53 protein-coding genes and 1 tRNA gene (1 of these 54 cut by a window edge) are annotated in these 57,671 nt (G+C 38.2%); 3 read left to right on the top strand and 51 right to left on the bottom strand.

The genetic code is table 11. The features are described 5' to 3' along the window. Nucleotides 1–7: 7 nt before the first annotated feature. The 4 genes from HMPREF1151_RS03975 to HMPREF1151_RS03960 form a co-directional block, all read right to left on the bottom strand. Nucleotides 8–2,458 (bottom strand): ATP-dependent Clp protease ATP-binding subunit, encoded by a 2,451-nt coding sequence (locus tag HMPREF1151_RS03975; protein WP_009661075.1) that lies wholly within the window; start codon nucleotides 2,456–2,458, stop codon nucleotides 8–10. Between the two features lie 156 nt (nucleotides 2,459–2,614). Continuing rightward, the gene (locus HMPREF1151_RS03970; protein ID WP_009661083.1) at nucleotides 2,615–3,679 is read right to left on the bottom strand and encodes a protein arginine kinase; all 1,065 of its coding nucleotides are present in this window, start codon (nucleotides 3,677–3,679) and stop codon (nucleotides 2,615–2,617) included. Nucleotides 3,680–3,689: 10 nt separating this feature from the next. Continuing rightward, a complete protein-coding gene (locus HMPREF1151_RS03965; RefSeq protein WP_009661288.1) occupies nucleotides 3,690–4,229 on the bottom strand; it encodes a UvrB/UvrC motif-containing protein in 540 nt (179 codons plus the stop codon). 6 nt (nucleotides 4,230–4,235) lie between these two features. After that, nucleotides 4,236–4,715: a CtsR family transcriptional regulator gene (locus tag HMPREF1151_RS03960; protein ID WP_005378713.1), complete on the bottom strand. Its 480-nt coding sequence runs from the start codon at nucleotides 4,713–4,715 to the stop codon at nucleotides 4,236–4,238. Nucleotides 4,716–4,985: 270 nt separating this feature from the next. On the opposite strand from HMPREF1151_RS03960, the gene HMPREF1151_RS03955 reads away from it, so the two are divergent. Beyond that, nucleotides 4,986–5,492, top strand: coding sequence for an S-adenosylmethionine decarboxylase family protein (locus tag HMPREF1151_RS03955; protein WP_005378718.1), 507 nt, complete (start codon nucleotides 4,986–4,988; stop codon nucleotides 5,490–5,492). 106 nt (nucleotides 5,493–5,598) lie between these two features. Here the strand turns inward: HMPREF1151_RS03955 and HMPREF1151_RS03950 are convergent, their stop codons facing one another. From HMPREF1151_RS03950 to recG, 32 genes are all read right to left on the bottom strand, one after another. Further along, complete coding sequence (locus HMPREF1151_RS03950) at nucleotides 5,599–6,282, bottom strand: HAD hydrolase-like protein (protein ID WP_005378705.1); 684 nt, start codon at nucleotides 6,280–6,282, stop codon at nucleotides 5,599–5,601. A gap of 2 nt (nucleotides 6,283–6,284) precedes the next feature. Next, on the bottom strand, nucleotides 6,285–6,710 hold the full coding sequence (gene sufU, locus HMPREF1151_RS03945) for a Fe-S cluster assembly sulfur transfer protein SufU (protein WP_009661253.1): 426 nt from the start codon (nucleotides 6,708–6,710) through the stop codon (nucleotides 6,285–6,287). Nucleotides 6,711–6,721: 11 nt separating this feature from the next. Continuing rightward, nucleotides 6,722–7,951 carry a SufS family cysteine desulfurase gene (locus HMPREF1151_RS03940; protein ID WP_009661303.1) on the bottom strand — a complete coding sequence of 410 codons (1,230 nt, stop codon included), beginning with the start codon at nucleotides 7,949–7,951 and terminating at the stop codon, nucleotides 6,722–6,724. A gap of 11 nt (nucleotides 7,952–7,962) precedes the next feature. Beyond that, complete coding sequence (locus HMPREF1151_RS03935; RefSeq protein WP_009661091.1) at nucleotides 7,963–9,009, bottom strand: SufD family Fe-S cluster assembly protein; 1,047 nt, start codon at nucleotides 9,007–9,009, stop codon at nucleotides 7,963–7,965. 9 nt (nucleotides 9,010–9,018) lie between these two features. Next, nucleotides 9,019–10,428: a Fe-S cluster assembly protein SufB gene (gene sufB / locus HMPREF1151_RS03930; RefSeq protein ID WP_005379968.1), complete on the bottom strand. Its 1,410-nt coding sequence runs from the start codon at nucleotides 10,426–10,428 to the stop codon at nucleotides 9,019–9,021. Nucleotides 10,429–10,436: 8 nt separating this feature from the next. Further along, entirely contained in the window at nucleotides 10,437–11,180 is a 744-nt protein-coding gene (gene sufC, locus HMPREF1151_RS03925; RefSeq protein ID WP_005378715.1) for a Fe-S cluster assembly ATPase SufC, read from the bottom strand. A gap of 273 nt (nucleotides 11,181–11,453) precedes the next feature. Continuing rightward, a complete protein-coding gene (locus tag HMPREF1151_RS03920) occupies nucleotides 11,454–12,710 on the bottom strand; it encodes a diaminopimelate decarboxylase (RefSeq protein WP_009661182.1) in 1,257 nt (418 codons plus the stop codon). 56 nt (nucleotides 12,711–12,766) lie between these two features. After that, a complete protein-coding gene (locus HMPREF1151_RS03915) occupies nucleotides 12,767–13,186 on the bottom strand; it encodes a DoxX family protein (protein WP_009661139.1) in 420 nt (139 codons plus the stop codon). A 229-nt stretch (nucleotides 13,187–13,415) separates the two neighbouring features. Then, nucleotides 13,416–15,041, bottom strand: a complete 1,626-nt coding sequence (groL, locus tag HMPREF1151_RS03910) for a chaperonin GroEL (protein WP_005378685.1) — start codon at nucleotides 15,039–15,041, stop codon at nucleotides 13,416–13,418. Nucleotides 15,042–15,140: 99 nt separating this feature from the next. After that, complete coding sequence (gene groES / locus HMPREF1151_RS03905) at nucleotides 15,141–15,422, bottom strand: co-chaperone GroES (protein ID WP_004696047.1); 282 nt, start codon at nucleotides 15,420–15,422, stop codon at nucleotides 15,141–15,143. Nucleotides 15,423–15,649: 227 nt separating this feature from the next. After that, a complete protein-coding gene (locus HMPREF1151_RS03900; protein ID WP_009661297.1) occupies nucleotides 15,650–16,219 on the bottom strand; it encodes an ANTAR domain-containing response regulator in 570 nt (189 codons plus the stop codon). Next, nucleotides 16,220–17,587, bottom strand: coding sequence for a sensor histidine kinase (locus tag HMPREF1151_RS03895; protein ID WP_009661130.1), 1,368 nt, complete (start codon nucleotides 17,585–17,587; stop codon nucleotides 16,220–16,222). A 1-nt stretch (nucleotide 17,588) separates the two neighbouring features. Beyond that, entirely contained in the window at nucleotides 17,589–18,623 is a 1,035-nt protein-coding gene (gene tsaD / locus HMPREF1151_RS03890; protein WP_009661273.1) for a tRNA (adenosine(37)-N6)-threonylcarbamoyltransferase complex transferase subunit TsaD, read from the bottom strand. Further along, entirely contained in the window at nucleotides 18,620–19,069 is a 450-nt protein-coding gene (rimI, locus tag HMPREF1151_RS03885) for a ribosomal protein S18-alanine N-acetyltransferase (protein WP_009661225.1), read from the bottom strand. The genes tsaD and rimI overlap by 4 nt, the downstream gene beginning before the upstream one ends. Nucleotides 19,070–19,071: 2 nt before the next feature. Next, nucleotides 19,072–19,827: a tRNA (adenosine(37)-N6)-threonylcarbamoyltransferase complex dimerization subunit type 1 TsaB gene (tsaB, locus tag HMPREF1151_RS03880; RefSeq protein ID WP_009661088.1), complete on the bottom strand. Its 756-nt coding sequence runs from the start codon at nucleotides 19,825–19,827 to the stop codon at nucleotides 19,072–19,074. Beyond that, nucleotides 19,811–20,302 (bottom strand): tRNA (adenosine(37)-N6)-threonylcarbamoyltransferase complex ATPase subunit type 1 TsaE, encoded by a 492-nt coding sequence (gene tsaE / locus HMPREF1151_RS03875; protein ID WP_005378694.1) that lies wholly within the window; start codon nucleotides 20,300–20,302, stop codon nucleotides 19,811–19,813. The genes tsaB and tsaE overlap by 17 nt, the downstream gene beginning before the upstream one ends. Next, complete coding sequence (gene thiL / locus HMPREF1151_RS03870) at nucleotides 20,295–21,272, bottom strand: thiamine-phosphate kinase (protein WP_009661164.1); 978 nt, start codon at nucleotides 21,270–21,272, stop codon at nucleotides 20,295–20,297. The genes tsaE and thiL overlap by 8 nt, the downstream gene beginning before the upstream one ends. Before the next feature lie 98 nt (nucleotides 21,273–21,370). After that, nucleotides 21,371–21,931, bottom strand: coding sequence for a GerMN domain-containing protein (locus HMPREF1151_RS03865; RefSeq protein WP_009661236.1), 561 nt, complete (start codon nucleotides 21,929–21,931; stop codon nucleotides 21,371–21,373). Between the two features lie 2 nt (nucleotides 21,932–21,933). Continuing rightward, nucleotides 21,934–23,025: an N-acetylmuramoyl-L-alanine amidase gene (locus tag HMPREF1151_RS03860; protein WP_005378716.1), complete on the bottom strand. Its 1,092-nt coding sequence runs from the start codon at nucleotides 23,023–23,025 to the stop codon at nucleotides 21,934–21,936. Between the two features lie 168 nt (nucleotides 23,026–23,193). Further along, a complete protein-coding gene (locus HMPREF1151_RS03855; RefSeq protein WP_009661053.1) occupies nucleotides 23,194–24,132 on the bottom strand; it encodes a ComEC/Rec2 family competence protein in 939 nt (312 codons plus the stop codon). A 4-nt stretch (nucleotides 24,133–24,136) separates the two neighbouring features. Next, the gene (locus HMPREF1151_RS03850; protein ID WP_009661178.1) at nucleotides 24,137–25,705 is read right to left on the bottom strand and encodes a bifunctional ADP-dependent NAD(P)H-hydrate dehydratase/NAD(P)H-hydrate epimerase; all 1,569 of its coding nucleotides are present in this window, start codon (nucleotides 25,703–25,705) and stop codon (nucleotides 24,137–24,139) included. A 2-nt stretch (nucleotides 25,706–25,707) separates the two neighbouring features. Further along, complete coding sequence (gene acpS / locus HMPREF1151_RS03845) at nucleotides 25,708–26,076, bottom strand: holo-ACP synthase (RefSeq protein ID WP_009661096.1); 369 nt, start codon at nucleotides 26,074–26,076, stop codon at nucleotides 25,708–25,710. A gap of 83 nt (nucleotides 26,077–26,159) precedes the next feature. Beyond that, nucleotides 26,160–26,924 carry a hypothetical protein gene (locus HMPREF1151_RS03840; RefSeq protein ID WP_009661272.1) on the bottom strand — a complete coding sequence of 255 codons (765 nt, stop codon included), beginning with the start codon at nucleotides 26,922–26,924 and terminating at the stop codon, nucleotides 26,160–26,162. Nucleotides 26,925–27,015: 91 nt separating this feature from the next. Further along, nucleotides 27,016–27,099 (bottom strand) — tRNA-Leu (locus HMPREF1151_RS03835). Nucleotides 27,100–27,153: 54 nt separating this feature from the next. Next, complete coding sequence (gene surE, locus HMPREF1151_RS03830) at nucleotides 27,154–27,915, bottom strand: 5'/3'-nucleotidase SurE (RefSeq protein ID WP_009661258.1); 762 nt, start codon at nucleotides 27,913–27,915, stop codon at nucleotides 27,154–27,156. 17 nt (nucleotides 27,916–27,932) lie between these two features. Then, nucleotides 27,933–29,195 carry a glycosyltransferase family 2 protein gene (locus HMPREF1151_RS03825; protein WP_009661087.1) on the bottom strand — a complete coding sequence of 421 codons (1,263 nt, stop codon included), beginning with the start codon at nucleotides 29,193–29,195 and terminating at the stop codon, nucleotides 27,933–27,935. Nucleotides 29,196–29,213: 18 nt separating this feature from the next. After that, nucleotides 29,214–29,885: a CDP-diacylglycerol--serine O-phosphatidyltransferase gene (gene pssA, locus HMPREF1151_RS03820; protein WP_009661306.1), complete on the bottom strand. Its 672-nt coding sequence runs from the start codon at nucleotides 29,883–29,885 to the stop codon at nucleotides 29,214–29,216. Beyond that, nucleotides 29,878–30,519 (bottom strand): phosphatidylserine decarboxylase family protein, encoded by a 642-nt coding sequence (locus HMPREF1151_RS03815; protein WP_009661204.1) that lies wholly within the window; start codon nucleotides 30,517–30,519, stop codon nucleotides 29,878–29,880. Before HMPREF1151_RS03815 ends, pssA begins: the two co-directional genes overlap by 8 nt. 12 nt (nucleotides 30,520–30,531) lie before the next feature. Beyond that, nucleotides 30,532–31,254: a WecB/TagA/CpsF family glycosyltransferase gene (locus HMPREF1151_RS03810; protein ID WP_009661134.1), complete on the bottom strand. Its 723-nt coding sequence runs from the start codon at nucleotides 31,252–31,254 to the stop codon at nucleotides 30,532–30,534. Nucleotides 31,255–31,266: 12 nt separating this feature from the next. After that, complete coding sequence (gene guaB, locus HMPREF1151_RS03805; RefSeq protein WP_009661167.1) at nucleotides 31,267–32,724, bottom strand: IMP dehydrogenase; 1,458 nt, start codon at nucleotides 32,722–32,724, stop codon at nucleotides 31,267–31,269. An 84-nt stretch (nucleotides 32,725–32,808) separates the two neighbouring features. Next, entirely contained in the window at nucleotides 32,809–32,994 is a 186-nt protein-coding gene (locus HMPREF1151_RS03800; protein ID WP_005379145.1) for a 4-oxalocrotonate tautomerase, read from the bottom strand. Nucleotides 32,995–33,120: 126 nt separating this feature from the next. Further along, nucleotides 33,121–35,163, bottom strand: coding sequence for an ATP-dependent DNA helicase RecG (gene recG, locus HMPREF1151_RS03795; RefSeq protein ID WP_009661197.1), 2,043 nt, complete (start codon nucleotides 35,161–35,163; stop codon nucleotides 33,121–33,123). A 230-nt stretch (nucleotides 35,164–35,393) separates the two neighbouring features. Between recG and rpmB the strand changes: the two genes are divergently transcribed. After that, nucleotides 35,394–35,582, top strand: coding sequence for a 50S ribosomal protein L28 (rpmB, locus tag HMPREF1151_RS03790; RefSeq protein ID WP_038141234.1), 189 nt, complete (start codon nucleotides 35,394–35,396; stop codon nucleotides 35,580–35,582). A gap of 69 nt (nucleotides 35,583–35,651) precedes the next feature. On the opposite strand, the gene HMPREF1151_RS03785 is transcribed toward rpmB, so the two are convergent. The 7 genes from HMPREF1151_RS03785 to tyrS all read right to left on the bottom strand — a co-directional run bounded on the left by HMPREF1151_RS03785 (nucleotide 35,652) and on the right by tyrS (nucleotide 43,436). Beyond that, nucleotides 35,652–36,641, bottom strand: a complete 990-nt coding sequence (locus tag HMPREF1151_RS03785) for a deoxyguanosinetriphosphate triphosphohydrolase (RefSeq protein WP_005376265.1) — start codon at nucleotides 36,639–36,641, stop codon at nucleotides 35,652–35,654. A gap of 67 nt (nucleotides 36,642–36,708) precedes the next feature. Beyond that, complete coding sequence (locus HMPREF1151_RS03780; protein WP_009661244.1) at nucleotides 36,709–37,530, bottom strand: pyruvate, water dikinase regulatory protein; 822 nt, start codon at nucleotides 37,528–37,530, stop codon at nucleotides 36,709–36,711. A 3-nt stretch (nucleotides 37,531–37,533) separates the two neighbouring features. Beyond that, nucleotides 37,534–38,181 carry a helix-turn-helix transcriptional regulator gene (locus tag HMPREF1151_RS03775; protein WP_005379155.1) on the bottom strand — a complete coding sequence of 216 codons (648 nt, stop codon included), beginning with the start codon at nucleotides 38,179–38,181 and terminating at the stop codon, nucleotides 37,534–37,536. A 106-nt stretch (nucleotides 38,182–38,287) separates the two neighbouring features. Next, nucleotides 38,288–40,669 (bottom strand): phosphoenolpyruvate synthase, encoded by a 2,382-nt coding sequence (ppsA, locus tag HMPREF1151_RS03770; RefSeq protein ID WP_009661174.1) that lies wholly within the window; start codon nucleotides 40,667–40,669, stop codon nucleotides 38,288–38,290. A 165-nt stretch (nucleotides 40,670–40,834) separates the two neighbouring features. Beyond that, nucleotides 40,835–41,428: a hypothetical protein gene (locus HMPREF1151_RS03765; protein WP_009661217.1), complete on the bottom strand. Its 594-nt coding sequence runs from the start codon at nucleotides 41,426–41,428 to the stop codon at nucleotides 40,835–40,837. Between the two features lie 22 nt (nucleotides 41,429–41,450). Further along, nucleotides 41,451–42,059, bottom strand: a complete 609-nt coding sequence (locus tag HMPREF1151_RS03760; RefSeq protein ID WP_009661092.1) for a hypothetical protein — start codon at nucleotides 42,057–42,059, stop codon at nucleotides 41,451–41,453. A gap of 168 nt (nucleotides 42,060–42,227) precedes the next feature. Next, nucleotides 42,228–43,436 carry a tyrosine--tRNA ligase gene (gene tyrS / locus HMPREF1151_RS03755; protein WP_009661145.1) on the bottom strand — a complete coding sequence of 403 codons (1,209 nt, stop codon included), beginning with the start codon at nucleotides 43,434–43,436 and terminating at the stop codon, nucleotides 42,228–42,230. A 157-nt stretch (nucleotides 43,437–43,593) separates the two neighbouring features. On the opposite strand from tyrS, the gene HMPREF1151_RS03750 reads away from it, so the two are divergent. Then, a complete protein-coding gene (locus HMPREF1151_RS03750; protein WP_005379154.1) occupies nucleotides 43,594–45,681 on the top strand; it encodes a transglycosylase domain-containing protein in 2,088 nt (695 codons plus the stop codon). 122 nt (nucleotides 45,682–45,803) lie between these two features. Here HMPREF1151_RS03750 and HMPREF1151_RS03745 read toward each other — a convergent pair whose 3' ends face one another. The 8 genes from HMPREF1151_RS03745 to HMPREF1151_RS03710 all read right to left on the bottom strand — a co-directional run. After that, complete coding sequence (locus HMPREF1151_RS03745; RefSeq protein WP_009661320.1) at nucleotides 45,804–48,182, bottom strand: endonuclease MutS2; 2,379 nt, start codon at nucleotides 48,180–48,182, stop codon at nucleotides 45,804–45,806. A 14-nt stretch (nucleotides 48,183–48,196) separates the two neighbouring features. Then, nucleotides 48,197–50,644: a DUF3656 domain-containing protein gene (locus HMPREF1151_RS03740; RefSeq protein WP_009661184.1), complete on the bottom strand. Its 2,448-nt coding sequence runs from the start codon at nucleotides 50,642–50,644 to the stop codon at nucleotides 48,197–48,199. A gap of 79 nt (nucleotides 50,645–50,723) precedes the next feature. Further along, nucleotides 50,724–53,249, bottom strand: a complete 2,526-nt coding sequence (pheT, locus tag HMPREF1151_RS03735; protein WP_009661122.1) for a phenylalanine--tRNA ligase subunit beta — start codon at nucleotides 53,247–53,249, stop codon at nucleotides 50,724–50,726. A 9-nt stretch (nucleotides 53,250–53,258) separates the two neighbouring features. Next, the gene (pheS, locus tag HMPREF1151_RS03730; RefSeq protein ID WP_005376209.1) at nucleotides 53,259–54,281 is read right to left on the bottom strand and encodes a phenylalanine--tRNA ligase subunit alpha; all 1,023 of its coding nucleotides are present in this window, start codon (nucleotides 54,279–54,281) and stop codon (nucleotides 53,259–53,261) included. A 36-nt stretch (nucleotides 54,282–54,317) separates the two neighbouring features. Continuing rightward, on the bottom strand, nucleotides 54,318–54,782 hold the full coding sequence (locus HMPREF1151_RS03725; protein WP_005376322.1) for a PaaI family thioesterase: 465 nt from the start codon (nucleotides 54,780–54,782) through the stop codon (nucleotides 54,318–54,320). A 128-nt stretch (nucleotides 54,783–54,910) separates the two neighbouring features. Then, entirely contained in the window at nucleotides 54,911–56,122 is a 1,212-nt protein-coding gene (locus HMPREF1151_RS03720; protein ID WP_005376250.1) for an ABC transporter permease, read from the bottom strand. After that, complete coding sequence (locus HMPREF1151_RS03715) at nucleotides 56,115–56,837, bottom strand: ABC transporter ATP-binding protein (RefSeq protein ID WP_009661135.1); 723 nt, start codon at nucleotides 56,835–56,837, stop codon at nucleotides 56,115–56,117. Before HMPREF1151_RS03715 ends, HMPREF1151_RS03720 begins: the two co-directional genes overlap by 8 nt. Nucleotides 56,838–56,850: 13 nt before the next feature. Further along, nucleotides 56,851–57,671 carry the 3' portion of an efflux RND transporter periplasmic adaptor subunit gene (locus tag HMPREF1151_RS03710; RefSeq protein WP_005376069.1) on the bottom strand. It continues 262 nt past the right edge of the window, so the window shows 821 of its 1,083 coding nt (coding positions 263–1,083); its start codon lies beyond the right edge, outside the window — the gene reads right to left on this strand; the stop codon is at nucleotides 56,851–56,853.

Genomic DNA, 57,671 nt, shown 5'->3' with positions numbered 1-57,671 from the left:
TTCCCAGTTAATTAGAAGCTTTTACCACAATGTGTTCATCTTCTACATCGGCCTTGATGATAGCTCCTTCAGGAGCATTACCTTGTAAAATAAGATCTGATATAGGATCTTCAATTAACCGTTGAATAGCTCGTTTCAATGGACGTGCGCCCATAGAGAAATCAGATCCTTCTTTCACAAGCAAATCCATAGCAGCTGGTGAAATTTCTAGTGATAATCCCATATCACCAAGACGTTTTACTACAGTATCCATTAAAATTGTAACAATTTGTTTTAAATCGTTTGACGTTAAAGCATGGAATACAATCATTTCATCGATACGATTCAAAAATTCAGGACGGAAATGACGCTTTACAGAATCCATAACAGATTTTTTTGCTTCCTTAAAATTAACAACACTAACATCTTCAGTGTTGCTATCAGCCTTCTTAGCTGCTAAAAATCCTAGTTCAGGTGAATCCTTGCGCAGAGCTTTAGCACCTAGATTACTCGTCATGATGATAACAGTATTTCTAAAATCAACAGTGCGACCCTGACTATCTGTTAATCGACCATCATCAAGAACCTGCAATAAGATATTAAAGAAATCTGCATGAGCCTTTTCTACTTCGTCAAGTAAAATTACGCTATATGGTTTGCGGCGAACTGCATCAGTTAATTGTCCCCCTTCTTCATAGCCAACATAGCCTGGAGGCGCACCTACTAAACGCGATACAGTATGCTTTTCCATATATTCGGACATATCTAGGCGAATCATCGCCGTCTCATCACCAAATAAGGCAACAGCTAGGGCACGAGCCAATTCGGTTTTCCCAACGCCAGTAGGTCCTAAGAATAAGAATGACCCAATAGGACGTTTAGGATCTTTTAAACCAGCTCTAGCGCGGCGAACAGACTTAGAAACGGCCACAACAGCCTCATCTTGACCAATAACACGTTTATGAAGCTCTTCTTCTAGATGTAATAATGATTCAGATTCTTCCTGTGCGATTTTAGAAACAGGAATCCCCGTCCATTGTGCTACAACAGAGGCGATATCTTCGTCAGTCACAACTAACTTAGCATCGCTATTTTCCTTAGCCGCTTTTTTCTTATCGTTGATTTCCTTTTCAATGCGCTTTTCTTCATCACGCATCTCAGCCGCCTTCTCAAATTCTTGAGCTGTTACAGCCGCTTCTTTTTCCTTTTTTACATCTGCTAATTGTGTCTCCAATGCTTTCACATCGGGTGCGGCAGAAAACACTTTCATCCGCACCTTAGATGCTGCCTCATCGACAACATCAATAGCCTTATCTGGCAAGAACCGATCCGTAATATAACGACTGGATAGTGAAACCGCGGCTTCCAATGCTTCGTCGGTAATCTTTGCCTTATGGAAGGCCTCATACCGATCACGTAATCCTTTTAAAATTTCAAGTGCGTCTTCCTCTGATGGCTCACCAACAAGAACAGGTTGAAATCTGCGTTCTAAAGCAGCATCTTTTTCTATATGTTTTTTATATTCATCCAAGGTTGTAGCGCCAATCACTTGAAACTCACCGCGAGCTAATGCAGGTTTTAAAATATTTGCTGCATCCATAGCGCCTTCAGTGGCACCAGCGCCAACTAATGTATGAATTTCATCGATGAATATAATCATATCGTCATGTTTTTGAACTTCATCAATGGCTTTTTTCAATCGTTCTTCAAATTCGCCACGATATTTCGCACCGGCTAGCATGGAACTGATACTCAATGAAATAATTCGCTTATTACGCAGAATTTCTGGCACATTACCATTTACGATGCGCTGAGCCAACCCTTCTGCAATAGCCGTTTTACCTACACCTGGTTCACCGATAAGCACCGGATTATTTTTAGTGCGGCGGCTCAAAATTTGAATGACCCTCGCTATCTCTTTATCCCGACCAATAACGGGGTCAATTTTACCTTGCTTAGCCGATTCATTTAAATCTGTGCCAAAATCAGCAAGTTCACCTAATGAACTATTATCTTTCCTATCTTCCGCACTATGACTAGCGCTGTCAGAAGAGCCGAGAATTGTTCGAATCGTATCCACAATATCATTTGCACGAATATTATGATTGCGCAATATACCTACTGCTACGCCACCACCATCGCTCAACAGACCTAATAGAATATGTTCTGTCCCCACATAATTGTGGTTCATATGATTAGCCACTTCAACAGCTAACTCTAGCACATGTTTTACACGGGGAGTCATATAGACGGAACTAGCCTTCTTATTACCTCGTCCTATATGCTCTTCAACATCTTCAATAATAGTTTCTGCACTGAGACCAAGCTCATTAAGAGCCTTTGCGGCAACACCATTTTTAACCTTTATGAGCCCGATGAGTACATGCTCCGTTCCCACATAGTCATGCCCTAGTTCTAAGGCCGCTTCTTGGGCGAAGGATATCACTCGTTGTGCATCATCTGTAAACCGTTGCATCATATGTATTACCTCGTTCGCAAACATCAGTTTGCGTTCTTTATATAAACTTCATTCATGAAATGAAGGTACATTTTATCAATCTATATAAAATGGAATTTCTCGAATATCTCCATGAATAGTATTCTTAAATATCACAGAAAATAGGAAAATCACTTATTATTTTTGTGAAAGTTTTTCTCTAATAACTGTTGCTCTATAATTATCGCATTCTTGAGGACTTATCTCATCTTTTCCCATATATTTAAGTAAAAAATTAGGTCTTGTAATAGCCACCAACTCATTAAAACTATCGTTCGACCATACTGGTAAGATATTTAAATCTACACCTAATTGAACATCGCTTAATTTTTCTAGGGACTCCTGACCACTTATAGACCTTGCATATCGCAATATACCATAGGACCGCCACAAATGATCTTCAAGACCATCTTTATCATTGTGCACCAATGTTTGGCGACATTTTCGCTCTTCTGCTATGATACCTTCTACAATTTTCGTCAATTGCTCAATGGTATCGGCTTCGCTAATGCCCATCGTACGTTGATTAGACACCTGATACATATGACCTAATGCTTCAGAGCCTTCGCCATATAAACCGCGCACAGAATAGCCAAGCTGAACAATACTGCGAACAAGACGATTAATGCGTCCAGTCATTGCTAATGCAGGAAGATGAAGCATAACAGAGGCGCGTAAACCGGTACCCACATTCGTTGGGCATGCAGTTAAATAGCCAAAAGATTCATTAAATGCAAATGGTTGCTTCTCATCAATAGCATCATCAATGCGTTCTGCATGGTGAAAAGCATCTATTAAATTCAGGCCCGCCTCCATAGTTTGTATGCGCAAATGGTCCTCTTCATTAACCATAATTGCTACCGATGCGTCATCGGATACAAGTAAGCTACGATATGGCATTTTTTCAGCCATAACAGGACTAATCAAATGTTTTTCCACAAGAATAGCACGCTCTGTATCGGATAATTTATCAAGACTAATACAGTAATAATCTTGATTGTCGGAATTTTTTAACGTAGTAACCAAACCACGTGCAATGGAATCAACATGATGTAGAGCGGCTCCATCATTTTTATTGGTAAATAATGTGTCTCTAAAATTCCGAGCTAATCGTATACGACTAGAAATAACGATATGATCTGAATCGGATGGCGTATGTTGAAGCCATTTACTAAGGGCTGCATCTAATATATTATCAAACATACTATCCTCCTCAATTTTCTTTACTATCGACCTTCGATTCTAAAGCTTTGATTTTATCTCTAATTTGAGCTGCTTCTTCAAAGTTTTCATCACCGATGGCCGTTTCTAATTGACGTCGTAATTGCTTAATTTCATATTGTGCTTTAAACACATTATGCCCTTGGTTTGGTACGCGTCCTTCATATTCAACTGACCCTTGAATGCGTTGAACCAATGATGCAATCTGATTTTTAAAAGTTTCGTAACAACTAGGACATCCAAATTTCCCAAATCGATTAAAATCTTCAAATGTATTTCCACAATTTGGACAGCATTTCATCTGCTGTGATTGCAACATATGGTCTGGGTACACCATATTTTTGAAAAAATCATTGGAGAAAAAGTCATTGTCCCAAATATCATTTACGAAAGAACTAAATGGAGATAACTTACCATCTTTTTGTAATTTATTAGCACAGGACGAACATAAATGTTGTTCTGTTTTTTGATTATTAACGATATTTGTCATATGCACTGTTGCTTCATTTGTATGGCAATGATCGCATTTCATATGACATCACTCCTTCCGCAATGTCTCTATCATGGATGCATAAAGATTGCGAATAGCATCATTTCTAGATTCATAATCTACATGTTCAATGATGCTGGCAAATGAATTATGCATCATTTGAGCCTCGCGCTTTGTAATTTTATTATCTTGTAACAATTGAAATAAAGATTGATCAACATCGCGTAAATCGATTAACCGTTCCACGCGATTTGGACCTTCATAGATATGATAGGTTGTCACTGCTGGTACCATATTAGAAGATTCTGGTTGCAACTTACGAATTCTAATATATCCACCTAATCCACGTCTAGATTCAACATCAAATCCTCGTTCATTAGAGAAACGCGTACTCAATACATAGCTAATCTGAGATGGTGCACAATCTAATTCATCGGCCAACTCATTTCTCTTTAAAATCAATCTTTCTTGTTCTTCTGTTAATTTATTAAGTATAAATTTTTCTATTTTATCAGCTATAACGCTCATAATAACACCTCTTTATAAATTTATCTCTTAATTTGTCTTTTTGTTCTTTTAATATAGTTTTATTATATTTGACTATTTGACTATTGTCAAATATAAAGTCAAATTTTTATAAATTATTATTTGACTATTACCAAAATACGTAAATTTATTATATGAATTACGCCGCCAAATCAATGTATGTACGTAAATGTTTCTACGAATAGACTAATATAAGAATTCAATGTATAATATTAAAGATATAATAACGTATGTACGAAAGAAGGTGCTACAATGGCAGATGCATTAGGTCATCAATTATTACTAGATTTATACTCTTGCAATGAAGAATCCCTCTCTTCCGCTGCAGCCGTACAAGAAAGTGTAGCTGCTGCATTTGAGTTAGCAGATATTGAATTAGACGAAATTAACTATCAAGTTATGGATGATGAAATTGTCGTTCTTGCTATTGCAAAACAATTTCACTTCACATTACATGCGTATCCGGAATTGGGTTATGTAGCAGTTGATTTATTCGCCTTCAATCGTACTCTACCACTTACACAATTTATGAAATCCTTACGTCAATCATTTGGATCTGAAAAGGTAAAAGCAACCACTGTCCAACGTGGCGATTTTGGTAACGAACGCGATATGAAACCGCGTCGCAAAACCAAAATTACAACACTTGGTCGTGTATTCCGTACACGTATCCAATTAAAACAAACTGGAGGCAAACTCAAAAAACAAAGCGCTAAGGTTATCAAATCATTAGCTAAAAAAAGTGGCCTAAAAAAATAACATAAGAAAAATCTAAAAGACCTTGCTCAATACGAACAAGGTCTTTTTACTGCGTAAAAAAGGCTAGAGACGAATCTCTAGCCTTTTAATATGAACGTTAATAGTCTTATCTACGAACAAGCATTTCCTCTAAGTCCAAGGTCATAACAATATCATCTACATCATCGCAAAGATATTCTGCATTTGCATCGTTTAACTCTGTTTCGGTACCATATCCATAGGTAACACCTATAGATATACAACCTAATTCATTGCCTGACTCAACATCGTATTTTCTATCCCCTACCATGTATACGAGACGACGTCCCGTATCATCAGTTAATGGATTACCACACAATTCGATAGCCTTTTGTAGAATCTCTTTCTTATGAACCAAGCCTTCTTTGTAATTGGCTCCTACAATGACATCAAAGTATTGTGTAATAGAAAAATGATCTAAAATCTCTCGTGCATAAACTTCTGGCTTAGCCGTAGCCAAGGCCACAGTATAATGTTCATTTTTAACCTTGTCCAATAGGTCGATGATGTTAGGATACAATTGATTTTCGAATTTACCAATAGTACCATAGCGTTCACCAAACTTTTTATATACTTTTTCTGCTTCTTCTAATGCCATGCCACAGTGTTCTTGAAATGAATCTACAAGTGGAGGGCCTAAGAATAATAACAATGTTTCATGAGGTGGAATTTCATATCCAAAGGATTCAAGTGCATATGTGACACTCTTCAAAATTCCTTCTTCTGAATCTGTTAAGGTTCCATCCAAGTCAAAAATAATGGTCTTATTCATAATTATTTCTTTAAAGCCTCTTTTAATGTATGCCATGCTAATACAGCACATTTTACACGAGCAGGCATATTAGAAATATTTTGTAAGGCCATAGCATCTTCCAAATCTTCAAGTTTAGATTCGTCGGTAACCTCTTTTTTAATCATACCCAAGAATAATTCTACCAAACGCAATGCTTCTTCTACAGATTTACTCTTGATAATATCAATCATCATGGATGCTGAAGCTTGGCTGATAGCACAACCAGAGCCTGTGTAAGCTGCATCTTTAATAATGCCATCTTGTACATCAATTTGTAGCGTCAAATCATCACCACAACTTGGATTGTGGCCATGTTCGGAAGCAGTAAATTCACTTAACTCACGTTTATTACGCTTATCTTGATTATGTTCCAAAATAAGTTCCGTATACAATTGATCCATTTCCATGTGAATGTCTCCTAATCTTTAAAGCCCATTACCGAACGGACAGTTTTTAATACTTCTAAGAATGCATCTAAATCTTCTTTACGCGTGTATAAATACATGCTGAGGCGTGTAGATGCAGCTACGTGAAAGAATGCGCCTAAAGGTTGTGCACAATGATGTCCAGAGCGTACACAGATACCTTTAGAATCAAGGATAGTCGCTACATCATGAGGATGTACATCATCTATTGTAAAAGCGATAACGCCATGTTTTTCACGAGGGTTTTGAGATCCCAATACGTGAACATGAGGGATTTCAAGCATCTTAGGCAATACATAGGATACCAATTCTTCTTCATGTGCCTCAATAGCATCCATGCCGAAAGATTCGAGATAATCAATAGCGGCATGTAATGTTACAGCACCATGAGCATTTGGTGTACCAGCTTCGAATTTATATGGTAATTCGTTGAATGTAGTAGATTGTTCTTTTACATATTCAATCATATCACCACCGAGTAAGAATGGTGGCATTTTTTCAAGTAATTCTCGTTTCCCATATAGCACACCAATACCTTGAGAAGCGCACATTTTATGACCAGAAAATACGAAAAAATCACAGTCCAAGGCTTGTACATCTACCTTCATATGAGGTGTAGACTGAGCTCCATCAAGAACCACAATAGCCCCTACAGAATGGGCTTTTTCAGTCAATTCTTTCACAGGAAACTCCATGCCAAGAACATTGCTCACATGGGCAAATGCCACAATTTTAGTACTTTCATCAATCTTATTGATTTCACCATCTTTCAAATGGCCCGATTCATCTAAGTACATATACTCTAATGTAGAACCTGTTTTCTCAGCAACATATTGCCATGTAACAAGATTGGCATGATGTTCTGCAACAGTAATGACAATCTTATCACCTTTTGTAACAAAATTAGCGCCATAGCTATGAGCGATTAGGTTCATCGATTCCGTACTATTACGGGTAAAGACAACCTCTTCTCGCTCACGGGCATTGATAAACTCAACAACGCGGTCACGTGCATTTTCATACGCTTCCGACGCTTCAATAGCGAGGATATGAGAACCGCGATGTGGATTACCATTGTGATGAAGCATATGGTCTGTAAGGCGATCCATTACCATTTGAGGAATTTGCGCCGTTGCACCACTATCTAAATAGATAAGGCGATGACCATTATGCTCTTTATGTAAAACAGGAAAATCCTTATATGCTTCTGTAATAGGTCTCATAGTCAATCCTCTTAAATCTTATTACGTACTGCAGTTAATGCAGCTTCTTCAATCACGTCATCACCAATGCGATCGATGATTGGTCGAATCATTGATTCTACAATAATATGTTTAGCTTCTACTTCACTAAAACCACGGCTCATGAGGTAGAACAATTTATTTTGATCAATTTGTCCTGCACTAGCTGCATGATTACCTACTACATTATCTTCTTTACACAATAACAATGGTAGAGAAATAGATTTAACAGTAGGATCTAACAATAAACATGTATCTTCTTCAGCACCTTCAGAGGCAACGGCACCGCGAAGGAAATCCAATGTACCACGGAAGGATTTTTTAGATGTATCGCTTAAGGCACCTAATGTATGAATATCACTAAAAGATTTTTTACCACCATGTGTCATGAGCATAGCAATATCAAATTTTTGTTCCTTATTGCCTAAATAAGCAATGTCATGAACGATTTTACTAGATTCACCTTGTAAATCATGTTCATAGTTTAGGAAGTTTTCTTTGCCACCTATTTCTACATTGATGTATTCCACATCGGCATTATCCTCTAGTTTTGTATAGCGATGTTCGATATGCTGTACAGTTTCGTCTAAAAGATTTACTTTTTTAACGACAATCTTGGCATTAGATTTTACATCGTATTCATTAAGATATTGAATATTAGTCGCCTCTTTTGTACCACCATCCAAAAAGATTTGTACTTCTACGTCAGCGTCTTCTTCAACGATAAATTGGAAACGACTGGCAATACGTGCACTCGCATCAATGCGAATACCTACCACTTCTTTTGCCTTAGCAGGCACATGGATACGATAGCCTTCAGCTTCGCTTACAAGCTTAGCTACAGCCTCACCATTAGCACCTTTATAGTTTATATTCATCAAAGCTGTACCAGCTGGTAATGGGCTTATAATGGCATCATTACCTTTTACCAATACAGCTGTAGTTTTGTCTGATTCTCCCCAAAGACTTGCTGGAGTATGGTTAACACGCAACCATCTAAAGGTAGGTCTAGGAAGTTCATTAAATAGTAATTCGCTCATAGTACCTCCTTAACCGATAGAACCTTCTAATTCAAGATTGATTAGATTATTCATTTCAACAGCATATTCCAATGGCAATTCTTTAGAAATTGGTTCTACGAAACCACGAACAAGCATTGCACGAGCTTCTTCTTCACTAATACCACGCGTCATAAGGTAGAAAATAGCTTCATCAGAAATACGGCCAATCTTAGCTTCATGACCTAAATCGACATTATCATTTTCTACAATAATAGCTGGAATTGTATCGGATTGAGAAATTTCATCCAACATCAAGGATTCACAGGATACAGTTGCTTTTGCATGTTCTGCATTAGGACCAATTTTCAACAGGCCACGATAAATAGCAGCGCCACCGGATTTGGAGATAGATTTAGAGTTTACATTACTTGTCGTATATGGTGCATTGTGAACCACCTTACAACCAGTATCAAGGAATTGACCTTCACCAGCAAATGTTACGCCTGTAAACTCAGCATGAGCACCTTCGCCATTAAGAATACTCATTGGGTACAAACAGGATACGTGAGAACCAAAGGAACCAGATACCCATTCAATAGTACCGCCTTTACCTACAACACAACGTTTGGTATTGAGGTTGTACATATTCTTAGACCAATTTTCAATTGTGGAATAACGCAACGTAGCGTTATCCTTAACGAACAATTCTACTGCGCCTGCATGAAGATTGGATACATCGTATTTAGGAGCAGAACAACCTTCGATAAAGTGTACCTTTGCACCTTCTTCTACGATGATCATCGTATGTTCGAACTGACCAGCACCTGGTGCATTCAAACGGAAATAGGATTGCAATGGAATATCCACTTGCACGCCTGCAGGAACATATACAAAGGAACCGCCAGACCAAACGGCACCATGAAGAGCTGCCCATTTATGATCTGTAGGAGGAATCAATGTCATCCAGTATTTTTTTACGATTTCTTCATGTTCATGAAGTGCTGTTTCAATATCAGTATAAATTACGCCTTGTTTTACAAGATCTTCTTGAATGCTGTGGTATACGACTTCGGAGTCATATTGGGCACCTACACCTGCAAGAGATGTTTTTTCTGCTTCTGGAATACCGAGGCGATCAAATGTGCTCTTAATATCGTCAGGTACTTCATTCCAATCGCCCTTCATATCTACTTTAGGCTTTACATATGTGTAAATATGTTCCATATCTAAGCCAGAAATATCAGGAATCCAATTAGGAATTTCCATACGATTGTAAATCTCTAAGGATTTCAAACGGAAGTCAAGCATCCATTCCGGTTCATTTTTATTAGACCAAATTTCACGGATAATATCTTCTGTTAACCCAGCATCAGCAATATAGGAATACTCAAAATTATTCTTTATATCATAGACACCACGGTCCATATCCGCAACTTGGGTTTTCTTTCTTTCTTCCATGTTGCCTCCTATGCTAATGCTTTGTATGCGTCGTAACCTTTTTCTTCAATTTCACGAACCAATGAAGCATCACCAGTCTTAACGATTTTACCATTGATTAAAACATGTACAAAATCAGGTTTTAATTTTTGTAAAATTTGATTGTGGTGAGTGATGATTAATACTGCATTATCTTCATTGTGGAAACGATTAACACCTTCGGATACAATACGAACAGCATCAACGTCAAGACCAGAGTCAGTTTCGTCAAGGATAGCCAATTTAGGATTTAAAATAGACATTTGAAGAATTTCATTTTTCTTGCGTTCCCCGCCGGAGAAACCTTCGTTTACATAACGTTGTGCATAGGATGTATCAAAGGACAATTCATCCATTTTTTCTTTCAATTCTTTTTTGAAAGCCAACGCGCGTACATTTTCACCTGTAATTGTAGATTTTGCAGTACGGATGAAGTTTTCTACAGTAATACCAGGAACGGAAATTGGGCTTTGGAATGACATAAAGATACCTGCTTTTGCACGATCATTTACAGCATCTTCTGTAATATCCTTACCATCAAATACGATAGAACCTTTATCGACTGTGTACAATGGGTTACCCATAATAGCATTTGCCAATGTGGATTTACCTGCACCATTCGTACCCATTACGACGTGAATCTCACCTTTATTTATTGTTAAATTAATGCCTTTAAGAATTTTCTTCTCTTCTACAGACACTTCCAAATCTTTAATCTGAAGTAATTCAGCCAAAATATTTCACTCCTTCGTATCAGATAATCTGATTATATGATTAAAACTTTATAGTCACATAGAAAAACGGCGGTACGCACAAGGGTGATACCGCCGTATTCTCTCGCCACTTTAGCAAGTATGTGCATAACAATCTATACTCATTATACATTCTTATCTAAATGATAGCAAGATATTCCTACTAAAATATACAGGAATTAGAAAAAATCCCTATATATCCGTATATCTTATAGTTTATTAATAGTAGTTCTCAACTCTATTTAATTCTCAATATTATAAATTAGAGAAGTCTAATGTACCAAACAAATCATCGTATGTTTCAGCGCGACGAATTTGTGTAACAGAACCATCTTTGTGCAACAACAATTCAGCAGAGCGTAATTTGCCATTATAGTTAAAGCCCATCGAATGACCATGTGCACCTGCATCATGAATGATGATACGGTCACCAATATCAATTTTTGGCAATTCTCGTTGAATAGCAAATTTATCATTATTTTCACACAAGGAACCAGTTACATCATACACATGATCTTTAGGAGCATTTTCTTTACCCATTACCGTAATATGATGGTAAGAACCATACAATGCTGGACGCATTAAATTCGCCATGCAAGAATCTAAACCGATGTAATGACGATAGATGTCCTTTTTGTGAATAGCTGTGGAAACAAGATATCCAAATGGGCCTGTTACCATACGACCACATTCGTAGGCCAAAGCAATATCCTTAAGACCATTGCCTTTAATGATTCGATCATAAGCTTCATGAACACGTTCGCCCAATTTTTCAAAGTCAACAGGCGTTTGTTCTGGCTTATATGCTACGCCTACACCACCACCAAGATCGATAAATTCAACATCGATGCCTAATTTTTCTTTAATTTCTACAGCTAGGTTAAAGCAGATTTCAGCTGTACCTACCAATCCATCAATATCAAGTTCATTGGATACAACCATAGTATGTAAACCAAAATGTTTTACACCCTTTGCTTGTAATTGCTTATATGCCTCAAATACTTGCTCACGAGTCATACCATATTTTGCTTCCTCTGGAAGGCCGATAATCGTATTGCCCCCTTCTTTCAAAGGACCTGGATTATAACGTACGCAGAATGTGTCTGGTAAAGAGCCGTGATGTTTTTCTAAGTATTCAATATGAGTAATATCATCTAAATTGATGATAGCCCCCATATCCAAAGCCTTTTTATACTCTACATAAGGTGTGTCATTGGATGTGAACATGATGTCATGGCCTGTAATGCCCACCTTTTCGCATAGAAGTAATTCGGCTAAGGAAGAACAATCAGCGCCTACCCCTAGTTTTTGCAACACACGCATAATATATGGATTTGGAGTAGCTTTCACAGCAAAATATTGTTTAAATCCCTTATTCCAAGAGAATGCGGAGATAAATCTCTTCATATTATTAACGATGCCTTCTTCGTCATAAATATGAAACGGAGTCGGATAGTTAGCAATAATTGCTTCTAATTGTTCAGATGTAAATGGAACTGTTTTTTGATTCATAATAACCTCTCTACATAGTAAAAGACTCATCTATGATGAGTCTTCTAATTAACTGATTATTTAAATAATGCCTTATCTAAACTATAGCGACCTGCACCAGCAAAGAACAGCATGATAGCACCAAAGCCCATTTGCGATGGATAATCCCAACTAAAGAAATTACCGTTAAGATTTAGTATAGTAGCCACTGCCAATGTACCTATAATCAAAATGGAGCCTATCCGTGTAAACAAACCTATGATAATAAGAATACCACCAACCATCTCTACATAGGAAGCAATAGTACCTAGAATTACCTCAAAGCCACTTGGCACACCTAAGGCGGACAACATGGCCCCTACCTTATAAAGACCTTGTTCACCACTTACATATTTTAAGTATCCATGATAGAACATGGAAATACCTAATGCAAGGCGATAGAATAAAAGCCCAAAATTAATATAATCAGGTTTACTTTTAAATAAAAAGTTCAACATAGTAACACCTCTTTATTATATAGATATTTTTAGATATAAAAATTATATGCTATATACTAGTGTCTGTCAAACTAAGACTCTTATATGAAATTCTATAGAATTATATCATAAATTGCTTATGAAATCAATTTATCAAGACTCATTCTAAGAATAAAAAATCCTAATGAATGTAGCAATCTACATTCATTAGGATTTTAATATATTATCTATGTATCGCTAAAGCAGTTGATTACATCATACCGCCCATGCCACCCATTGGAGGCATTGCAGGAGCAGCAGCATTTTCTTCTACTTTATCAGCTACGATTGTTTCAGTAGTCAATACAAGAGAAGCGATGGATGCAGCATTTTGAAGAGCAGAACGTGTTACTTTTGCAGGATCCACGATACCAGCTTTAACCATGTCGATATATTCTTCAGTCAATGCGTTGAAACCAACACCAGCTTCTGTATTTTTAACTTTTTCTACTACAACGGAGCCTTCAAGACCAGCATTGTAAGCAATTTGACGAAGAGGTTCTTCTACTGCACGTTTAACAAGGTTAATACCAGTTTGAACATCACCAGTAGCTTCCAATGTGTTCAATGCAGGGATGATATCGATGAATGTAGTACCACCACCAGCTACGATACCTTCTTCAACAGCAGCACGAGTTGCGTTCAATGCGTCTTCGATACGAAGTTTTTTATCTTTCATTTCAACTTCTGTAGCAGCGCCTACTTCGATAACTGCAACACCACCAGATAATTTAGCAAGACGTTCTTGTAATTTTTCACGGTCGAATTCAGAAGTTGTTTCTTCTACTTGTGCACGAATTTGGCTAACGCGTTTAGCAATTACGTCTTTATCGCCTACACCATCGATGATTGTAGTTTCATCTTTAGTGATGCGAACTTGACGAGCTGTACCAAGATCAGTAAGTTCTACAGAATCAAGTTTACGGCCCATATCTTCAGTAATTACAGTACCACCAGTCAAAATAGCGATATCTTCAAGCATAGCTTTACGACGGTCGCCGAAGCCAGGAGCTTTAACAGCTACTGCTTTGAAAGTACCACGCAAGCGGTTTACTACCAATGTAGCCAATGCTTCGCCTTCTACATCTTCAGCGATGATAAGAAGTTCTTTACCTACTTTTACCACTTTTTCAAGTGTTGGCAACATATCTGCGATAGCACTGATTTTACGGTCAGTAATCAAGATGTATGGGTTATCCATAACAGCTTCCATACGATCAGGGTCAGTTACCATGTAAGGGGAAATGTAACCGCGGTCGAATTGCATACCTTCTACTACGTTTAATGCAGTTTGCAAGCCTTTAGATTCTTCTACAGTGATAACGCCATCGTTACCTACTTTTTCCATAGCTTCAGCAATTAAGCCACCAATTTCTTCGTCAGCAGCAGATACACTTGCAACTTGAGCGATTTCAGATTTACCAGAAACTTTAATGGAGCGTTTTTTAATTTCTTCAACCAAAGTTTTAACGGCTGTTTCAATACCTTTTTTCAAGATCATTGGGTTAGCACCAGCTGCTACGTTGCGCATACCTTCTTGAATCATAGCTTGTGCCAATACTGTTGCAGTAGTAGTACCATCACCTGCTACGTCGTTAGTTTTAGTAGCAACTTCTTTTACCAATTGAGCGCCCATGTTTTCAAATGGATCTGGAAGTTCGATATCACGAGCAATAGTTACACCATCATTTGTGATTGTTGGGGAACCGAATTTTTTATCCAATACGACATTACGGCCTTTTGGTCCTAATGTAACTTTTACAGCATTTGCCAATTGATCAACGCCACGACCTAATGCGCGACGAGCTTCTTCATTAAACAAGATTTCTTTTGCCATATGTATTACCTCCTAGATAGTAACACTATCCAATGTAAAGAAATATATGCCCTAAGGCAATATAGAATGTATCATTAATATGTATAGCCTTGAAAGCTATTATAATACTGCTAAGATATCGCGTTCGCTAATAATCAAGTGAGTAGCGCCATCGATTTCTAATTCGCTACCAGCGTATTTTGCAAACATAACAGTATCGCCAACTTTAACTTCTGGAGCTACACGTTGACCATTGTCATATACTTTACCAGCACCTACTGCTACAACAACACCTTCTTGAGGTTTTTCTTTTGCTGTATCAGGAAGGAAGATACCACTTTTAGTTTTTTCTTCTTTTGCTTCTAAACGGATAAGAACGCGGTCAGCTAATGGTTTTAACATATGATGTCACTCCTTATTTACTATGTATTATTCATAATTCATTAGCACTCTAACTTATCGAGTGCTAATCACATGTATTATTATAACCTATGTCAAAATAATTGCAAGTACTAATTTTGATTTTTTGACTTTTTAGTTTTTACAAGTACTAATTCATATAAAATAACCTTCTATATAAGCTTTTATATCTTATATAGAAGGTTATATGTATCGCCCTATAATTTTTATTAATTAGTCGATGCTTGTTGAATGATTAGTTTACATATATTGACAATAGACTCTCGTTTCTTCATACTTAATTGCCGAATTCGATTATATGCTTCGTCCTCCGTAATTTTATATAAATCCATAAGAATGCCTGTCGCTTTTTGTATTATTTTTCGTTCTTCTAGAGTTTTCTCTAAATCAGCCATTTGTTGACGTGATTCTAAATCATCTAAAAATCGACCACATGCCATTTCTAATGTTGGAATCAGCTGCTCTTCTCTCACAGGTTTTATTAAATATCCATATACACCAGATTCACGAGCTTTTGTCACTAAATCCTGTTGACTATAACTAGTTAGAAGTACAACAGGTGCCAAGTGGTTAAATCCAATTTGACGAGCTGCTTCTATACCATCTAGCTCAGGCATTTTCACATCCATTAACACCGCATCAGGTTTTAGTTCTTTACACATCGTAATAGCTTCAACACCATTCGATGCTTCCCCAACCACTTCATGTTGTTCAGATTCTAGAATATCTCGCAAATCCATGCGGATTAAAGATTCATCATCAACGATTAAAATACGCATTTATTGCTCCTTATGAATATGAATTGTAACAATAACCCCAACATCACCATTTTCAATCGTCATATGACCTTGTAGCTCGTGAGTCACCAAATTATTAATAATTTGCATGCCTAATCGCTTACTTTTAGCCATATCAAAATCACGAGGCAAACCTTTACCTGAATCTGTAAATACTAGTGCAATAGTATCATTCATACTGGATACAGATAATGAAATTACACCATCAGTCCCATCCAACCCATGCACAATACTATTAGAAATCAGTTCATTGAATACAAGAGAAATATAACTGGCTTGATGAGATGAAATGATACAATCGTCTCCATGATAGCGAAATTCTACATGTTGATTACGTTCTACCATGCTCTGACGTAATAATCGGCACAATTCATCATATATGGATCGTATAGAAATATAGTCTTCATCATAGTGAGATACTAAATCATGGACAAGGGCCATACTTTCAATACGGGAAATACCCTCTTGTAATGCCGATTTTACCTCTGGTAAATCAGAGCGCCGCGCTTCCATCCGTAGTAAGCCTGCTACTGTTTGTAAGTTATTTTTAACACGGTGATGTATCTCTTTAATAATGGAATTTTTAACTAGTAGTTCTTGTTGCTGTTTACTTTCACGGGTACAATCGTGAAGAATTAAAAAGCAACGACATTCATTGCGTCCCATCGGAATAGGAATCAAATGCTGTCTTAGTACCATATTATGATAGATTTCTTCGGATACAAAATCATTTCGTTCATCTATGACACGATGAATAGCAGATATTTTTAAAGAACTACCAAAAATAGATGTGCCCACCAACCGCCGATCAACACCGACAATATCCGCCAAGTGTAACGCCGTATCATTGCCGTACAAGATAGTCCCATTTTGGTCAAAAATGATGAGCCCATCCAAATACGATATAGGCTCATATTCTTTAATTTGTTCATCTGTGGCCGTCAACATCAATCGTTGCATTGTATCGGCTACGATAAATCCTTGTTTACCTTCCACACCATTGGCAGGTGCTATATAAGAGAAGGAAATGCCTCCTATAGTCTTACCGCCATTATCGACAATGGGAAATAGATATTCAAATCCACTTTGTGTGGATTGTTGAAAGCTTTCACCGGTGGTGATCAGTTTTTTCCACATATCAGAACTAGGTATGCGTGATGTAACTAATGAGTCATTAGACTCATATATACACATCATGTCATCATTCGCAATCTCTGTAAACAAAACAATCTTATGTTTACTCACCGATTGGCCAAAGCGAATCATATGACTAATATGAACTAGTAGGGCTGCTTGCAAACTAGATAGATTTGTTTCCTTAACAAGTTCATCATATATATGTACAGTCATACTAGTTACCTTCTACCCATGCAACGGTACCAATTGGCACACTAGGCTTAGCATTTAAATGTAAATCGCAGAATTTTCCGGCTTGTGCCATATAATAAGCACGGCATCCAATCATAGCCGCATTATCAGTAGCTAAAATTTTACCTGGTTTATAGTACGTAAACCCTTCTTCATTACACATATTCTCTAATGCTACTTGTAAGCCTTGGTTAGCCGATACACCACCAGCAATGGTTATTTTAGTTTCCCCTAGTGTATGAGCTGCATCCTTAGTTTTTTCTACCAGAACATCTACGATAGCCTTTTGAAAGGACGCCGCCACATCAGCCTTATTTATGGCTTCACCCTTTTGTGATTTACTATTTAAATAATTTAGAACAGCTGATTTTAAGCCACTAAAGCTAAATTCAAAATTTCCCGACTCACTAAGGGCCTTCGGAAACTCAATAGCATCTGGATTGCCCTCTGTTGCTAATGCATCAATATGAGGTCCTCCTGGATATGGAAACCCCATAACACGGGCAATTTTATCAAAGGCTTCTCCTGTCGCATCATCCCGTGTTTGTCCTAAAATCTCAAATTCTTCATAGCCTTTCACATGAACTAGCATAGTATGACCACCGGATACAACAAGGCTTAAAAATGGTGGTTCTAATGTAGGATTAGCTAAGAAATTAGCAAAAATATGACCTTCCATATGATGAACAGGTACTAATGGAATCCCCGTAGCAAAGGATAATCCTTTTGCAGCTGCTACACCAACTAATAGGGCCCCTACTAATCCAGGACCATAGGTAACCCCTATATGATCAATGTCATCCAATGTGACATGAGCATCCGCTAATGCCTTATCAATAACAGGGATAACTTGTTCTATATGATGACGGGATGCAATTTCTGGCACTACACCACCAAATTTTCGGTGAATTGGCACCTGACTCGATATGACATTAGAAAGTACTGTACGGCCATCCTTAAGTACAGCGGCCGATGTTTCATCACAGCTGCTTTCTAATGCTAATGTATATACACTCATTTTCCTTCCTCTTTAATAAGAGACATGATATACGCATCTTCTTTAGGCTCTGAGTAATAATTTTTTCGCATACCTTTTACAGTAAACCCCAATTTGCGGTATAAAGATAAAGCAGACAAATTAGATATACGAACTTCTAAAAAGATTTCATGCATGCCTCGTTTAAAACATTCCTCTATCAATGCACTCGTAAGTTTAGCACCAAAGCCTTGGCGTCTTGCAGATGGACGTATCGCAATATTCGTAATTTGCCCTTCATCATATACGAGCCACGCCCCTGCATAACCTACAACACCATTGGCATCTTCTATGACATAATAGAGTTTCTTATCTTCATTCAGTAATTCTGTTTCTATGGAATCTAAACTCCAAGGAACAGAAAAGCATTCCATTTCAATAGCAAAAATTTCCTTTGCATCCTCAATCGTTGCTCTACGGACTGTCATGTCTATTTTTCACCTGCCGCTTCGATTACAGTGACTGTAGGATTCTCCTTTAACATAGCAGGATTATCTTTATGCTTTTCTTCCCACAATACTTCTGCTTCAGACCGTCTAATATAGTGCGGTACCATATCCATAGGATCAGCACTTTCACCTCGTTCAATCAAAGGGCGGGCACTTAATAATAAAGAGCTAGCCTTAGGTATGCGATAGATAGGATCACCAATGATTAATAACTCATCATCTTCTACTAGTGGAGCAATCCGCTTAATACCATCGCCCACAAATACGACGCGTTTATGTTGGTTTCGTAATCGTTCTACTAATGAAGCAGCTTCCACTACGAATGGCTCTTCTTTAACCTGTAAACGCTCTCCATCATATGCATACAGAGCCGCATAGACATGTTTCTTTTGCGCATCAATTACAGTGCAAATCGTATCAGTAGTGTATGGAATATTACGCGCTAATCCATCCATAGTCATAACCCCATATAAAGGTATATGTAATGCATAAGCCATCGCCTTTGCCGTCCCCATTCCTATGCGCAAACCCGTAAAGGAACCGGGACCACTAGCAACAACGATTCCTTGTAAATCAGATTTTTCTACCCTCGTCATCTCTAGCAATGATTGAATATGTGGTACCAACTGCTCAGAATGAGTCAATCCTGCTTGTATAGTAATTTCACCAAGCAACTGACTTTCATTCATCACAGCAACACTAGAAACGACAGAACTCGTTTCAATTCCCAACCACATACATACCTCCTAAAGTATTCAATGTTTCAGCGTCAAGTACATCGCTCTCTAATGTAATCCGTCTAGAGTGAGTATCAATCGAATCAATATGTATCCATAACGTTTCATCGGGCAATTCATCTTCAAACTTATCCGCCCACTCTACAATGGCAACTTGATCCTCTGTAAATTCATAAAATCCAATATTTTCTAATTCACTTACATCATCCATGCGATATAAATCAAAATGGTATATTTCACCAGCCAATGTCATATAGGTATTCATAAGAGAAAATGTAGGACTTGTAATATCCTCCGACACGCCAAGACCCTTTGCTATACCCTGAGACATATGAGTCTTACCAGTCCCTAAATCGCCGATTAATGCCATGCATAGTGGACTAGCAGACTCTTTGACCCACTGCCCTAGGCGTTCACCAAAACATTGCGTATCCTCTACAGAATATGTTTCTAATGTAACTTTATTTTTACTCATGAAAATGATTATATCCTTTCGCTTCTAATAAGCGTATCTCTTTATCCTTAGTCACCGATTGTACCATCGGTTTTCCCTCTATAACCTCACCAATAAGCGTGATAGAACCTAACTGTTCTAATGCCTGTGAAAGCTCCTTAGGCGCCGTAAATACGAGCTGAAAATCCTCACCGCCCAATAAGGCATAATCAACAGGATTAGTATGTAATACAGCAGCTAGTTTATATGTTTCTTCATGCAATGGGATAAGTGCTTCATCAATGACGATTGAAACATGTGATGCCTTTGCTATTTCATTCAACTCACTACTAAGACCATCGCTAATATCATTCATACTGTGAATACCAAGTTCGCGTAACGATTGGCCTAATTCAATTTGAGGTTCTGGTCGTTGATGACCGATGCACGTCATAGGATAGCCATCAAGGTTATATGATAAGGATCCTAACCCTGTGGCAGCATAACCAATATAATTAGTAACGCCCACCACATCCCCAGGTCGAGCACCACTTCGTAGTATCGCTTCATCTTTAGGTACCTCGCCTATGATAGTAATAGTCCACACCATGGGTCCATCTGTACTGACCGTGTCACCACCAATAAGATTTACATGATATCGTTGGCACTGATCCTTAATACCTCTATAAATTTCATCTAAAATTCGCGTATCAATATGACCTGGTGCAGCTACAGATAATACAACCTGACGTGGTATACCTCCCATTGCAGCAATATCACTCAAATTAGCCGTCATCAAACGATATCCTACATCATAGGGCGCCATATAATGAAAGCTAAAATGAACACCTTCCACCATGGTATCCGTACTTATGAGCTGATCATACCCTTCACTAGCTTTATAAATGGCACAATCATCGCCAATGCCTTGCACCACTGTCTTATTGTCATATATTGTATCCGATTCAATACTATGTATGAAATTAAATTCACCAAGAGTTTTAAGTTCCACTATATCACCTTTTTTATCTTATACACTATATGTATTGTAACATATATAAGAATGCAAAAAAAATCGACCTCATCATACTGATGAGGTCGATTCGTACATTATTTTTTTATGAGTTGTTCCATCCGTTTAACAGGGCTCTTCGTATCGAATGCGCCTACAATAGGAACCTTTTTGCCATCACATACAAAGAGCACTCCATTGATATTATCAAAAGAGGTCAATGTATTAACAATAGCAGCCATTTGCAACTTAACAGTTAAGTCGCCACCTTTACCATCAACAAAAGCTTTATTCACCTCTACAGAAGCAACTCCATCTTTAACTGTTACAGAGTTGATTTTTATCGCTTTATCAAAGATAGGATACTTTTGTTGGCGATCAGCTTTTAACATGGCAAGCAATGCCGCCTTCGGCGTCACCTTATCTGCTGCGATATCCACGGATTGTTGTTTAACACCGGAACCATCTTCAGTAGGAACAAAGAATACCATTTTAACGGATTCACTAGAAGTCTTAGCAGTTTCAGCATCTTTATTGACCTTGACCTCTTGGCTTACGTTTGTAGAACCTGTGTTTTGCATTTGATTGGAATTACAGCCCGCTGTAAAAGCTAGGATGCCGATACAAGCAATCACTGTTATTTGATTTCGAATATTCATCCTTAGCCTCCAAAGTAACTAGCAATACCAGCAGCAATGCGATTAGCAAAGTCTTGTTTTGTTTGGTCGCTCTTCAATGCACGTTCTTCATTAGGGTTAGAAATAAAGCCTAATTCTACGAGAATAGCCGGCATATTTGTATGTCTTAATACATACAAATTACCTTCTTGGATACCTCTGTCACCATTGAAGCCTGGTACATTAGCAATTTGATTTTGTACTTTTTGTGCTAAGCGAGCGTCATTACCAGTTTTAGAATAGTAGTATGTAGCAATGCCACCTACACTTGGGTTGTTGAAAGAGTTAATATGAACACTTACAAAGGCATCTGAATTATGGGAGTTTGCTATATTAACGCGAGCACCCAACTCATCAACACCACTCGCATTAGGGCCATATACATCGGCATCTGTAGTACGAGTCAGGAATACCTTAGCACCGCGAGCTTCTAAAGCTGATTTCAAATATTTAGCAATCGGTAATGTTGCACTTTTTTCTTGGAACCCTGTAGGGCCGATAGCACCTGGGTCGCTACCACCATGACCTGGATCAATAGTAATCACCTTACCGGATAATCCTCCTGATACAGAGTATATACCGGACCCTTTGCTACTTGCTGGCGCTGTAGCTGGGGATGGTTTCTTACCATAATTGATAGGTTTTGGAGCCACGCCTTTTTTCTGTACATCTACAACAATTCGATACGGCTTTTGATTGACTGTATCCTTCTTCAAAGAGAAAACCTTCACATCATTAGTATCCAATGCGGATGGAGTTTTAATCGTAACTGCCACATCTTTGCCTACTTGTGAAAGTTGAGCTACGCTAGCAATGGAAGAATCCATATAAATAGTATTCTTCGCCGTTTTTAGCTTCGTATTCTTCAAAGTAACCGTTGTCGTTTTTCCATCTTTACTGATGGATGCTGCCGCGTTTACAGGAGTAGATAAATCCATAACCATACGTACATATGGAACAGGTGCATCAGTTCTCGTTACCCAACGAGCATCCTGTAAATTAGCAGCCTTTGCTTGACTTAACAACAGTGGTACAGCCATGAGAAAAGCAAAGCAAATTAAAAATAGTTTACGCAATACATTCACTCCAATCTAACTGACATACTTTTTGTCCAAACCATAGAGATGAGCCGATGATACTAATGTTTCGTCTCATCGTTCCAATCTATCCATAAACTAATGTTAGATTATAGATAGATTATTTCATACAAACATGAAGATAGGTATACGGATTATACATATCTATCATCGTTCTGTAGAAATTTGCCATTCATTCCCATCCGTACTAATGTGAATACGTCCCATCGTATCTGTACGATAAATGGCGATATTGTGTTCATTCAAATGACGTAATGTCACATCATGAGGATGACCATATTTATTATATAACCCACAAGAGATTAATGCACTCTCTGGTTTGACGGATTTTAGGAAATCTTCAGAACTACTTGTTCGCGATCCGTGATGCCCCACCTTCAAAATACGAGCAAAGAGCTTACTATTTTGCTCTTTTATAAGCCGTTGTTCTTCTTGTAATTCTGCATCACCTGTAAAGAGCATAGAAAATTTACCAAATATAAATTTACCAACAATAGAATTATTATTTAAATCCGGTTGCCCTTTTTTATCTACTAATATATCATCCCAAGGCGCATATACTACAAATACTGCACCATGACCAAAATCAACAGTACCACCTTTTTTTAACGTAGTGCGTTGAATATTCTTTTTCTCAATCCATTTTTCATATGTTTTATACATATTATTGTCAACAGAAATACCATCATCATATACATGTTCTATAGGCATTGCTTTTGCAATAGCTAAAAAACCACCCATATGATCTGCATGAGGATGTGTGATGATGACATTTTTAAGCTTTGTAACACCGAGGTTATGTAGTTGGGCTACAATATTTTCACGATGTTCTATATCTCCCGTATCAATCATGCTATACTCATCACCAACTTTAAGAAGTATTGCATCCCCTTGGCCGATATCTAGCATATAGATATCAACATGCCCTTCTGCATTAGTCTGCTTTGTATCAATAGAATAATTGGATGATGCCGACACGGCTTGTGTAGCCGCTTTGGATACATCTGAATTCGAACAACCTGCTAGTACAAACAGTGGCACTAATAAAGCTATTAAACAGAGTAGTATTCGTTGTAATCGCGTCATCTACCTATCCTTTCAATAACTCTTGTAGTACCAAACCAACGGATTGGCTTACATCACTTGGTGTATAGCCCCAAGGTTTTTCTTTAGCCAATATATCAGCGCTTCGACTATGTACATAGACACCTAATAAGGCCGCAGACTGTAAAGAATAACCTTGTGCTACAAAGGCGGATATAATCCCCGTTAAACTATCACCCATTCCTCCTGTTCCCATACCAGGATTGCCTATCATATTGATATATACTTCACCGGTAGGAAAAGCAACTAAACTAGGAATTCCTTTTAAAACGAGCACTACATTATGAGCTACAGCAAATTGAATCGCTAACTCTACATAATGCTTCTCTATAAAATTAATGGATGTATCAATAAGACGGCTAAACTCGCCTAAATGAGGTGTCATAATACAATTTTTAAACTGCATATTGCCTTCATAAGTAATAGTCTTATCCCCATGTGCATAAACATGTCCTATGGTGCCAAGAGCATATAATCCATCAGCATCGATAACCATATGTCCCGATTGTCGTTCTAACAAAGAATTTACCAATACTTTAACGTCATCTGTGCGTCCTAATCCAGGGCCAACGGCAACGACGTCATAGGATTGTAAATTAATGGAACCTAAGTGTTCTAATGGCAATACCATGACTTCTGGTATGCATTTAGACTGTACGATAGGTCGCACACCATTAGGAACTGCTAATGATACCTTACCGGCTCCACCATGTACAGCTGCCTCTGCACTCATGATAGGTGCCCCTATCATGGATTCAGAACCACCGACAATCAAAGCGTTACCATTAACACCTTTATGTGCCTGTGGCATACGATCACTGAGTTCTAGTGAAGCTAAACGGTCATATAAAACATAATGGGATGTGTTAAATGGAGCCTCTGATCCTAATGCTAATTCCCAAGGCACTCCTAATGGTGCGATTATTACTGTGCCGGCCAAGGATTTACCAGGATATAACAATAGACCTTCTTTAATAGATCCAAAGGTTACTGTCGTATCATAGGATAATGCATAATCAGAAGCCTGTCCTGTGGTCGCATCAACACCGGCTGGCACATCGATAGCCCATAGGGAAAATCCATATTGGTTGCGTTCCACATCGATATCATGTAACACAGAGGTTATAGATTCTCGTAATTCACCTTGAAAACCAGTTCCCATCAAACCTTCTACGACAACATGAACACGGGACCAATCACTAAAACTTTCAAAAGAAACAATATCAATTCCCATGGCACGAACCATGGTTAGTTGTTTATTAAATAGCTCACTACCATGTGACACATTGCCTACTAATGCAATGGTAACGGGAATTCTTTGTTCCATTAAATGACGAGCCGCTACCAGTCCATCGGCTCCATTGTTACCAACACCGCACACAAATAGAACCATACCTGTAAAAGGATCCTCCCTAAAACGGTTTCCTTCTACATCTACCAACGCATCGGCTATACCTCGACCTGCATTTTCCATGAGCACTTCCAAAGGCACGTGTAGATGACGCGGTACATAGGCATCAATATGTTGTGATGCTTCTCTCGTTAAACTGTACATAATTACCCCTCTATGATGACCGTACTCATAGCGTACGACCGACAGTGACTAATAGAAACTATAGATTCTGTATACATTCGTTCTTGCATAATTTTTTTGAAAGCCCCCGTTATGATTAGAGATGGAGCCCCGAATTCATCATGGCACACCTCAATATCTTGCCACGATCCATATCGCAATCCAGTCCCTAATGCTTTCAAAAAAGCCTCTTTTGCTGCGTAAATACCTGCATAGGATTGATAGATCCCTGTGCGTTTACTTTCACAATAAGCAATTTCACGTTCCGTATATACGCGCTGCCGAAAGCGCTCTGAACGGTCTATGGCTTTTTTAATTCGATCAATTTCTATTATATCTGTGCCTAATCTCATATCATAACCTCTTATATGTCGATTATCTATCTTTTTATTATACACAATTTTGTTAGATTAATCATTGATGAAAGTACAGTCTATTAATAGTTAAGCATAGTATAAATAAAAACTTTATGATTCATATTTACAGCAGCGTACATTATGTTATGACGCATATCCATATCTTCAATTTCAAGATTTTTTGGAAAAGAAGCAATCTTGGTAACGTTTCCTGTTTTATCTACAGTAATAACAGTGGATAACGTTGCAAATATAGTTTTACCATCATTAGCAAAGGCACCATTATTATTATAATCATCATAATTAGCATCTATATCTTTAGACTGAACGAGTTGAAACTGTGATGTATAGTAATTGATACGTCTCATTGTTGCATCTATAGGGACAATCGACATAAACTGATTCGTTTTTTTATCATAGGCTAAATTAAATACCCGTTCAGGAATCGTAATAGTATTGCCAATACTCATTGTATCTGCATCTATTGTAGTAATGCGATGGCCATCAATCATAGCATTCGTAGTGTATAACAAATTAGTGTCTGGATTATAGGTAAGCGTATTCATATGTGCTAATACATTAGCATCACGAAACTTATAGGTTCCAACAATATCAAATGTTCTTGGATCTAGCTCATATATAACTTGTCGCGTATTTTCAGAATTAATACAAGCTAGTACAAATACATCTTTTTTTGAGTTATAGCAGAATCCTTGACATTGATTGACGGAACTATCAATGGGTATCTCTTTTAATAGCTTTAAATCAACCATTGTCTTGCTAACATCTTGTTGCTGCAGTGCATATGTTATTGGTAGATAATCCATAATATGTTGTATGTCCATAGAGACCTCTATCATTTTACTTGAATCGTATAAACAAAAAACAGGTGATAAGATTACTCTTATCACCTGTTTAAGCGTTTCCGCTTGTAGTTGGTGCCGGAGGTGGGACTTGAACCCACACGGTGTTACCCGCTTGATTTTGAGTCAAGTGCGTCTGCCATTCCGCCACTCCGGCGTCTCGGAACATTTGTAATTATATAGGAATAACAAAGGTCTGTCAACAAATTTTTTATATTTTTTCTAAAATATTTGTGAGTGTATGCATCGCCACATCATCTTGCTGTTTCCAGGTCAAAGTAACACCTGTAATATAACCTTTTCGAGCGTATTCAACATCTGTTGGTACGTCTTCCTTTCCACAATCCAAGTCTCCAGCCAACCAATAATAATCTTGACCTCGTGAATTAATTCTAGCATCAATTATATTACTATAGGTTTGAAGTCCTTGGCTCACCAATTTAAAATGATCCCAATCACAAATGCCGCGCAATGGGAAATTAACATTTAACAAGCCTTCAAAATTACCATTTACATAAATTTTCTCAATTAATTCATGAATAAACGGATGCATTTCATGACCACGCTCAATCGAATATCGCTCTACAGATAAAGCAAGGCCAGGGATTCCATAAAAAGCACTTTCCATGGCTGCAGATACGGTTCCTGAATACAATACATCAGAACCTAAATTAAAGCCATGATTAATACCTGAAATAACAAGATCAGGCATGTCATCGGCTAATAAATAACTGAGGCCAAATTTCATACAATCAGATGGAGTTCCTGTAAGTGCATAAAGGCGAGGATTTTCATCCTCGCCATTGTACGCATCTAATTTTAAAGGAATCTCAGTCGTCAATGCATGGGATTTAGCACTTTGTTCAGTAGCTGGTGCTACAACGGTAACACGATAATATTGACTTAAATACGTCGCTAATTGGCGTAAGCCATCAGCTAAAATGCCATCATCGTTACACATTAAGATATGCATAGTCACTCCTATAGATTCTATTTTTTATTCTTATTCATATCTCCCATACGGGTCAATTTAACATCACCCAAGCCAACTGCTCTTGTATGTACCGTATGAGACCATTCCTTATTATGACGACGGAACCATCCTAAAATATTTACTGGAACCCATGAATATACAAAAATTGGATATAACAAATAGTAGAACCAGATTTTAGGTGGCACCTTAATTTTCAATAACACAATCAATGGGAATAGATATTGTCCAATACCTATGATTTGCCATACGGACATAGGCATAATTTGGTACAAAATATTGGTGTAAATTGGTACATATGCATTGATATAAGAAAATACCAAATATACAGTCGTCAACAATAAGAAATATGGCTGACTCACTTGCAAAATACCATCTAAAATGACAATATTACCTTGCTTAATACCCGCTGCAAATAATTTAGGAATATAACGATCTGCACAATCAAATTGACCTTGTGCCCAACGCAAACGTTGTTTACAAGAAGCCATCATAGTTGTTACTTTTTCATCATACACGATAGCATCATGAGCCCATGTCGTCTTAATACCATGTGTTAATAACTTCATAGAGAACTCCATGTCCTCCGTTAAGCTTGTACAATCCCATCCGTATTCTTTAATAATAGATGTACGAATACACATACCCGTACCGCCAAGTGCCGTTGATAAACCAATACGATATTTGGCTAAATGCCACATATGGTTAACCATCCAGAACATGATTGAAAAAGTGCCCGCAACCCATGAATCTGTAGGGTTTTTGGAGTTAAGATACCCTTGAATAACAGATTCACCTTTTTCGAGGTGATCATTCATCTCTAACATAAATTGAGGGTGTACCAAATTGTCAGCATCAAAGATGAGGAATGCATCATATTTCCTATCCATTTTATCCACGCGGTCAAACATCCACCCCATGGCATACCCTTTACCAACCTCTTCTTTGTTGAAACGTTCGTGTACATTAGCTCCTGCGGCACTGGCCACTTCAGCCGTTTTATCAGTACAATTATCCGCTACAACAAAAATATCATACAAATCGTCTGGGTAATCTAAACCTTTTAAGTTTTTTACGAGCTCTCCTACTACAGCCTCTTCATTATGAGCACACACAACAATGGCGAATGAATTTTTTGGCGTATAGTTTTTATGAACTCGAGACCGCCACATACCTATAACGGCAAGTACGAAATAATAAACCGTATAAATTACGATTATTACCTGCATAGGGATCAATATCAGATCCAGTAGGTAATCCATAAGACAAACCTCCACAGTCTATTTGCGCACTATATTCAACGCCGTATTAAACAGACCAAACAACACATAACCAGTAAAAATCATAACAGCCCATGTATGCCAATCATATACCAATGCAGCAATGATGATAAGAGCAACCAATGCGATAGCAATTTTGCTAATGCGAACTGCACTGTGACCTTTAAAGTCAGGATATTTTACTTCACTAACCATTAAGATACCAACAAGAATCATGGACACAAACAAGACTAGTTGTGGGACTTGCACACCACATAAAATATAGGTAGCCGCTAAACAACCTGCTGCTGGAATAGGAAGACCTTCAAAATAGCCGTGAACTTCATCCGTTTTAATATTAAAACGAGCTAAACGAAAAGCGCCTAAAACAGCAAAGGCTAATAACGGAATATAACCGAGCCAGCCTAATCCTTGCAAATCACTAACATACAGCATATAAGCAGGGGCAACACCAAATCCGACTACATCGGATAAGGAATCTAATTCACGCCCCATAGGACCTGCTACGCCTAATGCACGTGCCACACGCCCATCTAAACCATCTGCAATCAGTGATAGTATCACACAAATAGCCGCCCCAAAGGTATTGCCCGTAGCAGACAATGTAATGCCGATAACACCAAATGCTAAATTAGAACTAGTAAATAAATTTGGAATAACTGATTTATTCATGACGGAGCCTCCCGATAATTGTATCGCCACCAGTAATATGTTGACCTTTTTCAATGCAAATCTCTACATTTTTATCCATGTAAATTTCAGTACATGAACCAAATTTAATCATACCATATAACTGGCCACGTTGTAATACACTATCAAGATCTGTCCAAGAAACGATACGACGAGCTAATAAACCTGCAATTTGTGTGACGAGTACTTCTGTTTTATCGTTTTCTATACAAATTGTATGACGTTCATTTTCAAACCCCACATCTTCTTTGAAAGCAGGTAAAAAACTCCCCATCGTATAATGACGATATGTAATTTTGCCTTCAATAGGAGCTCGATTGGCATGCACATCAAAAACAGATAAAAAGATTGTTACCTTTTTACATTCTCGATGTAAATACAAATCTTCATATACATCTTCAATTTCCATTACCTTGCCATCAGCTGGAGATAAAATAGCATCTGGGTCAGTAGGAATGTTGCGTTTTGGATTTCTAAAAAAGTTCACAAAAAATAATGCCAAAATAAATGTAATGATTGCGATACTATAATATCCAAAATACACCGCTATAATCGTAATGAAGAGCATCACTCCGATTAAAGGAAATCCTTCTTTTATTATTGGTCCTGTAGGCACAACTAAACTCCCCTATTTATTCTTAATAACAGTCCACATAAACTTTGGTATAGCCAACATTCGGCCTATACGTTTAGGTTCCAGATATAATCTATATAACCATTCTAAACGATTACGTTGCATCCAATGAGGTGCGCGTGGAATATTTCCAGCCAATACATCAAAAGACCCTCCTATACCAATGGCTACAACGCCTTGTAAAGAGGATAGTTTTTCTGAAATCCATTGTTCCTGTTTTGGCACACCTAATGCAACAAATACGAGCTTAGCACCCGAAGTTTTAATATCGTTAATAATGCGTTGTTCCTCTGCTTCATCAAAGAATCCATCATGGATGCCAGCTATATTAATAGTACCATACATTGCTTGTAAATTAGAAACTGCTTGTTGTGCTACACCAGGCGCAGCACCTAAACAATATATGGGGATTTGATTGCTTACAGCATGTTTAAACAATTCTTTGGTAATATCAACACCAGTAACGCGTTCAGGCACTCTTTCACCCATGCGTTCCGCTGCCCATAATATACCAGCTCCATCAGGAACAACTAGACTAGCGGAATTCAAGATCCCGTGTAACACGGGATCCTGATTGGCTAGCATAACCATTTCAGCATTGGCAGTTGCTACAAGATGTAGCCCTGATTGCTTCGTCATCTCTATAATTTTTGAAACTGCTTCGTCCATAGTGATGCAATCAATAGGGACGGATAATACCGAAATACGTTTACTCAAAATAATACTCCATTATAAACCACTATAGTTCGGTGCTTCTACGGTAATACTTACATCATGTGGATGACTTTCTTTCAAGCCTGCTGCCGTAATTTGAATAAATTGAGTATTTTCAATCATTTCTTTAATATTATGGCAACCACAGTATCCCATACTTGCACGTAAACCACCAACCATTTGGAAAATAGTATCTGCCAACATACCTTTATAAGGTACACGACCTTCGATACCTTCAGGAACTAATTTTTTAGCTTCTGATTGGAAATAACGATCTTTACTACCAAGTTTCATAGCCCCTAAGCTACCCATACCACGGTATACTTTATAGGAACGGCCTTGGTAAATAACAGTTTCTCCTGGGCTTTCATCAGTACCAGCAAGAATATTACCCATCATAACAACATTGGCACCAGCTGCAATCGCTTTCGCAATGTCGCCAGAGTATTTAATACCACCATCAGCGATGATTGGAATACCATAACGTCTTGCGATTTGAGCGGACTCATAGACAGCAGTGATTTGAGGTACACCAATACCAGCAATGACACGTGTTGTACAAATAGAGCCAGGTCCAATACCAATTTTAACAGCATCTGCACCAGCTTCAATAAGAGCCTCTGTACCAGCTGCCGTTGCCACATTACCAGCAATAACCGGAATATGTGGATATGCTTGTTTAATTTCTTTTAATGTACGCAATACACCTGCAGAATGACCATGAGCAGTATCGACGATGATAACATCGGCTTTAGCTGCTACGAGAGCATCTAGACGATCATACATATCTTTAGAAACACCAACAGCAGCACCAACTAATAGACGGCCGCTAGCATCCTTTGCAGAATTAGGATATTTTGTAGCTTTTTCAATATCTTTAATAGTGATTAAACCCTTTAAATTACTATCTTTATCAACTAATGGTAATTTTTCAATACGATGTTTGCTCAAAATGGATTTAGCCATTTCCAAGGAAGTACCTTCAGGAGCTGTAACTAACCCTTCACTTGTCATACATTCGCCAATTTGACGGGATAAATCAGTTTCAAAACGCATATCGCGATTTGTAATGATCCCTACTAGTTTACCATGTTCTGTAATAGGTACACCAGAGATTTTATATTTACACATCAACTCTTCTGCATCAGAGAGAAGGTTCTGAGGGCTTAGGAAAATCGGATCAACGATAACACCATGCTCAGAACGTTTAACTGTATCAACTTCATGAGCTTGTTCCTCGATGGACATATTTTTATGAATAACACCCATACCGCCTTCACGAGCCATGGCAATGGCCATACGGGACTCAGTAACAGTATCCATACCAGAACTAATCATTGGGATATTTAGTGAAATATCACGTGTTAATTGTGTCTTTAAATCTACTTGATATGGTAATACATCAGATGCTGCCGGCACTAACAATACATCATCAAAAGTCAATCCACGCATACCGAATTTATCGTCTCTCATTTGTTTTTCCTTTCTCGTATAATAAAAAACAAAACTACGACCCATTCTAGCCCAGTGGGCTAGAACGGATAATCGTAGCTTTCATTAGCGTTCAGACCGCAAAATGCCGCCTTCCATAAAATCATCTTTTTTCATATCAACAAAAATAACCTTAACTGCTTCTGCAGGAACCTTTACGATGTCTACAGTAGCCTTAGTGATAGCTTCACCTAATTGTTTCTTTTGTTCTTTTGTACGACCTTCAACGAGTTCAACATGAATTAATGGCATATGGCACCTCCATAGATACAAAAATATTGTTTTTTATATTATACGAGAATAGGCCGTTATATACAAGGGGAAAACCTAGATAAAACCTAGTATTATCGCACCTTATAGAATTATTAGCCCTACCTCTTAATTATACAATATTCTAAGAAATTTTTCACCAAATCTTTTTGATAATTCTTCTTTCATTTGAATTTCTAGTTGATTGGTGCCAAATTCTCGGATATATGACAGTACATCATTACGTGCCGTAACTAGTATATCTATATCTTTTATGATATTAGCGACCCGTAAATCAGGTAATCCTGATTGCGCAAGTCCAAACAATTGGCCAGATCCACGCAGTAATAAATCTTGTTCGGCTAATTCAAATCCATCTTGCGTGGATTCCATCAACCGCAACCGTTCTTGACTGACATCCCCCTTGGAATCGCTAACTAATATGCAATACGCCTGAATGTCACCACGTCCAACGCGACCTCGTAATTGGTGTAATTGGGATAATCCAAAACGCTCAGCCCCTTCTATGCACATAATCGTCGCATTAGGAACATTGACGCCAACCTCTATGACGGTTGTAGACACGAGCAATTGAATGCGTCCATTATGAAAAGCTTGCATCACCTCGTCCTTTTCTTTTGGATTCATACGCCCGTGAACAAGGCCCACTTCAAAACTTTTATAAAAATAGTCTTTCAATTCCAAAAAGAGTTCTTCTGCTGCTTGTAAATCAAGTTTTTCAGATTCCTCTACTAGAGGGCAAACTACATATACTTGATGTCCTGCCGCCATTTCCTTACCAAAGAACACGCGTAATCGTTCTTTATATGAGCTATCTACTACATAGGTCTTAACCGGTTTACGTCCTGGAGGCATTTCCTTAATAAGGGATACCGCTAAATCACCATATACGGATAGGGTCATCGTTCTCGGAATCGGTGTGGCCGTCATAATCAAGACATGAGGATATACGCCCTTATGTTGTAATGCGGCACGCTGATTAACACCAAAACGATGCTGTTCATCGATAATAACCAATCCTAAATTCTTGAATTGAACCTTGTCCTGAATGAGCGCATGGGTACCGATAATCAATTGAATGGTTCCATTTGCTAATTCCTCATAGATTCTATCCTTTTCTTTTTTAGGTGTGGATCCTGTAAGCAATGCAATATTAATAGGCAAAGTTTTACAAAATTCAGTTATCCCTTCATAATGTTGAGTCGCTAAGATTTCTGTAGGTGCCATGATAACAGCTTGGTATCCATTTTCTACGGCTTTTACAAGGCTCAATGTAGCTACAACAGTTTTGCCAGAGCCCACATCACCTTGTAGTAATCGTTGCATGGGCCGTTCATCTTGCATGTCTTGTGAAATTTCAGTTACAGCACGCTCCTGATCACCAGTTAATTTAAAGGGTAAATTCGATCTGCATTGTGCCATTAGTACCCCATCTGGTTCCATCTTAGGCCCTACGTGACATTGCTCTTTATTTCTAAGCAGAGCCAATCCAGACTGCATGATAAATAGTTCTTCATAGGCTAATTGATACCGTGCTTTTTCATGACGTTCACTACTTGAAGGAAAATGCATTTCCTTAAATGCATCATATCGCTTCATACTCGCATGATAATTCATGATTTCAGGTGGTAAAATTTCATCCATTGTATGATGCGCTTCGAACCAATTTCGAATCGATGCGCGCACCACATATTGAGAAACGCCATCCACCAAGGGATAAATAGGAACAATGCACGTATCTGGCATAGCATCTGGCCCGAGATTTTCTATTTGCGGAGAATTCATCTGCATAGAACCATATTGAAATTCGGCCTTACCGTACGCATAGAGGCGTTGACCTTTTTTGTAAAAGTTCTTTTTATATCCTTGATTGAATAATACAATCTTCATCGGACCAGTTCCATCTGTGATGATAACTTCTAAAATAGATAAGCGAGGCCGTGGCCGTTTTTCCGTAATGGATACGACAGTACCTACAACCCCCGCAGTAATACCAGTTTCCAATTCTTTTATGGAATAAATTTTACGTCTATCTTCATAGGAGCGTGGAAAATAAGCCAATAAATTGGATACAGTATCAATGCCTAATTTATGAAGTTGTTTTTCTCGACCTGGTCCAATTCCCTTAATAGAGGTCAGTGCTTCGTTCATTATAATGCCTCACATACAACATACTTAATGAATATAGTGAAAATATATCCATTTTTATATTTCTCTTGCCATATCTCATAGATTTCGACTACAATATTAGCTATAGTATACCAAATATTGTAGTATATTTCATAAAATATCAATGCATGTAGTAAAAACACTTGCTTAAACCTTGTCTTTATGATAATATACTTTTGTTATGTTATAGATTAAGCTTGGAGGTGGAAACTATGGCAAACCTTTGCGAAGTATGTGGCAAATCCACATCTAGCGGTATGAACGTGAGTCACTCTCACATTCGCACAAGAAAAACTTGGAAACCGAACATTCAAAGAGTACGGGCGGTTGTAGACGGTGCTACAAAAAAAATAAATGTATGCACACGCTGCCTTCGTTCTAATAAAATTACACGCGCGTAAAATAAATAGTACATGTACTCTTAAACAAAAAGACCGTTACCCAATGGTAACGGTCTTTTTGTCGCCCTATTACAGCGTAATATTTGGAATAAAGTAATCTTTAAATAATTTTATAGCATATTGATCTGTTAATCCTGCCACATAATCGACAATATCAACAGTGGAATACACACCATTTCGTTCTACATAGGTTTCTATATCACCGGGATGCTCCATAAAGTATGTAAATAAATTTTTTACTACATGAGCTGCCTTATTACGGTCAGGAATTAATGCAGGTGCTAAATATACATTTTTAAACATAAACTGTCTAAACACATTCATCGTGCTTTCAATATCAGCAGACATCTGAATCGCTGGCTTATCCAACGATTGTTCAACCATATCTTTCACCATGGCCGTAATCATACTAGACGGAGTATCGCCAAAATAAAATCGCACTTCTTCTGGTAAATCGTTAGCTTCTAACATACCAGCCCGTTGTGCATCATCATAATCGTGACACAAGTACGCAATGCGATCTACAATACGTATAATCTGCCCTTCTAATGTAGATGGTATGGTTGGTCCCGTATGACCTAAAATGCCATCTCGCACTTCTTTTGTAAGATTAAGGCCTTGTCTGTTACCATGTTTCTCTAATACTTCGACCATGCGCAAACTTTGTTCATTATGGTTAAAATGGCCCACCATATCGCGCAATGCATATTCTCCAACATGACCAAATGGGGTGTGCCCCACATCATGTCCCATCGCAATGGCTTCCACTAAATCTTCATTAAGTCTAAGAGCACGCGCAACAGTACGACCGATTTGCCCTACTTCAAGGGTATGCGTCATTCTTGTCCTATAATGGTCACCAGGTGCAATATATACTTGTGTCTTATGTTTTAAGCGACGAAAACACTTACTGTGTATAATTCTATCCCGATCCCGTTGAAATGCGGTACGTAGTGGATCTGGTTCTTCATCAATATCGCGCAATGCCATACTGCTTCTCGCCGCATAGGGAGATAAGATCATATCTTCTCGTTCTTCTATACGTTCTCTAATATTCATAGTACCTCTTTATCAAACATGTTAACAATATAATATTTAATAATAGGGAGGCTTGCGCCTCCCCTATTTATTTCCCGGCAGTCATACGGTTTTTATCTACTAATTGCATAACAAGAGATGCTGTTTCTTCAATGGATTTGTTAGAAACATCAAGCACTTGGCAATGTAGACGACGCATAATAGCTTTTGCATATTCTAATTCAGAATTAATGCGCTCAATAGAGGCATAATTAGCCTCATCTTCTAAGCCTATAGCACGCAAACGTTCACTGCGGATATTATTCAATTTATATGGGTCAATAATCAACCCTACAATTTTCTTAGGCGGAATCTTAAATAATTCCTCTGGCAATGGCACCTCAGGAACTAGTGGTAAGTTAGCCGCTTTAATTTTTTTATACGCTAAAAACATGGATAACGGCGTTTTACTTGTACGAGATACACCGATAATCACAACATCAGCCTTTTCGAAGCCTGATGGGTTTTTACCATCATCGTATTTAACTGCAAACTCAATAGCTTCTACCTTTTTAAAATACTCTTGGTCTAGCTTATGAACCATACCAGCTGTCATACGTGGCTTGGTAGATGCCACTGTACCTACAGCATCCAATACAGGGCCCATAATATCAACAGCAGGAATATTATTCTCTGCCGCTTTTTCGTGTAAATAGTTCCGCAATTCTAACGACACAATTGTATGGCAAATTACGTGATTACCATTTTTGGCATCTTCTATAATTTCATCAATTTGAGCCTTATCTTCAATATATGGGATGCGAACAATTTCAATTTGTTCCTTATCGTACTGACTTGCTGTTGCTCTCGCAACGGCCTCTGCAGTTTCGCCTAAGGAGTCAGATATCGCATAAATAATTTTTTCTGCCATTCTTTATACCTCTTGTGTACTACATTCTAAAAACGCCTTAGTCACAGTTGTTTTAGATACACGTCCTACCACCTTTAATCGTTTCTTAGGACTGTCTTGTGATTCATCGTCTTCTCTAACTATAACAGGTAAACAATCGACTTCATAGTCAATCATTTTTTGCGCCGCCACAGCTAACGAATCTGATGGTTCTACGGTGATAACTTTGCTAACGGGTGTCATAATCATTGAGATAGGCATTGTATGTGCATCGGTTTGACCTATGGAGGCACGCAATAAATCCTTGCGTGATACAACACCTTGTAAATAGGAACCTTCGCAAACCAAAATCGTACCCACGTCCTCTGTAAAAATAGTCACGATTGTATCATATAGATTGGTCTCTGGCGATACGATAACGGCTTGTGAAAGCACATCATGTACACTATAAGACCTTAAAATTTCAGCAGTTTGGTCCTTTGGCGACAAGCCAACATAGTAATATCCTACATTAGGTCTTGCTTCGAGAACACCAATCATGGTGAGCACGGCTAAATCCGAACGCAATGCAGATCGTGTCACATCCAAATGTTCCGCTATAGCACTTCCCGTAACAGGTCCTTTTTCACGTACAATATGGGCTATTGCTTCTTGTCGTTTTGAAAGTTTCACACCCGTCCCTCCTTTCACATATAAATATTATATCCTATGTATCATTTTAGAAAAAGAGGAGGCGCTCTCGCCTCCTCTTTACATCATCAAATAAAGTATATCTTTATTACCATTCAAGGTCTTCTACATCTTGACGACCACGACCTGTAAGTGCATCCATCATCATGCGTTGCTCGATTTGAGCCACCATTTTCTTAGTATTTTTAACCGCATCTGGATTAACAGAGATGGAATCAATACCACTCTTAACTAAGAATTCACAAAGTTCAGGGTAAACACTTGGTGCTTGGCCACAGATGGATACAGTTTTACCATCTTTATGAGCCACTTCGATAAGATGACGAATAGCTCTACGAACGGCTAAATTACGTTCATCATAAATGTGTTGGACTGTTTCATTATCGCGGTCACAACCTAGAACAAGCATTGTCAAATCGTTAGAACCAATGGAGTAACCATCTACGTATTTGTTGAATTGGTCAGCTAGGATAATATTTGCTGGAATTTCAGCCATGAGCCAGATTTTGAAATCTTTACCGCGTACAAGTCCTTCTTGAGCCATCAAGTTAGTTACAAGTTCAGCTTCTTCAACAGTACGGCAGAATGGAATCATAACTTGTAAATTTTTGAAACCAAATTCATTACGTACTTTTTTAATGGCTTCTAATTCTAATTTGAAAGCAGGTGTGTATTTAGGATCATAGTAACGGGAAGCACCACGCCAGCCAAGTAATGCACTGGATTCATGTGGTTCATATTTGTCGCCACCTTTAAGATCGCGGTATTCACTAGATTTAAAATCGCTTAAACGAACTACTACTTGACGAGGTGCTAGTGCTTGACACACTTTACGCATACCTTCAGCCAATGTATTAACAGCTACATCACTGCGACCTGTTTCAATAAGGTGTAATGGATGTTCATGAATGAAAGTAGTCCAAATGAACTCTTCACGCATCAAACCGATACCATCACAAGGCAATACACCGTATTTTTCAGCCAAGTCTGGATCGCCTAAATTCATGTAAATCTTAGTACCCGTTACAGGGATATATTCACTCGCTACAACAGCTTGTTCTTGTGGCGCAGCTGGTTTAACAACATCTTCTAATACGCCATCGTAAACAATACCATTAGTTGCATCAACAGTAATCATTTGGCCTTCTTTAATAGAAGTTGTAGCTTCATGGCTACGGCTCTTAGTACCAACGATACAAGGAATACCAAGTTCACGGCTAACGATGGACGCATGGCAAGTCATACCGCCAGCATCTGTAACGATAGCTTTGGCTTTTTTCATAGCTGGAACCCAGTCAGGTGCTGTCATAGCTGTAACAAGGATTTCGCCTTCTTTGAACTCATCAATATCTTCAGGATTAATGATAACATGTGCCTTACCAGCAGCTTTACCTGGAGATGCTGGTAAACCTTTAACTACGATTTCACGATCTGTAGTAGTTGCTACGCTTGTATCTGCAGTTTGTTCAGATTTATCTTTTCTGGACCATACTGTTTCTGGACGAGCTTGAAGAATCCAGATTTTACCATTTCTTTCATCTACGCCCCATTCCATATCCATGTAGCAACCATAATGTTTTTCAATAGCTTTAGCATATTCAGCTAATTCCAATACTTGTTCATCGGAAATAACTTGTTTATTAGCTTCATCAGCAGGTACGATTTCTTCTATGCAATCGCCATCAGCTTTACGTACAAGGCGAATATTTTTATCATTAATCATACGATCAGTGATAACCATTTTTTGTTTATCTACACGGAAGTTATCTGGTGTAACTGTACCTTGTACTACATATTCACCAAGGCCCCAAGAACCTTCGATTAAAATATTATTGTCATTACCTGTTACAAGGTCAACCGTAAACATAACGCCAGCAGCTTTAGAGAATACCATCATTTGAACAGCTGCACTCAATGCTACTGTCATATGGTCAAAGCCTTGTTTTACACGGTAATATGTTGCACGATCAGTAAATGTAGATGCATAACATTCTTTTACTTTTTCAATAATTGTATCGGCACCACGCACATTTAAATACGTATCTTGTTGACCAGCAAAACTAGCATCTGGTAAGTCTTCTGCAGTTGCACTAGAGCGAACAGCTACGAAAGGATCTTTTTCGCCAACCTTTTCACCTAGTTCTTCATAGGATTTGCGAATAGCTTCAGCCAATGCAGCAGGCATTTCTTCTTGGCAAATCATGCGGCGAATTTTTGTACAAACTTCACGAAGCAATGCAGAGTTTTCTACATCATCTAAATCATCTAACTCTTGACGAATACGATCTTCAAGGCCAGTTTCTTTCATAAATTCACGATACCCATATGCAGTTGTTGCAAAACCATAAGGTACAGGTACATTTGTAGAGGAAGTTAATTCACCTAAGGATGAGGATTTACCACCTACTAAATTTACGTCTTCACGTTTTAATTCATCAAACCATAATACATAAGCTGTTTCGCGATTCATGTGAGAACCTCCTGTTTGTAATTAGTGCAACACATTAAACCTTTTACATATAAATAGTATAACTTAATTTAAATTATGTCAATTTTTATGGGCATATTTTCAAATATATATCACCAAAACAAGAAGATGACCATATAAATTATAAACGGCCATCTCTAAAAACTACTATATGGATATAGTTATTTGCGTTGCATAGAATACATAACATATTAATGCAGTGCAAACGATTAATAAATACTTATTAATATTGGTTAAGCGATACAATATCATTAAGTATACTATCCAAGAATAGAAAATTAAAATATTGCCCAATAGACCGGCAATATTCCACATTATAAAACTCCAATTATCATCTAAGTAATTCAGACTCAAAAAATAAGACTGAAGATAAAATTTTATACTAGCAAATAAAAAGCAAAGCCCCATTGAATATATTGTCATTATTATAAAACGCTTTAATGATGTTGAATGCCACCATTTTAATAATAACCATAACAAGAATGCTAATATTATGGTTTTAAACATTATGTAAACATAATCTACAACAAAAACTATTATGTAATTAACATAAACTAGCTTATGATCAAGAATTGGTAAAATATGAAGAACATCAATACCAGCATTCCCCATAACGATTCGCAAGATAACCCAAGCCAGAGTATATAAACATATTGCACCGTTAAATGTAATACCTTGAATTATATCTAGTATCGTCTTTTTATTAGGATGTACTAATAATCTTATTGAATCTCGAAACATTAAATTCCTCTTTATTTAATAGTCAACTGAAAAAAGCTTCCAAAGGCTCGAAAATGATTGATATACCTACTAGCAATAACGATAAGAATATTGCTATGCCCCATTTGTTTAAATTAGTTAATCTGTATAAGAGTACAGTAAATAGAAAGTATACATAAATTTCAAATAGACCTACTAGAAAATGAACAAAATCATATATAGTTTTCCCCCAAAAAAGACTATCGATAGAAATCTTCTTAACCAAATTAAAAACTAAAATATTAGGAATAGTAACAAAAAAATTTAATGCAGATATTACTAGGGTTACCATGAAAACTTTTAAAAAGTCTACTTTAACCCAAATTCGCATAACAATCCAACATATAAATGCAATCAAAATAGAAAGAAATAATCGATAAGTAAAATCAATTAAATAGGATGATAAATTAAAACCAACAAATGTATCTAGATATGAAATATGAATACTTTGCCAAGCTTTAACATGAATTCCATTTATTAAATACAATCCACGCACTGTAATCCAACCGATACAAAATAATGTTAGTGCTGATTTTATTGTTTCATTTTTTATTAGATATGTGGCACCAGAAGATATAGGTTTAAATAGCAATAATTCTAACGATTTCTTCATGTATAATTTTTCTCCAATACTATACTCCACTTTATACTAAACAGCCTTTAATTATAAGTTTTTGGGGTTAAAAATATTAAAAATTATCTTCAGTTAAAACAATAGGGAGCTAATTATATTAGCTCCCCATTGTTTTTATATTAATATTATTGACTCAAAAAATATCAACTAATTAAATTTAATTTTTACAAATTTACGCTTACCTACTTGAACAATCATACCATCTTCAAGAACTAGGTTTTCTTCACCGTATTTTTCACCGTTTACTTTGAATGCACCAGCTTTAATGGAGCGGCGTGCTTCACCATTAGAAGCAGTCAAACCCGCATCCGTACAGAATTGTGGTACGAAAATAGCTTCGCTAGGTGTATCAATAGCATATTCAGGAATATCTGTTGGCAATGCATGTTGTTGGAATACGCGTTTAAATTCATCTTCCGCTTCTTGCGCTGATTGTTCACCATGATATAAACGAACGATAGTTTTTGCCAATTGCATTTTTACATCACGTGGGTGCAATGTGCCATTTTCTAAACGTTCTTCCATGTCGTCTTGATCTTCGATAGACATATCCGTAACGAGCATGAAGTAACGCATCATCAATTCATCAGGAATAGACATGGCTTTACCATACATATCTTTAGGTGCTTCATCGATACCGATGTAGTTACCCAAGGATTTACTCATCTTTTGAACGCCGTCAAGGCCTTCGAGCAATGGCATAGTAATAACTACTTGAGGCTCTTGTCCTGCCAATTCTTGCAAGTGACGCCCCATAAGTAAGTTGAAAGTTTGATCTGTACCACCAAATTCAACATCTGCATGCAATGCTACAGAGTCTTGACCTTGCATCAATGGATACATAAATTCATGTACACCAATAGGACGACCTTCTTTGTAACGTTTATCAAAGTCATCGCGCTCCATCATACGTGCTACTGTATAAGAACTTGCCAAGCGAAGTACATCAGCGAAGTTCATGGATTCAAGCCATTCACTATTATCGCGTACAATTGTTTTTTCAGGGTCTAATACCTTAAAGATTTGGGTCTTATAGGTTTCCGCATTTTTTAATACTTCTTCCTTAGTAAGTGGTGGGCGTGTTACGCTTTTACCAGTAGGGTCACCAATACGAGCCGTAAAACCGCCGATTACAATAACCACTTGATGGCCAAACTCTTGGAACAAGCGAAGCTTACGAAGTGGTACGGTATGACCTAAATGAATGTCAGGAGCCGTAGGATCGAGGCCCAATTTTACGATCAATGGTTTATTCTCTTTAATAGAACGTTCTATTTTTTTGACTAAGTCTTCTTCATTAATTATTCCAGATACGCCATGTGTAATTTGGCGCACTTGTTCTTGTGCTGTAATCATGGAAATCCTCCTACATAAAATCTGTTCTTTATAGTATACCATTATAAATAGGCTTTCACAATTATATATAGTGTTTGTTTTATGTCTTTTATGGTATACTATTTATAACTGCGTAATATATTTTACGTTATATTTACTTTAAAAAAGAGGTGACTCTATGGGTAATAACTCAAACATAAGAGCTCGTCGTAAACCAGCTCCTAACCCGAGCAATCCAAAGGCATCAACTAAAAAGACGATTTGGATGATTGTATTATTACTTGTTCTTATTGTAGCCGGTGGCGGTTGTGGTTTTATAAGCGCTACCATGTCTAATCTTCCAGATGTATCTAACGTACGACCATCTGCATCGTCTCAGATCTATGACGTACATGGCAATTTAATTACTACGGTTCACTCCACAGAGAATCGTTTGCCAGTCCCAATTAATGAAGTACCAAAAGAATTACAAGATGCTTTCGTAGCTACTGAAGACTCCCGTTTTTATAGCCATCACGGTATCGACCCTATCGGTATTTTACGTGCTATTTGGGTTAATGTTGTACATAGTGGTGTATCCGAAGGTGGTTCTACAATCACACAACAATTGGCTCGTAATGCATTTCTTTCCCAAGACAGAACTCTTAAACGTAAGATTTCCGAAGCTTTATTAGCACTTAAAATCGAACAGCACTATACCAAACAAGAAATTCTTGAAATGTATATGAACCAAATTTATTTTGGTCAAGGTGCTTATGGTGTTCAATCAGCAGCTCATGTTTACTTTGGTAAAGATGTACGCGATTTAACATTAGCTCAATGTGCTATGCTTGCTGGGTTACCTCAAAGTCCAAACTACTACTCCCCATTCAACAATTTAGAAGCCGGTAAAAAACGCCAGGCTGTTGTATTGGGCCAAATGGTCAAGTATGGTTATCTCACACAAGATAAAGCCGATGCAGCTCGCGAAGCAGATTTAGGTTTAGTTGCTAAGCAAGAGCAAACTCACGAAAACAACAATGCATCTTATTTTATCAATTATGTAATTGCTCAAATTTCTGAAAAATATGGTGATGATGCAATCTATAAAGATGGTCTTAAAATTTATACCACTCTCGATATGGATGCTCAAAATGCTGCAGTTGCAGCAATGCAAAATCTACCAACTATGTATACTGACCAAAATGGTCTACACCAACCACAAGGTGCTATTGTAGCAATGAATCCACATAACGGTTATATTGTTGCCATGGTCGGTGGTCGTGGAGATGATGCCTTTAACCGTGCATCACAAGCGGAACGTCAACCAGGCTCTGCTATGAAACCATTTGTTTACTTAGCTGCTATACAATCTGGTAAAACTCCAGGTTCCATTGTTGATGACAGCCCTGTTGATTTTAATGGATGGCGTCCTCAAAACTATGAACGAAACTATGAAGGCAATATTACTTACCGTTATGCATTACAACATTCTCGTAACGTACCAGCTGTAAAAATTGCTGATGAAGTGGGCATGTCTAAGATTATCGACTTAGCTAAAAAGATGGGTATTACTACCTTAACTGATGAAGATAACAACTTATCAACAGCACTCGGTGGTTTAACTCATGGTGTTTCACCATTAGAAATGGCAGAAGCCTATGGCGTACTGGCTAATGGTGGCGTCAAGGTTCAACCTACAGCAATCATAAAAATTGTGGATCGCAACGGACAAGTGGTGGAAGAAAATTCCATCCAAGAAAAACGCGTCGTTGAAGAAAAAGATGCGGCTATCATCACAGATATGTTAGAGTCTGTTATCACTGGTGGTACTGGTGGCAATGCTGCTATCGGTAGACCTGCAGCTGGTAAAACAGGCACAACAGATGATGAAAAAGATGCTTGGTTCGTTGGATATACACCTGATTTAGTTGCTGCGGTTTGGATAGGCGATGACTACGGATCTGAAACATTAGGTATTACCGGTGGTTCAACGCCGGCAGTAATGTGGAGACAATTTATGTCGGCCGCATTAGCTAATACCCCTGCTTCTGACTTTAATGTACCTGCTAGTGCTCAAGCGGCTGTCAGCGAGGGCCATTATAACCCAGTAAAAGAAGCTCCGAAAAAGGACGACAAAGACAAAAAAGATGACAAAGATAAAAAGGATGGTAAGGATAAGAATGATGCAATCTCAAAAGATGATGACTCATCATCCAAGGTAGAATCTACAGATTCCAAACCAAGTCAATCGAAGTCTAAAAAAGAGAAGAAAAAAGATCGCTAACCACTAGCGAAGCAACATACTAAGAGGCAAAACCACATGGTTTTGCCTCTTTTCTATCACAAAAAAAGAAGCAGACTCATAATTGTCTGCTTCTTATCTAGAACCATCGTAAGGATTGTATATTATTTTAACACTACATTTGTAGCACCTGCGCCACCTTCATCATAGCCAGCAGTTTCAAAATGTGCTACTTGTGGCAAGGTTCGTAAATACTGATGTACGCCTTCGCGCAATGCACCAGTCCCTTTACCATGAATGATACGAACTTGATTGATGCCGCCTAATAGGGCTTGATCAATAAATCGACCTACAGAAACAACAGCTTCATCTACGGTTTGACCGAGAATATTAATCTCTGTACGCACTTCTTTTTGACGTTGTACGGCAGAGCCACCTGCTTTCTTACGTGTTTTAGGTTGGGCCTTAAGATTATCTCGTTGAATCTTATTGGATTCTTCTCTCGTAGTAGATTGCAAGTCATTTACTTTCACAGTAGCAGATAAACCATTTATATCTACAGTCACGCGATTACCCTTAATGGATAAAACCGTGCCAAGTGAACGCAATGACGTAACATATACAACTTGACCAATAGCAACGGCATCTATAGTCAACTCTTTACGATTATCATCTATAGGGGCATCTGGTACGTGGACATTGGATATATCTTTACGGGCTGCATTGATGGCGGATTGACGCTTATCCTTATTCGTTTCAGAGAATTGAGCCTTTAACTGTTTAATGATGGCTTCCCCTTCTACGCGGAGACTACGTTTCATCGATTCCGCATCAGCTTGAGCCTTCGCTAACATCTGTTTGCGTTTTTCATTAAACTGTTTCTTTTCTCTTTCTAATTGACCGCGCATGCGACGTGTTTCATCTAATTCTTTTTTGAGTGCCCGTTCGCGTTCCGATGATTTACGTAATTGTTCATTCAAATCGGTTAGAACATTTTCCATTTCACTACTGCCAAATTTAGACTTGTAATCACGTGCACGATTGACAATATCCTTTGGTAGCCCTAAACGCGCTGCAATGCTCAATGCATGACTACTACCAGCTACGCCAATATGTAATCGATAGGTAGGCTTTAAGGTGCGCTCATCAAATTCAACATGACCATTTTCGATACCTGCCGTATGGTACGCATAATTCTTTAACTCATTATAGTGAGTACTAACCATCATGAGAGTTCCCTTTTGTCGGAAGAACTCAAGTATGGATACAGCTAAAGCACTACCTTCCTCCGGATCTGTGCCGGAGCCGAGTTCATCGAGTAGCACAAGATCATTAGGACCACAATGTTTAATAATAGAAATCACTTGTGTCATATGTGCAGAGAATGTAGACAAGCTAGCTTCAATGCTTTGTTCATCCCCAATGTCTGCAAAAATATTGTGAAAAATCGGCAATATAGAACCGTGATCAGCAGGGATGAATAAACCGCTTTGGTTCATAAGGGATAATAAGCCAAGTGTTTTTAATGACACCGTTTTACCACCCGTGTTAGAGCCAGTAATCAATAAAATTCGATAGTCCGTGCCCAAACGAATATCTGTAGGTACAACTGTATTGGCAGGAATCAACGGATGGCGAGCACGCATCAAATTGACGTCACGCCCTTCGCTCAATGTGGCTTGTACTGCCTTTTGAGCTATAGCGAGTTTTGCTTTACCATAGACAAATTCAATATGAGATACCTTTTCACAGGCATCCATCAGATCATTACTATGTTGTTTGATAAGGGCTGAAAGTTCCTTATAAATGCGTAATACCTCTTGCTCCTCACCAATTAAAGCTTCTTGCAAATCATTGTTTAGCTGTACAAGTCGCATCGGTTCAATATATAAAGTTTGCCCTGTTGCAGATCGATCGTGAATTAAACCATCAAAATATTGGCGATATTCTTGCTTAACAGGAATTACATAACGATTGTTGCGTTGCGTAATAATCGCTTCTTGGAAATATTTCTGATTATCCTTGTCATGCAATATGGCTTGAATATCGTGTTTAATACGATCTCGCGTCTTACTAATCGTATTCCGTAGGCTCGCCAATTTAGGAGATGCTGTATCGAGCAGTTCCCCTTTTTCATCAAATACACGTTTTAACCGTTGTTCCACACGGTCCATATTCGGCATGTCTTGCATCCATAAAGACAATAATGGGTATTCCATATACTTCGCTCTAAAGAACTTCGCCATACGTTTATAGGCACCTATGGTTATATAGACATCCCATATGGCTTCTCGTGAAAGCACAAAATCCTTACGACTCTTTTTACAAGATTCACGTATATCTCGAGTCCCCCCTAAAGGTTGCTCGATTTCTGTTTGCCAAGAGCGCAGTGCTTCTGCTGTTTCATCTAAAGCCTCTTGAATCTTTTCTCGATTCGTCATAGGTTCCAATGCTAAAGCCATTTCTTTAGCAATAATAGAGCTACAATGACTAGCCAACTCTTCTTTAATTTTTATAAAATCTAATACATCTTCATTAAACAATGTACTACCTCGTTCTATAAAATACCTCTAAAATAATGTCCCCGTGTAATAGATTCGCCCTGGGAATCTATTTTCTTAGGTGGTGCCTCCATCGTACCCTTTGCTATGCCAACATATTGGGATACAATATCTTTCACATAACTTGGTTTCATATGACGACCATCTACGCGTAATATGGAAATTCCTTTTTGTAATAACATAGGTACATAGGCTCGCATATCCATTTCATGACTATTCATGATGTGCATACGACAGTATGGATCCGTACGAATTGGGAATATTTCACCTTTTCTATCCTTTAACGAATACGATTCCTTAACACATGGCATAGGACAATTTACTTTACTACCTGTGCCAACAAAACTTGCAATAGCACAATATTCGGAAATCATCATTTCCGTATAGCCATGTATCATCGTCTCAATAGGAACGTGGCTATGTTTAGCTAGTTCCGTAATTTGTTTTAAGGTCAACTCTTGCGATGGATTTACACAACTCATATGTAACTGTTCCCAGAAATGCAATGTAGGTGTATTGAAAATATTAAGGCCTGTATCAGCCTCAATGGCACCTGTATATCCTAATTCACGGAGCCATAATAATGCTTGTGGCACGTGAATGGAAATACTATCTGGATGAGCCTGTACGATTGCCTCTAATGTATGTTTATATGCTTCTACTTCATCATCTTTCACAACTCGTGGTGTAGCAAAGGTGCAAATCACATCAGATTGAGCACATAAACGGGCTACCTCATCATATACAGATAACGCATATGGTGTACGACTCAGTCTATCACCACCAAAAACGATTTTCTGTGCTCCACCAGAAATTGCTGCTTTCACACCATCTATTTCATCGACACGAGCTGAAATCATAGGACAAGTATCATAGGATAACTCGTGTTGCGCCTTGAAATCATAATCTACATCGCCTGTTACTTGCAATGCTTGCCATGATTCTACATGATGTGTAATTAACGCTGTTTCTAATGCAGTTACGGCATCACGACGTAGTGCATTAAGAACGCTAGCAGGCCACATATAAGGGCCATCAGGAATATCTACATAAGAAAGCCTAAATAACGTATTACCCAACCGACCTAACTGTTCTGTTACCTTCTCTAACGATGTGGGCACTTTATTAGCAATAGCTGGCACATACTCATTTGTAACAGTCACACTAAGGCCAGAGTCTAGGATGGCAGTTAATTCAGTATTATTTGTTTCACCATTAGAACCAACACTGAGATATACAGACATATCATATTTACGGGTAAACTCTTGTAAGCCTCGTGACTTTGTATTCTTTGGTGTAGATGCTAAATATAATTGACCTACTGCTAAGCCCTCTACAGGTCGCCCTTTATACAGCGTATCGGATACACATGTCCATTCATCATCTACCGTATAATAGGTAACACTGCCATTAGATTGTAATATTTTAACTAATGAACCTTGTTCAATAGGTTCTGTTAAGGATAAGTAGACTTCCCCTTTTTTCGTATACGATTCGCCGATTGGCTTACCCTGGTGATTTGGCGCCACTACGGTCATCATTTGTCGACCTACCGTATCTTCTAAATAGGCTGTGGAAAATCCACGATTAAATCCAGAGGCTAGGGCTTTACGTTGATTTTCGTGAATTGATGCCTCATCCAATATCTCTCTATAAGTACCTATCACTTGACGAACATAGGATACCTTTTTCATACGACCTTCTACCTTAAAGGATGTAACACCAGCCGCTACGAGTTCGTTCATATGCTCACTATAATTGAGGTCCTTTGGACTTAGCAAATAAGCTTCATGTTTAGGTAACACACTTTCACCCTTAGAATCCAATAATTCATAAGGTAAGCGACAAGGTTGTGCACAAGCACCTCGGTTACCACTGCGTCCACCGATGAAAGAACTCATCAAACATTGACCTGAGTAGCACACACATAATGCACCATGTACAAATACTTCAATTTCTGCTTTACAATGTTTGCATATATGTTGAATTTCCTTAAGACTTAATTCACGAGCCAAAACAACACGTGTAAAGCCTAGGCTTTCATAAAAACGAACCGCATCAAGTGTAGCAGCCGTCATTTGTGTACTCCCATGAAGATGGATGTTTGGTGCAACACGTTTTGCAATTTCTGCAACAGCTAAGTCCTGCACGATGATGGCATCTACACCAATGGAATCTAAATCCTTAATATACTGTTCAAGGTCCTTTAGTTCCGTATCGCCAATCAAAATATTAACGGTTACATACACAGACACATCTAAAATATGTGCTAACCGTACAGCCTCACGCAATTCATCAATACCAAAATTGGCTGCATGAGCCCGTGCGTTAAAGACCTTGCCCCCTAAATATATAGCATCTGCCCCCGATTCTAAGGCGGCCATAAAATTTTCCATCGTACCCGCTGGTGCTAATAATTCCATAATAAATCCTTTCTGACTCATTACCTATACCTTCTATTATACAACAGGGGATAGATAGACATAAAAGGGTTTACCATAAGGTAAACCCTTTCACGATGATTTATCGTAATTTACAATTTTTAGTTGCTAATGCATCAATAATCGCTTGAATTGCACCATCAATGTCTTCATCATTTAATGTGCCTTCCATCGATCTAAATTGTAAGTTATAAGCTAAGCTACGATAGCCTGCTTCAATATGTTCCCCTTCGTAAACGTCGAAGATAGATACGGATTCTAAGTATTCTCCGCCATGTTCCTTAATAAGCGCTACAATGTCACCACTTGTAACGGATACTGGTGCTACAATAGCCAAGTCACGACTTGTACCTGGGAATTTACTGAATGATTGATATCTAAATGGTGGTACTGTAATGGATAATACAGCTTCCAAGTCGATTTCAAACATATACACTTTACCAGACAAATCGAAGTTTTTAACCACTTGTGGATGTAATTCACCAAATTGAGCAATTTTCACACCATTAACCAAATAATATGCACTCACTCCTGGATGATAATATGCTTCTAAAATTGGTTTGAAACTACATTTCCGATTTAATACTTCTTCATATTGATTTTTGCGAATGTTATACTGATCAATAATATTTCTAGATGGTTGAATATCATATTGAGTCAATCCTAATTTAGCTAGTAAACCGTCAACTACACCTTTTACATCATAGAAATCAGTGTCGCGTTGCGCTTGGTTCCATGCGGCCTCTGTAACCTTACCCATCATAATACCACAGGCCATAGGGCGTTCATGCGGTACTTCTGTTAATGGCAATGCCTTTGGTTCATACACATTAGCGGTTTCAAATAACCACAAATCCTTATTTTGTTGAGCAATATTGCGTTTAGCAGCTTCAATAACAGCTGGCACCAACGTAGTTCTCATATATGGGAACTCTTCAGAAATAGGATTTAAGATTGGAATTGCCGTATAACGATTATCACCTTCTGGTAACATCATATTCGTAAGGCCATCTTTGTGCATGAAACTAAATGTAATGATTTGGCTAAGACCTGCATGTGCTAAGTAATGTGTTACGTCTTTTGTTAACGATTTCTTAGGTGTCATACCGCCGGAGGATAGTATCGCTACAGGGATTGTAGGCGCAATATTATCATAGCTTACGATACGCGCAATTTCTTCCGCAATATCAGGCATACCAGTTACATCATCACGCCATGTCGGAACGAGTGCTTCAATGGTATCGCCAGATTCTGTAATGCCGAATTCGAGCTTCGTTAAAATATCTACCATTCTATCTTTTTCAATAGATGTGCCAAGATAGTCATTGATTTGTTCTGCAGTGAAAGTTACAGTACGTTGTTCTACTGGTTCTGGATATACATCAATAACGCCAACACTCACCTTACAAGAAGGACAGATTTGTTGTAACAATTGTGCAGCACGGTCGATAGCATATGCTGTATATTTATGGTTTACACCGCGTTCAAAACGACCAGATGCTTCGGAACGCATACCTAATGCTTTGGATGTACGACGAATAGATGGTCCATTAAATACAGCAGCTTCGAACAAGACGTTTGTAGTTTTATCTGTTACTTCACTAGTAAGACCACCCATAACGCCTGCTACGCCGATTGGGCCCTTTGTATCTGCAATGATAAGCATGGACTCATTGAGTTCACGTTCATTACCGTCTAGGGTAGTAAGTGTTTCACCGGCTTTTGCACGACGTGCAATAAGGGTATGGTCCGCTACACAATCATAATCATAAGCATGCATTGGTTGACCTAATTCAAGCATAACGTAGTTTGTTACGTCCACTACATTGTTAATAGGGCGAATACCGCTGTTACGCAAACGATTTTGCATCCACAATGGAGATGGTTCGATGGTAACATTCGTAACAAGACGGGATGTAAATCGCGTGCAAAGATCATGTGCTTCGATAGCTACAGATGCTTTACCTTCGATAGACTCACCATTTTCATTCACCATAATAACTGGGAATAAAGCTTTTTGATTTGTCATGATACCGAATTCACGGGACAAACCTACCATAGAGAAGCAGTCTGCACGATTAGCTGTTAATTCAAATTCATATACAGTATCATCAAGCATAAGTGCTTCTTTAATATCTAAACCAATCGGTGTACCTTCAGGGAAAATATAGATGCCTTGTGATTCTTCTGGTCTTACCAAATCAGAGGAAATACCGAATTCAGCAACGGAGCAGAACATGCCTTCTGATACAACACCACGTAATTTACCTTTTTTGATTTCTGTACCATCTGCCAAACGAGATTTATGATACGCAACTGGTACGATTTGACCAACAGCCACATTCGTAGCAGCGGTAACGATTTGCTTAGTAACTTCTTCCCCATCTTCAGATAAGCATTGTACTTGGCATACTTGTAATTTATCTGCATCTGGGTGTTTTGTAATTTCTACGATTTTACCAGTATAGATTTTTTTCAAACCTGGATCCATAGAAAGTACTTCTTCTACAGGAATACCTGCTTGTGTCAATTCATCCGCTAATTCTTGGGCAGGACGATTTAGATCAAGAGGTACGTATTCATTCATCCATTGTAAGCTTGCTTTCATTTCTACCTCCTAAAACTGTTCCAAGAAACGGATATCATCTTCAAAGAATAGACGTAAATCGCCAATACCGTATAACAACATAGCAATACGTTCTACGCCCATACCAAAGGCAAAGCCTTTCACCTTATTAGGATCATAGCCATTGAGCTCAAGCACACGAGGATGTACCATACCACAACCAAGAATTTCTAACCAACCTGTATGAGAGCATACGCGGCAGCCTTCGCCACCACACATTACACAGGAGATATCTACCTCTGCAGAAGGTTCTGTGAATGGGAAAAAGCTTGTACGGAAACGTACCTTAGTTTCATCGCCAAACATATGACGTAAGAATGTTTCAATGGTACCTTTCAAATCGGCAAAAGTGATGTGTTCATCAATAATCAAGCCTTCTACTTGATGGAACACAGGTGAATGCGTAGCATCATAGTCCCAACGATATACCTTACCAGGCGCAATCATGCGAATTGGACTATTAGGTTCATGACGCTGCATGGTACGTGCTTGTACAGGAGATGTATGAGTTCTAAGCAAGAAATTTTCTGTAATATAGAAAGAGTCTTGCATATCGCGTGCAGGATGATCTTTTGGTAGATTAAGACATTCGAAATTGTAATAGTCTTGTTCCACTTCAGGACCTTCTTCTACGGTGTAGCCCATTTTCATAAAGAAATCTTCAATCATTTCATTAACAGTAGTCAAAGGATGAATATGACCTGTTTTTGGAGCTCTACCAGGTAGAGTGATATCGATTTTTTCCTCTTCCAAGCGAGCGTTCATAGCTGCTGTTTCCATAGAGGACTTGATTTTATCGAGTTCTGCTTCTAATGCTTCTCGTACAGCATTCACAAGAGCACCCATCTTAGGGCGTTCCTCTGGGGATAGTTTACCCAAGCCTTTTAATAAAGCTGTTACTTCACCTTTTTTGCCTAAAAATTTTACGCGTACGTCTTGCAACGCTTGTTGATCAGTGGCAGCTTTGATAGCTGTTAACGCTACCTCTTTTATGCGTTGTAATTCTTGTTCCATACAACAGTCCTCCTAAATTTCAAAGTTCATCCCTCATTATATCAAATTTGGGTCATCTTCTTCAATGAATCGCCAAGGTAAATCAGGCAAAGGACGCTCTTCTAATACAAAAAAGGTTCCTCTTGCAAGATGAACAAGTTCACCTAGTTCATTGTAAATACGTGCCGTAGCCACCATAGTAGTTCGCCCATTATGTTCTACATTTGCTACACCACGCAACATAGTTCCACCTTTAACAGCTTTCACATAATTACCACTAATATCGATGGTATTTACCGATTTTCCTAAGGTAAAGCATGCAGAACCCATCACACTATCAGCAAAGCCGATACAAACGGCACCATGTAAATTACCTCTAAAATTACAATATTCTGTTTCATTGGTTTGCAAGGTCATTTCTGCATGACCAGGTTCTACTACGGTAACCTCTGAATCTTTCACCCAAGAAAAAGGATTCTGTGTACGTAATTCATTAAAATATTCCAATAATGTTGTTGCCATAATTTCCTCACTAAATTAAAAATAGTGCGTTACATCATACTTAATTGTATCATGCAACGCACTGTATGCGAATATGTCTATTACATTATATAAATGTGAGATTGCCCAAATATCCGCATCTACCAATACTATTCATAGTGTAACGCATCAATTGGATTTAATTTAGCCGCTTTTCGCGCAGGATAAATGCCAAAAACCAAACCGATAGCCATGGAGAATGCAAAGGATAACACGATAGTAGGTACCGAAATAACTGTACTCATACCAGATGCCAATCCTATCAGTTTTGACGCACCTATACCGAGGGCAATGCCTATGAGACCGCCCATAAGACTGATTACAACAGCTTCGATTAAGAATTGTGTAACAATGACAAAGTATGTAGCACCTAAGGCCTTACGAATACCAATTTCACGAGTCCGTTCGGTAACGGAAACGAGCATGATATTCATAATCCCAATGCCGCCTACAACAAGAGAAATAGCAGCTACAGCACCTAAGAACAAGGTCAAGGTTCCTGTGGTTTGCTCCATCGTTTCCATAATCGATTTCATATTCTGAATGTTGAAGTCATCAAGGTTTGTATCCTTAATGCTATGACGAACGCGCAATAGATTTTCTATATCCGATTGTAAACGGTCAATACCATTATCGTCACTAGCAACGACGTAGACCATACGAAGATAGTCAACACCTTCTACACGTTCCATAGCCGTTGTATAGGGAATAAAAATGACATCATCTTGGTCATTCCCCATAGTACCATTCCCTTTACTGTTAAGAACACCGATAACTCGGAACGGAATATTTTTAACACGAATTTCCTTACCCACTGGGTCCTCACCAGCAAATAAGTTCTTAACTACGGTTTGTCCCACAACAGCTACGCGTTCACGATTTTCTACATTCTTGCTAGATATAAATCGACCTTCAGCCATGGTCCAATTATTTACATCTTGAAAGTTACTACTTACACCACTAACAGTAGTAGTCCAGTTCTTACTTTGGTATATAGTTACATAAGAATTAGCTGTATATGGACTTGCTGCCTTGACGCCATCTAATTTGCTAATAGCTTGATAATCAGAAACCTTCAAGGATTTCATTGACCCTTGCGATGGACGCACACCCGGTGTACGTGGAGCACCAGGCATAACCATCAATAGATTGGAACCTAAACTAGAAATGGAGTTCTGAATATCCTGCTTTACACCATTCCCAATTGACACAAGGGCAATAACAGCAGCTACACCAATAATAATACCTAGCATCGTTAAAATGGATCTCATTTTATTGGCAATCAACGATGCCCAGGCCATTAAGAAACTTTCTTTATACATGTGTCACCTCCTGAACAGGAGTCATATTTAAGTTCTTCTTGTCTTCTACAATTAATCCATCCCGTAACACTACATTGCGACTTGCATAGGTTGCAATTTCAGGTTCATGAGTAACAAGAATTATGGTACGACCTTCATCATAAAGGCCTCTAAAGATGTTCATAACATCAATCGTCGATTTCGAATCCAAATTCCCTGTCGGTTCATCGGCCATGATGATAGCAGGGTCATTGGCCAATGCACGAGCAATCGCCACACGTTGACGTTGACCACCAGATAGTTCTGCCGGTAAGTGATCCATACGGTCACCCAAGCCTACAGATGTAAGCAAAGCCTCTGCACGAGCAGTACGTGTTTTTTTATCGATGCCTGCATACACCATGGGCAAGGCCACATTTTCAATAGCCGTTAATTTCGTTAATAGATTAAAGCTTTGAAATACAAAGCCAATTTCTTTGTTACGTACGTACGCTAACTCATCATCACTGAGATTAGCTACTTCATTACCATTCAAGCGATAGGATCCCGATGTAGGTCTATCTAAGCAACCTAAAATGTTCATAAAGGTAGACTTACCTGAACCAGAAGGCCCCATGATAGACACGAAATCTCCTTTTTGCACCTGTAAATCTATACCATGTAGAACGGGAACCGTTAACTTACCATTTACATAGGTCTTTGTTATACCTTGAATATCAATAACTGACTGATTCATAGTTCACCTACGCTTAAAATGGTCCATGAGAGTTATTCTTAGGGCTCGTTACATCACCACTAACAATAATTTCATCACCTTCAGAAACGCCACTTAAGATTTGAACGTTTGTATCACCCGTTACACCTGTAGATACAGCAGTTCTAACAGGTTGACCATCTTTGATGACATATACATATTCACCTTGTTTATCAGTACGTACCGCTGTTAATGGTACAACAAGGGTATTCTTAATATCATCGCCAAAAATTGTGGCACGTGCGGTCATAGATGGCAAGAAATTCGAGGAAATATCGGCTGGAATCGATACTTTCACAGTATAGTACACTACGCTATTACTTGTAACACCCATATTCCCTTTAGTGCCCTTTGCAATTTCAGATACATAGCCTGTGAAAGTTTGACCTGGTTTAGAATCAACTGTAAACTCTACCTTAGATCCATTTTTTACATTGCCAATATCAGTTTCATCAACTGTCAAATAAATTTCTAAATCAGACAAATCTGCAATAGTCGCAATGATCATCTGTGTCGAAATACCGGTACTAATCGTTTGGCCTGCCTTAAGAGGTGTCCCTACTACGGTACCCGACATAGGTGCAGTAATAGTAGCATCACTTAAGTCAGCAGATACTCTATCATATGTAGATTGAGCTTGTTCATATGCGGTCACAGCATCATCATAAGTTTGCGCTGCTACGGCATTTTGATCGATTAGCGCTTTATAACGATTCATATCTAAGCGTGCTTTATCAAGAGCAGCCTTTGCATTATCGACCTGAGCTTGTAATTGTCGTGTATCAATATAGGCGATAATTTGACCTTGCGTAACAT

The organism is Veillonella sp. ACP1, from assembly GCF_000286635.1.
Lineage (GTDB): Bacteria > Bacillota > Negativicutes > Veillonellales > Veillonellaceae > Veillonella > Veillonella atypica.
The sequence above is the reverse complement of the archived record's forward strand: the minus strand, read 5'-3'. Positions and strand labels throughout refer to the sequence as shown.

What these genes read in the sequence shown, in the direction of transcription:
- HMPREF1151_RS03975 (WP_009661075.1), bottom strand. Translation starts at nt 2,458, where the DNA reads ATGATGCAACGGTTTACAGATGATGCACAACGAGTGATATCCTTCGCC.
- HMPREF1151_RS03970 (WP_009661083.1), bottom strand. Translation starts at nt 3,679, where the DNA reads ATGTTTGATAATATATTAGATGCAGCCCTTAGTAAATGGCTTCAACAT.
- HMPREF1151_RS03965 (WP_009661288.1), bottom strand. Translation starts at nt 4,229, where the DNA reads ATGAAATGCGATCATTGCCATACAAATGAAGCAACAGTGCATATGACA.
- HMPREF1151_RS03960 (WP_005378713.1), bottom strand. Translation starts at nt 4,715, where the DNA reads ATGAGCGTTATAGCTGATAAAATAGAAAAATTTATACTTAATAAATTA.
- HMPREF1151_RS03955 (WP_005378718.1), top strand. Translation starts at nt 4,986, where the DNA reads ATGGCAGATGCATTAGGTCATCAATTATTACTAGATTTATACTCTTGC.
- HMPREF1151_RS03950 (WP_005378705.1), bottom strand. Translation starts at nt 6,282, where the DNA reads ATGAATAAGACCATTATTTTTGACTTGGATGGAACCTTAACAGATTCA.
- sufU (WP_009661253.1), bottom strand. Translation starts at nt 6,710, where the DNA reads ATGGAAATGGATCAATTGTATACGGAACTTATTTTGGAACATAATCAA.
- HMPREF1151_RS03940 (WP_009661303.1), bottom strand. Translation starts at nt 7,951, where the DNA reads ATGAGACCTATTACAGAAGCATATAAGGATTTTCCTGTTTTACATAAA.
- HMPREF1151_RS03935 (WP_009661091.1), bottom strand. Translation starts at nt 9,009, where the DNA reads ATGAGCGAATTACTATTTAATGAACTTCCTAGACCTACCTTTAGATGG.
- sufB (WP_005379968.1), bottom strand. Translation starts at nt 10,428, where the DNA reads ATGGAAGAAAGAAAGAAAACCCAAGTTGCGGATATGGACCGTGGTGTC.
- HMPREF1151_RS03920 (WP_009661182.1), bottom strand. Translation starts at nt 12,710, where the DNA reads ATGAATCAAAAAACAGTTCCATTTACATCTGAACAATTAGAAGCAATT.
- HMPREF1151_RS03915 (WP_009661139.1), bottom strand. Translation starts at nt 13,186, where the DNA reads ATGTTGAACTTTTTATTTAAAAGTAAACCTGATTATATTAATTTTGGG.
- groL (WP_005378685.1), bottom strand. Translation starts at nt 15,041, where the DNA reads ATGGCAAAAGAAATCTTGTTTAATGAAGAAGCTCGTCGCGCATTAGGT.
- groES (WP_004696047.1), bottom strand. Translation starts at nt 15,422, where the DNA reads ATGTTAAAACCATTAGCTGACCGCGTTCTTATCCGTTTAGAAGCAAAA.
- HMPREF1151_RS03900 (WP_009661297.1), bottom strand. Translation starts at nt 16,219, where the DNA reads ATGCGTATTTTAATCGTTGATGATGAATCTTTAATCCGCATGGATTTG.
- HMPREF1151_RS03895 (WP_009661130.1), bottom strand. Translation starts at nt 17,587, where the DNA reads ATGACTGTACATATATATGATGAACTTGTTAAGGAAACAAATCTATCT.
- tsaD (WP_009661273.1), bottom strand. Translation starts at nt 18,623, where the DNA reads ATGAGTGTATATACATTAGCATTAGAAAGCAGCTGTGATGAAACATCG.
- rimI (WP_009661225.1), bottom strand. Translation starts at nt 19,069, where the DNA reads ATGACAGTCCGTAGAGCAACGATTGAGGATGCAAAGGAAATTTTTGCT.
- tsaB (WP_009661088.1), bottom strand. Translation starts at nt 19,827, where the DNA reads ATGTGGTTGGGAATTGAAACGAGTTCTGTCGTTTCTAGTGTTGCTGTG.
- tsaE (WP_005378694.1), bottom strand. Translation starts at nt 20,302, where the DNA reads ATGAGTAAAAATAAAGTTACATTAGAAACATATTCTGTAGAGGATACG.
- HMPREF1151_RS03865 (WP_009661236.1), bottom strand. Translation starts at nt 21,931, where the DNA reads ATGAATATTCGAAATCAAATAACAGTGATTGCTTGTATCGGCATCCTA.
- HMPREF1151_RS03855 (WP_009661053.1), bottom strand. Translation starts at nt 24,132, where the DNA reads ATGACGCGATTACAACGAATACTACTCTGTTTAATAGCTTTATTAGTG.
- HMPREF1151_RS03850 (WP_009661178.1), bottom strand. Translation starts at nt 25,705, where the DNA reads ATGTACAGTTTAACGAGAGAAGCATCACAACATATTGATGCCTATGTA.
- acpS (WP_009661096.1), bottom strand. Translation starts at nt 26,076, where the DNA reads ATGAGATTAGGCACAGATATAATAGAAATTGATCGAATTAAAAAAGCC.
- HMPREF1151_RS03840 (WP_009661272.1), bottom strand. Translation starts at nt 26,924, where the DNA reads ATGGACATACAACATATTATGGATTATCTACCAATAACATATGCACTG.
- surE (WP_009661258.1), bottom strand. Translation starts at nt 27,915, where the DNA reads ATGCATATCTTAATGTGTAACGATGATGGCATTTTAGCTGATGGCTTA.
- HMPREF1151_RS03825 (WP_009661087.1), bottom strand. Translation starts at nt 29,195, where the DNA reads ATGGATTACCTACTGGATCTGATATTGATCCCTATGCAGGTAATAATC.
- pssA (WP_009661306.1), bottom strand. Translation starts at nt 29,885, where the DNA reads ATGAATAAATCAGTTATTCCAAATTTATTTACTAGTTCTAATTTAGCA.
- guaB (WP_009661167.1), bottom strand. Translation starts at nt 32,724, where the DNA reads ATGAGAGACGATAAATTCGGTATGCGTGGATTGACTTTTGATGATGTA.
- HMPREF1151_RS03800 (WP_005379145.1), bottom strand. Translation starts at nt 32,994, where the DNA reads ATGCCATTAATTCATGTTGAACTCGTTGAAGGTCGTACAAAAGAACAA.
- recG (WP_009661197.1), bottom strand. Translation starts at nt 35,163, where the DNA reads ATGAACGAAGCACTGACCTCTATTAAGGGAATTGGACCAGGTCGAGAA.
- rpmB (WP_038141234.1), top strand. Translation starts at nt 35,394, where the DNA reads ATGGCAAACCTTTGCGAAGTATGTGGCAAATCCACATCTAGCGGTATG.
- HMPREF1151_RS03785 (WP_005376265.1), bottom strand. Translation starts at nt 36,641, where the DNA reads ATGAATATTAGAGAACGTATAGAAGAACGAGAAGATATGATCTTATCT.
- HMPREF1151_RS03780 (WP_009661244.1), bottom strand. Translation starts at nt 37,530, where the DNA reads ATGGCAGAAAAAATTATTTATGCGATATCTGACTCCTTAGGCGAAACT.
- ppsA (WP_009661174.1), bottom strand. Translation starts at nt 40,669, where the DNA reads ATGAATCGCGAAACAGCTTATGTATTATGGTTTGATGAATTAAAACGT.
- HMPREF1151_RS03765 (WP_009661217.1), bottom strand. Translation starts at nt 41,428, where the DNA reads ATGTTTCGAGATTCAATAAGATTATTAGTACATCCTAATAAAAAGACG.
- HMPREF1151_RS03760 (WP_009661092.1), bottom strand. Translation starts at nt 42,059, where the DNA reads ATGAAGAAATCGTTAGAATTATTGCTATTTAAACCTATATCTTCTGGT.
- tyrS (WP_009661145.1), bottom strand. Translation starts at nt 43,436, where the DNA reads ATGATTACAGCACAAGAACAAGTGCGCCAAATTACACATGGCGTATCT.
- HMPREF1151_RS03750 (WP_005379154.1), top strand. Translation starts at nt 43,594, where the DNA reads ATGGGTAATAACTCAAACATAAGAGCTCGTCGTAAACCAGCTCCTAAC.
- HMPREF1151_RS03740 (WP_009661184.1), bottom strand. Translation starts at nt 50,644, where the DNA reads ATGAGTCAGAAAGGATTTATTATGGAATTATTAGCACCAGCGGGTACG.
- pheT (WP_009661122.1), bottom strand. Translation starts at nt 53,249, where the DNA reads ATGAAAGCAAGCTTACAATGGATGAATGAATACGTACCTCTTGATCTA.
- pheS (WP_005376209.1), bottom strand. Translation starts at nt 54,281, where the DNA reads ATGGAACAAGAATTACAACGCATAAAAGAGGTAGCGTTAACAGCTATC.
- HMPREF1151_RS03725 (WP_005376322.1), bottom strand. Translation starts at nt 54,782, where the DNA reads ATGGCAACAACATTATTGGAATATTTTAATGAATTACGTACACAGAAT.
- HMPREF1151_RS03720 (WP_005376250.1), bottom strand. Translation starts at nt 56,122, where the DNA reads ATGTATAAAGAAAGTTTCTTAATGGCCTGGGCATCGTTGATTGCCAAT.
- HMPREF1151_RS03715 (WP_009661135.1), bottom strand. Translation starts at nt 56,837, where the DNA reads ATGAATCAGTCAGTTATTGATATTCAAGGTATAACAAAGACCTATGTA.